General features: G+C 68.8%; 49 protein-coding genes (2 of these 49 only partly in view). 23 read left to right on the top strand and 26 right to left on the bottom strand.

Annotation, left to right across the window (positions count from 1 at the left end; genetic code table 11):
- Positions 1-632, top strand: the 3' portion of a protein-coding gene (locus tag AC3B5T_RS14085; protein ID WP_488358773.1) for a LysR family transcriptional regulator. The gene continues 241 nt to the left of window position 1, outside the view; 632 of the gene's 873 nt are visible here — the last part of the coding sequence; the start codon falls outside the window, past its left edge; it ends in the stop codon at positions 630-632.
- Between the two features lie 59 nt (positions 633-691).
- Here the strand turns inward: AC3B5T_RS14085 and AC3B5T_RS14080 are convergent, their stop codons facing one another.
- Positions 692-1,915, bottom strand: coding sequence for an acetyl-CoA C-acetyltransferase (locus tag AC3B5T_RS14080; protein WP_488357587.1), 1,224 nt, complete (start codon positions 1,913-1,915; stop codon positions 692-694).
- 54 nt (positions 1,916-1,969) lie between these two features.
- A complete protein-coding gene (gene fabG, locus AC3B5T_RS14075; RefSeq protein WP_488357586.1) occupies positions 1,970-2,728 on the bottom strand; it encodes a 3-oxoacyl-ACP reductase FabG in 759 nt (252 codons plus the stop codon).
- A gap of 212 nt (positions 2,729-2,940) precedes the next feature.
- Here fabG and AC3B5T_RS14070 point away from each other — a divergent pair, with 212 nt between their 5' ends.
- Positions 2,941-4,125 carry an acyl-CoA dehydrogenase family protein gene (locus AC3B5T_RS14070; protein WP_488357585.1) on the top strand — a complete coding sequence of 395 codons (1,185 nt, stop codon included), beginning with the start codon at positions 2,941-2,943 and terminating at the stop codon, positions 4,123-4,125.
- 17 nt (positions 4,126-4,142) lie between these two features.
- Here the strand turns inward: AC3B5T_RS14070 and AC3B5T_RS14065 are convergent, their stop codons facing one another.
- Both AC3B5T_RS14065 and AC3B5T_RS14060 read right to left on the bottom strand, forming a co-directional pair.
- Positions 4,143-4,907, bottom strand: coding sequence for an SDR family NAD(P)-dependent oxidoreductase (locus tag AC3B5T_RS14065; protein ID WP_488357583.1), 765 nt, complete (start codon positions 4,905-4,907; stop codon positions 4,143-4,145).
- 321 nt (positions 4,908-5,228) lie between these two features.
- Positions 5,229-6,362 (bottom strand): thiolase family protein, encoded by a 1,134-nt coding sequence (locus tag AC3B5T_RS14060; RefSeq protein ID WP_010844267.1) that lies wholly within the window; start codon positions 6,360-6,362, stop codon positions 5,229-5,231.
- Positions 6,363-6,677: 315 nt separating this feature from the next.
- Here AC3B5T_RS14060 and AC3B5T_RS14055 point away from each other — a divergent pair, with 315 nt between their 5' ends.
- From AC3B5T_RS14055 to AC3B5T_RS14040, 4 genes are all read left to right on the top strand, one after another.
- Positions 6,678-7,874 (top strand): acyl-CoA dehydrogenase family protein, encoded by a 1,197-nt coding sequence (locus AC3B5T_RS14055; protein WP_488357582.1) that lies wholly within the window; start codon positions 6,678-6,680, stop codon positions 7,872-7,874.
- Positions 7,875-7,931: 57 nt separating this feature from the next.
- Positions 7,932-9,089 carry an acyl-CoA dehydrogenase family protein gene (locus AC3B5T_RS14050; protein WP_488357581.1) on the top strand — a complete coding sequence of 386 codons (1,158 nt, stop codon included), beginning with the start codon at positions 7,932-7,934 and terminating at the stop codon, positions 9,087-9,089.
- Positions 9,090-9,443: 354 nt separating this feature from the next.
- Positions 9,444-10,253 (top strand): SGNH/GDSL hydrolase family protein, encoded by an 810-nt coding sequence (locus tag AC3B5T_RS14045; protein WP_488357580.1) that lies wholly within the window; start codon positions 9,444-9,446, stop codon positions 10,251-10,253.
- A 32-nt stretch (positions 10,254-10,285) separates the two neighbouring features.
- Complete coding sequence (locus tag AC3B5T_RS14040) at positions 10,286-12,109, top strand: ABC-F family ATP-binding cassette domain-containing protein (RefSeq protein WP_488357578.1); 1,824 nt, start codon at positions 10,286-10,288, stop codon at positions 12,107-12,109.
- A gap of 39 nt (positions 12,110-12,148) precedes the next feature.
- Here the strand turns inward: AC3B5T_RS14040 and AC3B5T_RS14035 are convergent, their stop codons facing one another.
- The 3 genes from AC3B5T_RS14035 to AC3B5T_RS14025 are packed head-to-tail and all read right to left on the bottom strand — an operon-like array spanning position 12,149 to position 14,999.
- Positions 12,149-13,294 carry an alpha/beta hydrolase gene (locus tag AC3B5T_RS14035; RefSeq protein WP_488357574.1) on the bottom strand — a complete coding sequence of 382 codons (1,146 nt, stop codon included), beginning with the start codon at positions 13,292-13,294 and terminating at the stop codon, positions 12,149-12,151.
- Positions 13,295-13,311: 17 nt separating this feature from the next.
- A complete protein-coding gene (locus AC3B5T_RS14030; protein ID WP_010844377.1) occupies positions 13,312-14,277 on the bottom strand; it encodes a 4-(cytidine 5'-diphospho)-2-C-methyl-D-erythritol kinase in 966 nt (321 codons plus the stop codon).
- A gap of 53 nt (positions 14,278-14,330) precedes the next feature.
- Positions 14,331-14,999: an HAD family hydrolase gene (locus AC3B5T_RS14025; protein ID WP_055475358.1), complete on the bottom strand. Its 669-nt coding sequence runs from the start codon at positions 14,997-14,999 to the stop codon at positions 14,331-14,333.
- Between the two features lie 141 nt (positions 15,000-15,140).
- On the opposite strand from AC3B5T_RS14025, the gene AC3B5T_RS14020 reads away from it, so the two are divergent.
- A complete protein-coding gene (locus tag AC3B5T_RS14020; RefSeq protein WP_055475297.1) occupies positions 15,141-16,133 on the top strand; it encodes an LLM class F420-dependent oxidoreductase in 993 nt (330 codons plus the stop codon).
- Positions 16,134-16,257: 124 nt separating this feature from the next.
- On the opposite strand, the gene rsmA is transcribed toward AC3B5T_RS14020, so the two are convergent.
- The 4 genes from rsmA to AC3B5T_RS14000 form a co-directional block, all read right to left on the bottom strand.
- Positions 16,258-17,244: a 16S rRNA (adenine(1518)-N(6)/adenine(1519)-N(6))-dimethyltransferase RsmA gene (gene rsmA, locus AC3B5T_RS14015; RefSeq protein WP_488357572.1), complete on the bottom strand. Its 987-nt coding sequence runs from the start codon at positions 17,242-17,244 to the stop codon at positions 16,258-16,260.
- The gene (locus tag AC3B5T_RS14010; RefSeq protein WP_488357570.1) at positions 17,208-18,374 is read right to left on the bottom strand and encodes a resuscitation-promoting factor; all 1,167 of its coding nucleotides are present in this window, start codon (positions 18,372-18,374) and stop codon (positions 17,208-17,210) included. The genes rsmA and AC3B5T_RS14010 overlap by 37 nt, the downstream gene beginning before the upstream one ends.
- 91 nt (positions 18,375-18,465) lie before the next feature.
- Positions 18,466-19,383 (bottom strand): TatD family hydrolase, encoded by a 918-nt coding sequence (locus AC3B5T_RS14005; protein WP_488357568.1) that lies wholly within the window; start codon positions 19,381-19,383, stop codon positions 18,466-18,468.
- 57 nt (positions 19,384-19,440) lie between these two features.
- Positions 19,441-20,274, bottom strand: a complete 834-nt coding sequence (locus AC3B5T_RS14000; RefSeq protein WP_488357567.1) for a PhzF family phenazine biosynthesis protein — start codon at positions 20,272-20,274, stop codon at positions 19,441-19,443.
- A 181-nt stretch (positions 20,275-20,455) separates the two neighbouring features.
- Between AC3B5T_RS14000 and AC3B5T_RS13995 the strand changes: the two genes are divergently transcribed.
- The 4 genes from AC3B5T_RS13995 to AC3B5T_RS13980 all read left to right on the top strand — a co-directional run bounded on the left by AC3B5T_RS13995 (position 20,456) and on the right by AC3B5T_RS13980 (position 25,333).
- Positions 20,456-21,178, top strand: coding sequence for a beta-phosphoglucomutase family hydrolase (locus AC3B5T_RS13995; RefSeq protein ID WP_010844384.1), 723 nt, complete (start codon positions 20,456-20,458; stop codon positions 21,176-21,178).
- Complete coding sequence (locus AC3B5T_RS13990; RefSeq protein WP_044506266.1) at positions 21,175-23,532, top strand: glycoside hydrolase family 65 protein; 2,358 nt, start codon at positions 21,175-21,177, stop codon at positions 23,530-23,532. The genes AC3B5T_RS13995 and AC3B5T_RS13990 overlap by 4 nt, the downstream gene beginning before the upstream one ends.
- 85 nt (positions 23,533-23,617) lie before the next feature.
- The gene (locus AC3B5T_RS13985; RefSeq protein WP_488357566.1) at positions 23,618-24,340 is read left to right on the top strand and encodes a HEAT repeat domain-containing protein; all 723 of its coding nucleotides are present in this window, start codon (positions 23,618-23,620) and stop codon (positions 24,338-24,340) included.
- Between the two features lie 3 nt (positions 24,341-24,343).
- The gene (locus AC3B5T_RS13980) at positions 24,344-25,333 is read left to right on the top strand and encodes a HEAT repeat domain-containing protein (RefSeq protein ID WP_488357565.1); all 990 of its coding nucleotides are present in this window, start codon (positions 24,344-24,346) and stop codon (positions 25,331-25,333) included.
- A 293-nt stretch (positions 25,334-25,626) separates the two neighbouring features.
- Here AC3B5T_RS13980 and AC3B5T_RS13975 read toward each other — a convergent pair whose 3' ends face one another.
- Complete coding sequence (locus tag AC3B5T_RS13975; protein ID WP_488357563.1) at positions 25,627-26,865, bottom strand: ISL3 family transposase; 1,239 nt, start codon at positions 26,863-26,865, stop codon at positions 25,627-25,629.
- Positions 26,866-26,997: 132 nt separating this feature from the next.
- Here AC3B5T_RS13975 and AC3B5T_RS13970 point away from each other — a divergent pair, with 132 nt between their 5' ends.
- The 4 genes from AC3B5T_RS13970 to AC3B5T_RS13955 all read left to right on the top strand — a co-directional run bounded on the left by AC3B5T_RS13970 (position 26,998) and on the right by AC3B5T_RS13955 (position 32,685).
- Complete coding sequence (locus AC3B5T_RS13970; RefSeq protein ID WP_488357562.1) at positions 26,998-28,239, top strand: HNH endonuclease signature motif containing protein; 1,242 nt, start codon at positions 26,998-27,000, stop codon at positions 28,237-28,239.
- 351 nt (positions 28,240-28,590) lie between these two features.
- Entirely contained in the window at positions 28,591-30,165 is a 1,575-nt protein-coding gene (gene metG, locus AC3B5T_RS13965) for a methionine--tRNA ligase (RefSeq protein WP_488357560.1), read from the top strand.
- A 15-nt stretch (positions 30,166-30,180) separates the two neighbouring features.
- Positions 30,181-31,407: an aminodeoxychorismate synthase component I gene (locus AC3B5T_RS13960; protein ID WP_488357559.1), complete on the top strand. Its 1,227-nt coding sequence runs from the start codon at positions 30,181-30,183 to the stop codon at positions 31,405-31,407.
- A 30-nt stretch (positions 31,408-31,437) separates the two neighbouring features.
- Positions 31,438-32,685, top strand: a complete 1,248-nt coding sequence (locus tag AC3B5T_RS13955; protein ID WP_488357557.1) for a transcriptional regulator — start codon at positions 31,438-31,440, stop codon at positions 32,683-32,685.
- Here AC3B5T_RS13955 and rsmI read toward each other — a convergent pair.
- Positions 32,609-33,559, bottom strand: coding sequence for a 16S rRNA (cytidine(1402)-2'-O)-methyltransferase (gene rsmI, locus AC3B5T_RS13950; protein ID WP_488357556.1), 951 nt, complete (start codon positions 33,557-33,559; stop codon positions 32,609-32,611). The two genes, AC3B5T_RS13955 and rsmI, sit on opposite strands and share 77 nt — an antisense overlap.
- 38 nt (positions 33,560-33,597) lie before the next feature.
- On the opposite strand from rsmI, the gene AC3B5T_RS13945 reads away from it, so the two are divergent.
- Entirely contained in the window at positions 33,598-35,118 is a 1,521-nt protein-coding gene (locus AC3B5T_RS13945) for a dolichyl-phosphate-mannose--protein mannosyltransferase (RefSeq protein WP_488357555.1), read from the top strand.
- 34 nt (positions 35,119-35,152) lie between these two features.
- Here the strand turns inward: AC3B5T_RS13945 and AC3B5T_RS13940 are convergent, their stop codons facing one another.
- Positions 35,153-35,569 (bottom strand): DUF5313 domain-containing protein, encoded by a 417-nt coding sequence (locus AC3B5T_RS13940; protein ID WP_055475306.1) that lies wholly within the window; start codon positions 35,567-35,569, stop codon positions 35,153-35,155.
- 85 nt (positions 35,570-35,654) lie between these two features.
- On the opposite strand from AC3B5T_RS13940, the gene AC3B5T_RS13935 reads away from it, so the two are divergent.
- Complete coding sequence (locus tag AC3B5T_RS13935; protein ID WP_488357554.1) at positions 35,655-36,959, top strand: aminotransferase class I/II-fold pyridoxal phosphate-dependent enzyme; 1,305 nt, start codon at positions 35,655-35,657, stop codon at positions 36,957-36,959.
- Between the two features lie 102 nt (positions 36,960-37,061).
- Here the strand turns inward: AC3B5T_RS13935 and AC3B5T_RS13930 are convergent, their stop codons facing one another.
- The 7 genes from AC3B5T_RS13930 to AC3B5T_RS13900 all read right to left on the bottom strand — a co-directional run bounded on the left by AC3B5T_RS13930 (position 37,062) and on the right by AC3B5T_RS13900 (position 44,579).
- Complete coding sequence (locus tag AC3B5T_RS13930; protein ID WP_197282757.1) at positions 37,062-38,873, bottom strand: BCCT family transporter; 1,812 nt, start codon at positions 38,871-38,873, stop codon at positions 37,062-37,064.
- Between the two features lie 31 nt (positions 38,874-38,904).
- Positions 38,905-39,336 (bottom strand): GntR family transcriptional regulator, encoded by a 432-nt coding sequence (locus AC3B5T_RS13925; RefSeq protein ID WP_488357553.1) that lies wholly within the window; start codon positions 39,334-39,336, stop codon positions 38,905-38,907.
- 10 nt (positions 39,337-39,346) lie between these two features.
- Positions 39,347-40,594: an arginine deiminase gene (locus tag AC3B5T_RS13920; protein WP_010844398.1), complete on the bottom strand. Its 1,248-nt coding sequence runs from the start codon at positions 40,592-40,594 to the stop codon at positions 39,347-39,349.
- A gap of 148 nt (positions 40,595-40,742) precedes the next feature.
- Positions 40,743-42,044, bottom strand: coding sequence for an MFS transporter (locus AC3B5T_RS13915; protein ID WP_488357551.1), 1,302 nt, complete (start codon positions 42,042-42,044; stop codon positions 40,743-40,745).
- Positions 42,041-43,072 carry a patatin-like phospholipase family protein gene (locus tag AC3B5T_RS13910; RefSeq protein WP_488357549.1) on the bottom strand — a complete coding sequence of 344 codons (1,032 nt, stop codon included), beginning with the start codon at positions 43,070-43,072 and terminating at the stop codon, positions 42,041-42,043. The genes AC3B5T_RS13915 and AC3B5T_RS13910 overlap by 4 nt, the downstream gene beginning before the upstream one ends.
- Before the next feature lie 114 nt (positions 43,073-43,186).
- Complete coding sequence (gene soxR / locus AC3B5T_RS13905) at positions 43,187-43,636, bottom strand: redox-sensitive transcriptional activator SoxR (protein ID WP_004019988.1); 450 nt, start codon at positions 43,634-43,636, stop codon at positions 43,187-43,189.
- Between the two features lie 79 nt (positions 43,637-43,715).
- Positions 43,716-44,579, bottom strand: coding sequence for a universal stress protein (locus AC3B5T_RS13900; RefSeq protein ID WP_010844401.1), 864 nt, complete (start codon positions 44,577-44,579; stop codon positions 43,716-43,718).
- Between the two features lie 204 nt (positions 44,580-44,783).
- On the opposite strand from AC3B5T_RS13900, the gene AC3B5T_RS13895 reads away from it, so the two are divergent.
- Positions 44,784-45,089, top strand: coding sequence for a hypothetical protein (locus tag AC3B5T_RS13895; protein WP_488357548.1), 306 nt, complete (start codon positions 44,784-44,786; stop codon positions 45,087-45,089).
- Between the two features lie 91 nt (positions 45,090-45,180).
- Entirely contained in the window at positions 45,181-46,662 is a 1,482-nt protein-coding gene (locus AC3B5T_RS13890) for a serine/threonine protein kinase (protein ID WP_488357547.1), read from the top strand.
- 49 nt (positions 46,663-46,711) lie between these two features.
- On the opposite strand, the gene AC3B5T_RS13885 is transcribed toward AC3B5T_RS13890, so the two are convergent.
- Genes AC3B5T_RS13885 through AC3B5T_RS13865 form a run of 5 tightly spaced genes read right to left on the bottom strand, consistent with a single transcriptional unit; the run spans position 46,712 to position 53,315 of the window.
- Positions 46,712-47,524 carry a protein kinase domain-containing protein gene (locus tag AC3B5T_RS13885; RefSeq protein ID WP_488357545.1) on the bottom strand — a complete coding sequence of 271 codons (813 nt, stop codon included), beginning with the start codon at positions 47,522-47,524 and terminating at the stop codon, positions 46,712-46,714.
- Between the two features lies 1 nt (position 47,525).
- Entirely contained in the window at positions 47,526-49,652 is a 2,127-nt protein-coding gene (locus AC3B5T_RS13880) for a cation:proton antiporter (protein ID WP_488357543.1), read from the bottom strand.
- 18 nt (positions 49,653-49,670) lie between these two features.
- Complete coding sequence (locus AC3B5T_RS13875) at positions 49,671-51,266, bottom strand: FHA domain-containing protein (protein ID WP_488357540.1); 1,596 nt, start codon at positions 51,264-51,266, stop codon at positions 49,671-49,673.
- A complete protein-coding gene (locus tag AC3B5T_RS13870) occupies positions 51,263-51,712 on the bottom strand; it encodes a hypothetical protein (RefSeq protein WP_010844407.1) in 450 nt (149 codons plus the stop codon). Before AC3B5T_RS13870 ends, AC3B5T_RS13875 begins: the two co-directional genes overlap by 4 nt.
- 1 nt (position 51,713) lies before the next feature.
- On the bottom strand, positions 51,714-53,315 hold the full coding sequence (locus AC3B5T_RS13865) for an FAD/NAD(P)-binding protein (RefSeq protein WP_044506259.1): 1,602 nt from the start codon (positions 53,313-53,315) through the stop codon (positions 51,714-51,716).
- Between the two features lie 537 nt (positions 53,316-53,852).
- On the opposite strand from AC3B5T_RS13865, the gene AC3B5T_RS13860 reads away from it, so the two are divergent.
- The 4 genes in view from AC3B5T_RS13860 to AC3B5T_RS13845 are tightly spaced (at most 32 nt apart) and all read left to right on the top strand, a layout consistent with a single transcriptional unit that may run on beyond the window.
- Positions 53,853-54,887 carry an AurF N-oxygenase family protein gene (locus AC3B5T_RS13860; protein ID WP_488357535.1) on the top strand — a complete coding sequence of 345 codons (1,035 nt, stop codon included), beginning with the start codon at positions 53,853-53,855 and terminating at the stop codon, positions 54,885-54,887.
- A 32-nt stretch (positions 54,888-54,919) separates the two neighbouring features.
- On the top strand, positions 54,920-56,512 hold the full coding sequence (locus AC3B5T_RS13855) for a 4Fe-4S binding protein (RefSeq protein WP_488357533.1): 1,593 nt from the start codon (positions 54,920-54,922) through the stop codon (positions 56,510-56,512).
- 9 nt (positions 56,513-56,521) lie between these two features.
- On the top strand, positions 56,522-57,004 hold the full coding sequence (locus AC3B5T_RS13850) for a hypothetical protein (protein WP_488357531.1): 483 nt from the start codon (positions 56,522-56,524) through the stop codon (positions 57,002-57,004).
- Positions 57,001-57,150, top strand: the 5' portion of a protein-coding gene (locus tag AC3B5T_RS13845) for an EamA family transporter (protein WP_488357529.1). It continues 807 nt past the right edge of the window; only the first 150 of its 957 coding nucleotides appear in the window; it begins with the start codon at positions 57,001-57,003; its stop codon lies beyond the right edge, outside the window. The genes AC3B5T_RS13850 and AC3B5T_RS13845 overlap by 4 nt, the downstream gene beginning before the upstream one ends.

Raw genomic sequence — 57,150 nt, 5'->3', positions numbered from 1 at the left:
TGCTCGCGGCGTCGGAGGACGAACTCACCGGTCATCTCGACATCCTCGCCTTCGCCGCCACCGCCGCCGGACCCGTCGTCGACCTCGTCACCCGGTTCCGTGCCGCGTATCCACGAGTGTCGGTGCGGCTGGGTGAGTTACGCGACGAGACCAGGGCCGCGTCGGCGATCGAGGACGGTCACTGCGAGTTCGCCGTCGCTCACCTGCCGATCGCCGGTGACGACCTCGAGGTGATCGTGATGGGTGAACACGAACACGTCCTGGTCTACCCGCCGGGCACCGAGGTACCCGAGGGCCCGATCCCGTTGAACAACCTGCCGCCGATCCCGATGGTCTTCGTGCCGCGCGGCTACTCGGTGGCCGACGAGTTCGAGGAGGCCATCCGTGTCGGCGGCGTCCGGCCGCCGCTCGCCGTGCTGTCGGAGATCCGCGAGGAACGGCTCCCCATGGTGGAGTCCGGCATCGGCGGCACGCTCCTCGAGCGGTCCGTCGCGGAGTCGGCGGACTCCCCGGTCGTCATCCGCGAGATCGAACCGAATGTCGTGCGTCCCTTCGCGATCGCCTTTCACCCGCTGTCCCTGTCGGCCGTCGGCCAGGCTTTCGTCGACCTCGTGCGCGAATCGGTGGGATGACCGACTGGAACACCGGACCCCACCGGAGCGACTCGGGTGGGGTCCGGTGAGTCTTGGGGTCAGCCGACGCGTTCGAAGACCGCCGCGAGTCCCTGACCACCGCCGATGCACATCGTCTCCAGACCGTATCGCGCCCCGCGCCGGTGCAGCTCGCGCGCCAGCGAGGCCAGCATGCGGCCGCCGGTGGCCCCGACCGGATGTCCCAGTGAGATTCCCGAGCCATGGACGTTGGTGCGATCGAAATCGCCGCCGGCGCCGAACCGGCCGAAACCCCACTCGCGGGTGACGGCGAGCGCCTGCGCGGCGAAGGCCTCGTTGAGTTCGATGACGTCGATGTCGGCGAGCGTCAGTCCGGCCTTCGCGAGGGCCTTCTCGGTCGCGGGCACCGGCCCGATCCCCATGGTGCGCGGCGGTACCCCGGCCAGACCCCAGGACACGAGCTTGACCAGCGGGCGCAGACCCAGCTTCTCGGCGACCTCGGGCGTGGTCACGATCGCCATCGACGCGGCGTCGTTCTGGCCGCTGGCGTTGCCCGCCGTCACCGTCGCATCCGGGTCCGTCTTGCCCATGATCGGCTTGAGCTTCGACAACGATTCCACCGAGACATCGGGGCGCGGATGCTCGTCGGTGTCGATGACCTGGTCGCGTCCTCGCGAGGGAACGGTGACCGGGATGATCTCCTCGGCCAGGACGCCGTCCTTCTGAGCGCGGACCGCTCGTTCGTGCGATGCCACAGCCAGCTCGTCCTGCTCTTCCCGGGAGATCTCATACTCCTCGCGCAGGTTCTCGGCCGTCTCGATCATGCCGCCGGGCACCGGGTAGTTCTTTCCGCCGGCGGTCGAGCGGGCGCGAACCAGACTGTCGTGCATGGCGATCCCGGTTCGTGCACCACCCCACCGCATGTCCACCGAGTAGAACGACGCATTGCTCATCGATTCGGCACCACCGGCGACCACCACGTCGTTGTCGCCCGACGACACCTGGTACGCGGCCTGGATGACGGCCTGCAGTCCCGAGCCGCAACGACGGTCGATGTGCATGCCGCCCACCGTGATCGGCAACCCCGCGTCGAGGGCGATCACTCGTCCCAGGGCGGGCGCCTCGCTGTTGCCGTTGCAGTGACCGAGGATGACGTCCTCGACCTTCCCCGGGTCGAGTCCGGTGCGATCGAGCATCCCCGTCAACGCGGCGACCCCGAGATCGACAGCGGTGAGATTCTTGAACATCCCGCCGTAGCGGCCGATCGGGGTCCGTACCGGTTCGCAGATGACGACGTCGCGCATTGGGGGTGACCTTTCGGGTTCGATGGTGCGAAGTTGTCTGGGTGAGAGCGACTCTCACATGAAGCGGCCGCCGGTCACCTCGAGGACGGTGCCCGTCATGTACGACGACATGTCCGACGCCAGGAACAACGCGACGCTCGCGACCTCAGCGACCTCACCGGCGCGTCGCATCGGGATCTCCGCCATCTTCTGATCCCATGCCTTCTGTGGCATGGCCTCGGTCATCGCCGACCGGATCAGACCGGGCTGTATCGCGTTGACCCGTACGCCGTGATGGGCCATCTCCTTGGCCGCGGCCTTGGTGAGGCCGACGATGCCCGCCTTGGCCGCCGAGTAGTTCGTCTGCCCGACCATGCCGACCTTGCCCGACAGCGATGAGATGTTCACGATCGCACCGCGCTTGGCCTCGCGCATGATGGCCGCCGCCTTACGCGTGCCGTTCCAGGTGCCTTTGAGATGCACCGAGATGACCTGGTCGAAATCCTCCTCGGTCATCGTGCGCATCGTGGCGTCCCGGGTGATCCCCGCGTTGTTCACCACGACGTCGAGAGACCCGAAGACCTCGACCGCCGTCGCCAGCAGTGCGTCGACCTCGGCCGCGTCGACGACGTCACACCGCACCGCCCGGGCCACCTCGCTACCGCCGAGTTCGTCCGCGGCAGCCTGCGCGGCGTCGAGGCCGAGATCGCCGAGGACGACTCGAGCGCCGGCCTCGACGAACGATCTGGCGATCTCGAAACCGATGCCCTGCGCGCCACCGGTCACGACGGCGGTACGTCCTTCGAGCAGCGGCTGCGCGGTGGTGCGTGACATGTGTCGTGTCGTCCTTCCGGGGTCCCACCGCCCCGCGGGGTCGGTGGAGAGCGAACGGCGAACAGCGACAGGGCGCCGCGCCGGCGGGTGGGTGAACTCAATCTATCGAGATCGTCCCCCGTCGAACCCCTCCACGCTCATACGCAGCGGCTATCGGATCGATCCCGGTTTCGTATTGGACGGCCGAGGTGCGAACGCGCAAGAGTGGGCGCATGACCGGTGTGATGCAACCAGCCTCGACCTCCCAGGTGGGACCCGAGGATTTCGCCGACATTCTCGCCGCGACGCGTGAGTTCGTCCGCGAGGTGGTGGTCCCGCGTGAGCAGGAGATCCTCGACACGGACGCGATCCCGGACGGCATCCGCCAGACGGCCAAGGACATGGGTCTTTTCGGCTACGCCATCCCGCAGGAATGGGGCGGTCTGGGCCTCGACCTGACCCAGGACGTCGAACTCGCGCTGGAACTGGGATACACCTCCCTGGCGCTGCGGTCGATGTTCGGCACCAACAACGGCATCGCCGGCCAGGTACTCGTGCACTTCGGCACCGATGAGCAGAAGACCGCGTGGCTGGAGAAGATCGCGTCCGGCGAGGTGGTCGCCTCGTTCGCGCTGACCGAGCCGGGGGCCGGCTCCGACCCGGCCGGACTGCGCACGAAGGCCGTCCGCGACGGCGACGACTGGGTGATCACCGGCGAGAAACGGTTCATCACCAACGCCCCGCTGGCCGATCTGTTCGTCGTGTTCGCCCGAACCCGCCCGGCCGACGACGACGGCACCGGCATCGCGGTGTTCCTCGTCCCCGCCGACGCCGCGGGGCTCAGCGTGGGCGCCAAGGACCGCAAGATGGGCCAGGAGGGCGCCTGGACCGCCGACGTGCACTTCGACGATGTACGTGTCCCGGCGTCGGCGCTGGTCGGTGGCAGCGAGGACGTGGGCTACAAGGCCGCGATGATGAGCCTGGCGCGCGGCCGGGTTCACATCGCCGCCCTCTCGGTGGGCACCGCGCAGCGCGCCCTCGACGAGTCGGTGTCGTGGGCCGCGACGGCGACCCAGGGCGGTACCGCGATCGGCGAGTTCCAGTTGGTACAGGCCATGCTCGCCGACCAGCAGTCCGGCGTGATGGCCGGGCGAGCACTGGTCCGCGAAGCGGCCCGCGCCTGGGTCGACGACACCGACCGGCGCATCGCCCCGTCCGCCGCCAAGCTGTTCTGCACCGAGATGGTCGGCAAGGTCGCCGATCTCGCGGTCCAGATCCACGGCGGCAGCGGCTACATGCGCGACGTCCCGGTGGAGCGCATCTACCGCGAGGTGCGGTTGCTCCGCCTGTACGAGGGCACCAGCGAGATCCAGCGGCTCATCATCGGACGCAACCTGGTCAAACGGGCCCAGCGCTGATTCTCGAATCGGTCGGCTCAGCGCGGTGCCATCCGGATCGCCCCGTCGAGGCGGATGGTCTCGCCGTTGAGATAGGAGTTCTCCAGGATCGAGGCCGCGAGCTGCCCGAATTCCTCCGGCCGGCCCAGTCGTGCCGGATGGGGGATGCTCGCCTCCAGTGACGCACGCACGTCGTCGCGCAGGCGTGCCAGCAGCGGGGTGTCCATCGTGCCGGGAGCGATGGTGTTCACCCGGATGAGCTTGCCGGCCAGGTCGCGGGCCGCGACCAACGTCATCCCGACGATGCCCGCCTTCGATGCCGCATAGTTGATCTGGCCGATCTGTCCCTCGAACGCCGCAACCGACGCGGTCATGATGATGGCGCCGCGTTCGCCCTCGATCGGCTCGAGCCGCGCGATGCGTTCCGCGCCCAGCGACAGCGCATGGTACGACCCGACGAGGTTCAGCTTGACGACGAACTCGAAGTCCTCGACCGAACCCGCCCTGCCCTCCTTGTCGAGGATGCGCATGCGCCGGCCGGCTCCGGCACAGTGCACCAGTCCGCGCAGGCCACCGCGGTCGTCGGCGACATCGAGTGCGGCGGCGAACTGTTCGGGATCGGTGATGTCGGCGGCGGCGAACGAGGCCGCGGTGCCGAGCCCGTCGGCCACGGCCTGTCCGTCCGAGGTCGGCAGATCGATCAGGGTGACCAGGCCGCCGGCGTCGATGACACGTCGGGCCGTCGCGAGGCCGAGACCGGATGCGCCACCGGTGATCGCCACCGACAGTCCGTTGAGTTCCATTGTTGTTCAGTACCTTTCGTGGTGATGTTTGCTGCTCCCGGAGGAGCGAGCTTGCGAGCCCGACCTGCCCCCTGAGGAGCGAGCTTGCGAGCCCGACCCTGCCCCCTGAGGAGCGAGCTTGCGAGCCCGACCCTGCCCCCTGAGGAGCGAGCTTGCGAGCGTCACGAAGGGTCTGGCGGGTCGCCGTACGAGACCCTTCGAGGCTCGTCGCTTACGCTCCTCGCACCTCAGGGAGCAGAGGGGGCCGCCGACGCTCCCCGCACCTCAGGGAGCAGACGGGACCGCCTGCGCTCCTCGCATCTCAGGGCGGAGGCTCCGTGGTCAGATCAGTTCGAGAATGGTGGCGTTGGCCATCCCGCCGGCCTCGCACATCGACTGCAGGCCGTATCGAATCCCGTTGTCGCGCATGTGATGGACGAGCCGGGTCATGAGGATCGCGCCGGACCCGCCCAGGGGGTGGCCGACCGCGATCGCGCCGCCCAGCGGGTTGAGTCTCTCGATGTCGGCGCCGGTCTCGGCCTGCCAGGCCAGTGGCACCGGGGCAAACGCCTCGTTGATCTCGAAGGCGCCGATGTCGTCGATCGACAGCCCCGAACGCTTGAGCGCCTTCGCCGTTGCCGGGATCGGCCCGGTCAGCATGATCACCGGATCATCGGCGGCGACGACCGCGGTGTGGATTCGGGCGATCGGCGTGAGACCGTGCGACTTCGCGGTCTCGCCGGACATGATCAACAGGGCACCGGACCCGTCGGAGATCTGCGAGGAGTTGCCGGCGTGGATGACGCCGTCCTCGCTGAAGGCCGGCGCGAGCTTGGCCAACGACTCGAGGGTGCCGCCGCGCCGGATTCCCTCGTCGCCCTCGAGCACTCCCGGGATCGGGGCCAGCTGGGCGTCGAAGGCGCCGCGGTCGGCCGCCTGCGCGGCGAGGTCGTGTGATCGCAGAGAGTACTCGTCGAGGCGAGTGCGATCCAATCCCCACTTCGCGGCGACCATCTCGGCGCCGATCCCCTGGCTGAACCTGTCGACGCCGTAACGGTCGAGGACCGTGGGCGGCTGGTGCTCGCCGTTCGGCGCGGCGCTGCCCATCGGGACCCGGCTCATCGACTCGACGCCGCCGGCGATGACGACGTCCTGCTGGCCCGAGGCGACCGCCGCGGCCGCCATGCTGACCGCCTGCTGGCTCGACCCGCAGGCGCGCGTGACGGTGGTTCCGGGGACACTCTCGGGCCAGCCGGCGGCGAGCACGGCCGTTCGCGCGACGTTGCCCGCTTGCTCGGCGGTCTGGCTGACGCAGCCCCAGACGACGTCGTCGACGACAGCCGGATCGATGCCGGTCCGCTCGACGAGCGCCTCGAGTACATGGGCCGACAGGTCGGCGGGATGGATACCGGACAGGGCGCCGCGACGGCGGCCGATGGGCGCGCGGACCGCGTCGACGATCACTGCATCACGCATGAGGACTCCTCGATGTCGGGGCAAGGATGACGGTTGTGTCAGACGTGTACGACGCCGGCGGACGTGATCGCCCGTTCTCACGAGCCGACCACCGGGGCGCTTGGCAGACAAGTCGGTTCACACTCACGGTCGATGAGGCCCTGCCTATGGGAGGCGCGCGTGCCATTGGCTCGCGCTATCGCTCCCTTAGTTCAGCGCGACTACTTCAGCGCGGTCGAGGAGTGCATGCTGTGAGACGGACCTGTGTGAAGTCGCACACGCGCCCGCCCGACGGTGCGATCGCACCCCGACCGACTTCGGAGACAAGCCACCACCATGACCCGCCTCGCGCAGACCCTCGGCCTCACCGAGATCCAGACGGAGATCCTGGCCAATGTCCGCTCGTTCGTCGACAAACAGATCATCCCCACCGCGCAGGAACTCGAGCACGCCGACGAGTACCCACAGGCCATCGTCGACGGCATGGCCGAGATGGGCTTGTTCGGTCTGATGATCCCCGAGGAGTACGGCGGGCTCGGCGAATCCCTGCTGACCTATGCGCTGTGCGTCGAGGAACTGGCACGCGGCTGGATGAGTGTGTCCGGGGTGATCAACACCCATTTCATCGTGGCGTACATGATCCGGCAGCACGGGACCGACGACCAGAAGCAGCGGTTCCTCCCCCGGATGGCGACCGGCGAGGTGCGCGGCGCGTTCTCGATGTCCGAACCGGAACTGGGGTCGGACGTGGCGGCGATCAAGACGAGCGCCAAGCGCGACGGAGACGACGGATACATCATCGACGGACAGAAGATGTGGCTGACCAACGGCGGATCGTCGACTCTCGTTGCCGCGCTGGTCCGGACCGACGAGGGCAACGAGAAACCGCACAAGAACCTGACCGCCTTCCTCGTCGAAAAGCCCGCCGGTTTCGGCGAGGTGCGGCCCGGGCTGACGATCCCGCGGAAGCTGGACAAGATGGGCTACAAGGGCATCGACACCACCGAGCTGATCTTCGACGGCTATCGCGCACCCGCGTCCGACATCCTCGGCGGCGAGCCCGGCCGCGGGTTCGCGCACATGATGGACGGCGTCGAGGTCGGCCGCGTCAACGTCTCCGCCCGCGCGTGCGGGATCGCCCAGCGCGCATTCGAACTCGGCGTGAAGTATGCGCAGCAGCGATCCACCTTCGGCAAGCCCATCGCCGAACACCAGGCCATCGCGTTCTCGCTGGCCGAGATGGCGACGAAAGTCGAGGCCGCGCACCTGATGATGGTCAATGCGGCACGCCTGAAGGACTCGGGCGAGCGCAACGACGTCGCCGCCGGGATGGCCAAGTACCTGTGCAGCGAGTACTGCGCCGAGGTCACCCAGGCCAGCTTTCGAATCCACGGTGGCTACGGCTATTCGAAGGAGTTCGAGATCGAGCGGCTGATGCGCGACGCACCCTTCCTGCTGATCGGCGAGGGCACCAGCGAAATACAGAAACAGATCATCTCCAAGGGACTCCTGCGCGAATATCGCGAGAAATGACCGCCGCGAGTCGAATGTCGTCAGACCCGTCCGCCCACAACAGTTTCGAGGGACCACATGCAGCGTCGCATCTTCACCGAGGACCACGAATCGTTCCGCAAGACCGTCCGGGACTTCATCGCCAAGGAGGTCGCGCCCGTCTATCACGACTGGGAGAAACAGGGACATCCGCCGCGTGAGTTCTACAACCGGCTCGGCGAACTCGGCGTCCTGGGCATCGAGGCGCCCGAGGAGTACGGCGGCGGCGGTGTCTCCGACTTCACCTACTCGATGGTGATCGCCGAGGAGACCTCGGCCGCGGGTGTCACCTTCGGCAGCTACTCGGTGCACTCGAACCTGATCCTCCCCTACCTCGTCGAGTACGCCACCGACGAGCAGAAGCAGCGCTGGCTGCCCGGATTCTGTTCCGGCGAGCTGATGTTCGCGATCGCGATGACCGAACCCGGCACCGGTTCTGATCTCGCCAACATCTCGACCACCGCCAAGCTGTCCGAGGACGGATCGCACTACGTACTCGACGGCGCGAAGACGTTCATCACCGGCGGCGCACTCGCCGATCGCGTCCTCGTCGTCGCCCGGACCGCACCGTTCGATCCCGAGAACCGTCGTGCCGGATTGTCGATCCTGGTGGTGGACACCAAGTCCGAGGGATTCTCGGTGGGCCGCAAGATCGAGAAGATCGGACTCAAGGCCTCCGACACCGCCGAACTCTCGTTCAGTTCGGTCGAGGTTCCCGTGTCCGACCGGCTCGGCGAGGAGGGAGCCGGGTTCTCGTACCTCGCGCACAACCTCGCGCAGGAACGACTCACCATCGCCATCGGGGCGTCGGCCACCGCCGCGGCAGCCGTCCAGCATGCGATCGCCTACACCAAGGAGCGCGACGTCTTCGGCAAACCCGTTGCCGCGTTCCAGAACACCAAGTTCGTGCTTGCCGAGTGCTCTGCCGAGGTCGAGGCGATCCGCGCGATCGTCGACCGCGCACTCGAACTCCACAACGAGGGCGAACTCACCGTCCCGGACGCGGCCCGCGCGAAGCTGTTCGCCACCGAGACCGCCGGCAAGGTCATCGACAAGTGCCTGCAGTTGCACGGCGGGTACGGCTACGTCCTGGAGTACCCGATCGCCCGGCTGTACGCAGACACCCGCGTCACCCGCATCTACGGTGGCACCAGCGAGGTCATGAAGACGATCATCGCCAAGGACCTCGGCCTGTAGGTGTCATGCAGGTCGCCGCTCCGACTGTCGCTCCCTGAAAACCACCCCACGGAGCCGGGCCGGGCGACCCATCGGCAGCTGTCCGTTTCCTACGGGTGGTCTTCAGCCTGCTCGTGTGATATCCGCCGCTCACGCCCCCGGCAGGGTTCGCGCAGCCCGCGGTAACAGTCGACCGATGCGTACCGACAACCCCGGTGAACGCTCAGCCCAGTCCGGTTTCCCGTCCGCCGGTCGTGCCTTAAGATTCCCTGAGCAATCGGCGGGTAGCGGAAGTGGTGTGCGTTGGTGGGGTTTGTCCGGGGTGGGGTCCGAGTATTGGCGACGGTGCTGGTCACCGCGTTCGTGGTGTCGCTGATGGCAGCAGTTTCCGCGCCCGCGCAGGCGGCCCCGGCGCGCTACACCGGTGGCACCTACGTGGCGCTCGGTGATTCGCGTGCGTCCGGGAGCTTCTACACCCCAACCCCCGCGTATTTCGGCGGCTGCAAGCGGTCGGCGTTCAACTACCCGACCCTCGTCGCCGGGGCCACTCTGCCGCGACGTTTCGTCGACGCCTCGTGCGCGGGCGCCCAGGCGGCGCACCTGTACCAGGCCCCCCAACACACCAGCGGTGGCACGAAGCCGATTCAGCTGCATCTGGTCCCGCGCGACGCGCAACTGATCACGGTGAGCATCGGCGGCAACGACATGCGGTGGAACGCGATCCTGAACCAATGCCGGACGCCCGCGTTCACCGACCGGCGCTGCCGCCACAACCGCGGCCTCGAGAACGAGGTCCGGCGTCGGATCGACCTGATGGAGAGCCGGGTGACCCCGGCGCTGCGCGCAGTCCGGAAGAAGGCACCCAACGCCCAGATCATCGTCGTCGGCCTGGGTGGCTTCATCGGGTTCAGCGGGTGCTGGCCGCTCGTCCCGCTGAGCGACCCCGACGCCCGGTGGATGCGTGAGGTCTTCAACCGCGCCAACGGCGCGCTCTGGCGGGCGTCGACCAAGGTCGGTGGCACCTTCATCGACGCCAACCGCCGATCGGCGGGGCACGATGCGTGCAACCTGATCAGCCCCTGGTACGAGAGCTCGCTGTCGAATCGCATCGCCCTGCCATTCCACGTCAACCAGGCCGGCGCCGTCGCCTTCGCAGCCATGATCAACGGGGCCATCCGCCGTTAGCCCGACACCGGGCACCCACTAGCGTTTGTCGGGTGGCTCATCTACTCGGCGCGGAAACCCTAGGCCTGGAATACCCGACCACCAAGGTCTTCGAGTCGGTGTCCCTCGGCGTCAACGAGGGCGACCGCATCGGCATCGTCGGGCGCAACGGCGACGGCAAGTCGAGCCTGCTGGCGATGCTCGCCGGACGGATGCAGCCCGATTCCGGTCGCGTCACCGTCCGGGGCGGCGTGCGTGTCGGCGTCCTGGATCAGGTCGACGTCTTCGACGACGACGAGACCGTCGGGCACGCCGTCGTCGGTGACCGTCCCGAACACGAATGGGCGGGCGACGCCCGCGTCCGCGACGTCATCGGGGGACTACTCGGGGACGTCGAGTGGACCGCGCCCACCGCGTCACTGTCGGGTGGTCAGCGACGCCGGGTGTCCCTGGCACGGCTGCTGGCCGGTGAGCACGACGTCCTCGCGCTGGACGAGCCGACCAACCACCTCGACGTCGAGGCCATCACCTGGCTCGCACAGCACCTCAAGCGCCGCTGGCCGGCCAACGCCGGCGGACTGATGGTCGTCACCCACGACCGGTGGTTCCTCGACGAGGTCTGCACCGTCACCTGGGAGGTACACGACCGGATAGTCGAACCGTTCGAGGGCGGATACGCCGCCTACATCCTGCAGCGCGTCGAACGCGACCGGCAGGCCGCGACCATCGAGGCGCGCCGGCAGAACCTGGCACGCAAGGAACTGGCCTGGTTGCGTCGGGGCGCCCCGGCACGGACATCCAAGCCGAAGTTCCGGATCGACGCGGCCAACGCACTGATCGCCGACGTACCGCCGGTTCGCGACACCGTCGCCCTGCAGTCCCTGGCCACCGCACGTCTCGGCAAAGACGTCGTCGACCTGCTCGACGTGTCGGTGTCCTACGGCGAGCGCAATGTCCTCGACGGCGTCGAGTGGCGGCTCGCGCCGGGTGAGCGCACCGGCATCCTCGGGGTCAACGGCGCGGGCAAATCCACGCTGCTCGGTCTCATCGCCGGGACGGTGGAGCCGACCGGCGGACGGGTCAAGCGCGGCAAGACGGTCAAGGTCGCGACCCTCACGCAGCGCCTCGACGACCTCGACCGGTACCTCGACGATCCGGTCCGCGTGGTGATCACGGAACTGCAGACCACCTACACCTTCGGCGCCGGGTCGAAGGCCCAGGAACTCTCGGCATCGCAGCTGCTCGAACGGCTGGGCTTCGACAGCGCGCAGCTCTCCACCCCGGTCCGCGATCTGTCCGGCGGACAGAAGCGACGCCTGCAGCTGCTGCTGATCCTCCTCGACGCCCCGAACGTGCTGATCCTCGACGAGCCGACCAACGACCTCGACACCGACATGCTCGCCGCGCTCGAGGATCTCCTCGATTCCTGGCCGGGCACGCTCATCGTCGTCTCGCACGACCGGTACTTCCTCGAACGGGTCACCGATCAGCAGTTCGCCGTCCTCGACGGCAAGTTGCGACACCTCCCGAACGGGGTCGACGAGTTTCTGAAACTCCGTGCGGCGCAGTCGAAGGCGGCCGCCTCCGGATCGGGTTCGGGCGGTTCGGGTTCGGGCCGTTCGACGTCGACGGGCGGTGGGTCGGGTTCGGCCCTGAGCGGCGCGGAGCTGCGCGCGGCGAACAAGGAGCTGGCCGCCCTGGAGCGTCGGATCGACAAGTTGCACAGCACGATCGACTCCGCGCGAGCGGCGCTGGCCGACCATGATCAGTCCGACTACCAGGGGCTCGCCGCCGAGACCGAACGCATCCGCGCCATGGAGACCGAGCTGGCCGAGGTCGAGGACCGCTGGATGGAGCTCGGCGAAGCCCTCGAATGACCGGCGGCCCGGGCCGGTCGTCGTCGGCGAAGGATCTCGTCAGCGGCCGAACGACTCCCGGATCGCTGTCATCACGTCGGGCAGCGACTCGTCGACGACGCTGCTGTGATCGGCACGCGCGTAGGTCTTGAGGTCGACGTCGGTGCCCGCGTCGCGCATCGCCGACCGCAGGGACCGGGACAGCGGGTAGGGCAGAACCGGATCGAGAAACCCGTGTGCGAGGGTGACTTTCGCCGGGTATCCGGACGCGGGGACCTCTGCGTACTCGCGCAGGGCGTCCCGGAACTCCTGCTCGTCGGTGAACGACGACGCGACGAGTGAACCCGGTGACACCGACCGCAGCGCGTCGACCAGATCGCCGTTGCACCGGGCGCGCGCCCGGTCGAGGAAACGCTTGCCGTCGGCGGTCAGGAAGTCGGCGACACCGAGCTCCGGATGGGCGTGGTCGAGACCGGCGAGGGTGAACAGGAACGGCGCACTCAGGACATTCAGCGCGCCGAGGCCCGGGACGCGGGGGCCGAACAGTCCGAAGAGGTTCTCCAGCGACGACACCGGGGCGATCGCGACGATGCCGGCGACCGGCAGTTCGGGTGCGTGCTCCGCGGCGAGGCGGCCCGCATGCAGCGCGGCGTGACCGCCCTGCGAATGACCCGTCGACACCCACCGCGACCCGAGTGAGGGGTCGACCGACCGTGCCGCACGGATCATGTCGAGTACCGAATACGCGGCCGCCCGGCCGCCGAGGTACTCCGTCTCCCCCGCCGATCCGAGCCCGGCGTAGTCGGTGGCGGTGACCGCGTAGCCGGCGTCGAGTGCCGCCCGCACCGGCGCCTCGACGCCGTCGCCGAGGCGGTGCAGGGTCGGCGCGCACTCATCGGAAAGGCCCACCGTCCCGTGCGCCCAGGAGACGATCGGCCAGCCGCCGGCGGGCGGCACGCCTTCGGGCACCCAGTACACGCCGCTCGACATCGCCGGACGTCCGTTCTGATCGCGCGTCGCGTAGGTGATCCGGGTCCCCGCTCGGGCCGCCGACGGGAGTTCGTCGTCGGCGACCTCGGCGGTGGTGAACACGAACCCGTCGGCGGGTGCGGCGGCCACGGCGGAGCCCGGCACGGCGACCGCCGACAGCCCGAGCAGCAGGGCGACGACGGTCGACGCGACGACTGCGAAGGGTCTACGGGGCATCGATCAACCGTAGGTGATCAGCGCCGGAGATCGGCTCCCAGGACTCGCGTCCCGGCAGCCGGACCGCTGGCGGTTCGGACCGATCGAGCAACTCCGGCGCCGGACAGTTCCGCGGCGACGTTCACCGCGCTGGTCTCGTCGGCGCACAGGAAGGCGCACGTCGGACCCGACCCCGACACGATGCCGCCCAGCGCTCCGGCGTCGATCCCGGCGCGCAGCGTCCGGCGGAGCGTCGGCTGCAGCGAGAGCGCAGCGGGCTGTAGATCGTTGTGCAGCAGCGGCGCCACCGCGCGCGGGTCGCCCGACGCCAGCGCCTGCATCAGTTCGTCGGGGCGTCGGAGCAGGTCGCGTTCGTCGTCGTCGGCGCACTCGCCAGAACGGCTGCCGCGCAACCGATCCAGTTCGCGGTACACCGCCGGCGTGGACAGCCCTTCGCGCGCGAGTGCCAGGACCCAGTGGAATTCCCCGCGGGAGAGGACCTGCATCAACCGTTCGCCGCGCCCGGTGCCGAGCGCGGTGTTGCCATGCAACGCGAACGGGACGTCGCTGCCCAGACCCGCGGCGATCGTGGCGAGGTCGTCCCGGCCGATGTCGAGTTTCCAGAGGGCGGCGAGTGCGACGAGCGCCCCCGCGGCGTCGGCGCTGCCACCGGCCATGCCGCCGGCCACCGGGATCGTCTTGTCGATGTCGATGGCGACCTTGCCGGACCGGTCCGCCCAGTCGGCCAGTGCCAACGCCGCGCGTACCGCGAGATTGGACTCGTCGGCCGGGACCGACCCGGCGCCTTCACCGCGGACGGTCACGGTCGTCTCGTTCGCACGGGCCACCCGGATGTCGTCGTGCAGGGACAGCGCCTGGAAGACGGTGACCAGGTCGTGATACCCGTCCTCGCGGCGCGGACCGACCCCGAGGTGCAGATTGACCTTCGACGGAGCCCGTGCGGTGACGGAGTCCGACACCACCGACAGCGACGTACGCGACACAATGATCCAGACTAGCGCCCCGGGGTCGGCCTCGCGCCAATCGACGCCGTCGCTCAGGGACGCCAGTCGCGGTCGACGAGCTCACCGACGTGCTCGACGACGAGCACCGCCCCCGAGTCGCGCAACTCACCCTCCGAGAACCCGCCGGAGCGCACCGCAACGCACTCCGCCGGCAGCCGGTGCGCCGACGCCACATCCCACACCGTGTCGCCGACGACCACGGCCCGCCCGCCGCCGGCCTCGTCGAGTGCGACCGACAGGATATCGGGCGCCGGCTTGGACGAGTCGGCGTCGTCCGAGGTCGTCACGGCGGCGAAGTCGTTCCGCGACAACCCCATCGACTCCAGCGCCGCATCGGTGAACTCCGACTTCCCCGACGACGCGAGAGCCACCCGATACCCGGCGTCGAGCAACCCTCGGACCAGGTCGGCTGCGCCGGGGAGCGGACGGACGTCGGGTAGCAGCCGGCGGTAGTGCCCCTCCCAGTCGTCGCGGAGCGTATCGCCGAGCGAATCCTCCACCTCGTCGCCGCAGATCTCGCCGACGAGGCGGTCGCCGCCCATGCCGATCGCCCGGTGCACCCGCCACCACTGCGGGATCAGGTCGTGGCCCGCGAAGGCCCGCATCCACGCCAACGCGTGGAGGTAGGTCGAGTCGACGAGGGTACCGTCGACATCGAGAAGCACGGTGTCGATCGACCCATCCGCTTTGTGGTCCGGCATCTGCACCTCGTTTCCGGGGTCGAGAACCGCGCCCCGTCGTCGGACGTCCGCCGTCCGGGCACCACCGTCTCGAGCGTCCCGGATTCGGACCTACGACTCAACGCCTACACCGAAGCGACCGATCTCGCAGAGGAGAACCCCATGGCAACGCGATTCGGCTACACCCTGATGACCGAGCAGGCCGGCCCGAAAGAGCTGGTGCGGTACGCCGTCGGCGCCGAAGACGCCGGCTTCGACTTCGAGGTGTCGAGCGACCACTACTTTCCGTGGCTCTCGGCCCAGGGTCACGCACCGTACGCGTGGACGGTCCTGGGAGCCGTCGCCCACGCGACCGAGCGGGTCGACCTGATGACGTACGTGACATGCCCGACGATCCGCTATCACCCGGCGATCATCGCGCAGAAGGCCGCGACGCTGCAGATCCTCGCCGACGGTCGCTTCACCCTCGGTCTGGGCTCGGGCGAGAACCTCAACGAACACGTCGTCGGCGAGGGCTGGCCGTCGGTCGCCGACCGCCAGGACATGCTCGCCGAGGCCATCGAGATCATCCGCAAGCTGCACACCGGCGAGCTCGTCGACTTCCGCGGCGAGTTCTTCCAGGTCGACGCCGCCCGGATCTGGGATCTCCCCGATCAGCCGGTCCCGATCGGTGTCGCGGTCGCAGGCAACGCGGGCATCGAGACGTTCGGCCCGCTCGCCGACCACCTGATCGCCGTCGAACCCGACGCCGACTTCATCAACGCCTGGAACGCGCACCAGTCGACGACGACCGTCGACGGACAGCGGTCCCGCGCGATCGGGCAGATCCCCATCAGCTGGGATCCCGACCGCGACAAGGCGATCGAACGTGCGCACGATCAGTTCCGGTGGTTCGCCGGCGGATGGGATGTCAACGCCGACCTGCGGACCACCGCGGGATTCGCCGCCGCAACCCAGTTCGTCACGCCGGACGACGTCGCTGGCAACATCCCGTGCGGCCCCGACCTCGATCAGATCGTCGAGGCCGTGAAACCCTTCTGGGAGGCCGGCTTCACCGACATCGCGCTCGTCCAGATCGGGGGCGACACGCAAGACGAGTTCCTGCGCGACGCCGCACCCGCGCTGCTGGAGAAGTTGCGAGCCGCGTCGAACTGAGTCCGAAAGCGCCCCTGAGATCCGCCCCGCGGGCGGCCGCGAGCGACGATGTCGCCGCGACGCCTCCTGTGGGTGGATTCCAGGGGCGGTTTTCGTCAGGCGCAGGCGCAGGCAGCAAACCCGATCAGGTGGTGCGTGCGAGCCGGACGAAGTCGTCGACGTCGAGCTTCTCGCCCCGCTCGCCGGGATCGATACCGGCCTCGCGCAGTCGGCGTTCGGCTTCGGCCGCCGATCCCGCCCAGCCGGCGAGGGCCGAGCGCATCGTCTTGCGGCGCTGGGCGAATGCGGCGTCGATCGCGGCGAACACCTGCTGCCGGTCGAGCGGGTCGGTCGAATGGTCGTCGGTGCGTTCGATGCGGACGAGTCCTGACTCGACCTTGGGTTCGGGCCAGAACACGTTGCGTCCCACCGAACCCGCCCGGCTCACGCGTCCGTGGTAACGCGCCTTGACGCTCGGTACGCCATAGGTCCGGCTGCCCGGACCCGCGGCGAGACGGTCGGCGACTTCCGCCTGCACCATCACGAGCGCGGTGGTGATCTCGGGGAACAGTCCGAGCAGGTGCAACAGGACCGGCACCGAGACGTTGTACGGCAGATTCGCGACGAGGGCGGTCGGTACCACCGGGAGGTCGTCGCGCGTCACGTGCAGGGCGTCGGCGAGGATGACCTCGAAATTGTCCTGCCGGCTCGGCGCGTACTCCGCGATGGTGTCCGGAAGACGTTGCGCGAGAACCGGATCGATTTCGATTGCGATGACCTTGCCGGCCGTCCCGAGTAGCGCGAGGGTGAGCGAGCCCAATCCCGGGCCGACCTCGAGGACGGTGTCGCCGGCGCCGACACCCGACGCCGCGACGATGCGTCGCACCGTGTTCGCGTCGTGGACGAAGTTCTGTCCCAGCGTCTTGGTCGGCCGGACACCGACCTCGGCTGCGAGCTCCCGGATCTGCGCGGGTCCGAGCAGGCGCGGGGCTTCGTCGGGCGTGCCCGCAGGTGTCTCGTCGGGCGTGCCCGCAGGTGTCTCGTCGGGCGTGCCCGCAGGTGTCTCGTCGGGCGTGCCCGCGGGCGTCTCGTCGATCAGCGCAGGCCCAGCTTGGACGAGCAGGACGGCCACGCGCCCCAGCCCTGGACCGCCTGGGTCTTCTTCGCGATCGCGATCTGCTCCTCGCGGCTGGCGAGGTCGGCTCGCGGAGCGTACTCGAGACCGCCCCAGCGCTCCCAGGTGTTCTGGTCGAACTGGACGCCGCCGTAGAAGCCGTTGCCCGTGTTGATCGCCCAGTTGCCGGTCGCCTCACACGCGGCGAGCGCGTCCCACACCGACCCCGGCGGCACGAACGGCGCACCCGGCTTGGTGCCGATGCGGACGGTGGCCGCGACGGGCTCGCTGAGCACCTCGCTGGTCAGCTTGTCGCGCTTGACGACCCGGCCGTTCACGGTGGTGACCTTGTAGGTGACACGCGCCTCGCCGGGAGTCCCCTTCCTCTCGACCACCTTGCGATCGCGGACGAGGGTGGGGTCCTCTTTCTTGACCTCCGGCGGAGCGACGGGCTCGGTGAGGGTGACGTCCTCGGTCTTGATCCGGGTGACGACGATCTTGAGGTTCGGGGTGACCTTGGTGTCGGCCGCGGGGGTGACCTTGTCCTCGGCGCCCAGCGGCGTCCCGAGTGACTCGAGCAGATCTCTCACGGTGTGTGCGGCGACGGTCGGACGCTTCTTGGCCGGGCCGTCGACGAGAGTCACCGGCTTGGGCAGCGCGACGTCGATCTCGCCGCCGTCGACCGGGAGTTCGTTGCCGAAGACGGCCTGCTCGGCGGCGTGGCTCAGCCCGCGTTCGGCCAGCAGCTGATCGACGGTCGAGGCGTTGGTGACGATCCTCTCCGGCTTGCCCTCGACGTCGAGGGTTACCTCCTTGAGCCGGTTGACCTTGATGGTCTGGCCGTCGCCGAATCCGGAGTCCAGGCCGGGGCTCACCTTGTCACCGTCCGCGGGGGCGAGCCCCTCGGACTCGAGGAGACTCTCGACGGACATCGCCATGGTGGACACGTGCCGAACGTCGCCGTCGACGTCGATCGCGACGTTCTTGTGCATGGCGACGCCCATGATCCCGCCGGCCGCGACGGTGGCGCAGACGGCGCCGACCGCGACGCGGACTCGCAACGAGTTCGATCCGTTGATCTTGGAGAAGACCGTTTTTGGCGACGCCGGGGTGGACGACTCTGGGTTCGGCAAGGAAGGCAAGGGCACGACATCCTGATAGGCAACACTGGCACCACGTCGGCCGACTGGATCTGCACGCCGGCCAGGCGGATCACAGTACGATAACGAACCGGCCAGATTATGGCAAAGGGATGCCGTACACCCGGCGCGCGTTGGCCCCGAGGGTTTGTGCCATCTCCGCGTCCGTCACCCTGCGCACCTCGGCGAGCACCCGCGCCGTGTACGGCAGGCAATACGACTGATTCGGCTGGCCACGGTAGGGATGCGGGGTCAGGAACGGCGCGTCGGTCTCGACGAGAAGCTGGTCGTCGGGCACGAGTTCGGCCGCGATCCGGAGTTCCTCGGCGTTGGCGAAGCTCACAGTGCCGGCGAAACTGAGCATGAAGCCACGCTCGACACATTCGCGTGCAACATTTCGGTCACCGGAGAAGCAGTGCATGATCACGGATTCGGGCGCGCCCTCCGCGGCCAGGACGTCCAGCAGATCCCGGTCGGCCTCACGGTTGTGGATCATCAGCGGCTTGCCCACCCGCTTCGCGAGGTCGATGTGCCAGCGGAACGTCTCATGCTGCACCCCGGGTGGCGCGCACTCGTCGGACTTCCCGGGCCAGTAGTAGTCGAGACCCGTCTCGCCCACCGCGACGACCCGCGGGTGACGCACCATCTGTTCGAGCTCGGCCGCGGTCTCGTCGGTCAGATCCCCGGCATGCATCGGATGCAAGGCCACCGCCGCGTAGACCCGATCGTCCCATTCCGCGGCCGCGACCGCCCAGCGCGCGTCGACCATGTCGTCGGAGACGGTGACCACATGGTCGACGCCGACGGCCTGCGCGTGGTCGCAGATCGCGCGGACCGCGTCGGCGTCGCGTCCGCCGCACGCCGCGAGGTGGGTGTGCGCGTCGACGAGACCGGCCAGCGGAGCCGGGTCCGGCGGTGGTTCGCGCCGACGACGCTTCTTCGCGGCCTTGTTGCTCAGGGTCTCGCCGCCGTTCGGCTCGGCAGGCCCCGTGCCGGGGCCACCAGGGGCGTCGCTCATGGCACCCACCTTGGCACAGAGCGCCCGACGCCTCCGGCCGCGGTGCGCCCCGACCGCCTAGAGCGTCACCGTGCCCTCGATCACCGTCGTGGTGTCCCCGCCGATCCAGATGTTCTCGCCGTCGTCGTGGACGTGGATGCGCCCGGCACGGCCGAGTGCCGCACCCTGCGCGGCGACATAGGACGCCGGTGCGTGGCCGTGCGCGCGCAACCACATCGCGATACCGGCGTTGAGACTGCCCGTCACCGGGTCCTCGGGGACACCGATCCCCGGCACGAACGCCCGCACCTCACCGAAGACCTCGCCGTCACCCGAGCCGTACCGCCCGAACAGCCCGACCTTGTGATCCCCGAGGGCCGGGATGTCCGGCGCCACCTCGAGCACCCGCTCCCCCGACCCGAGCTGCAGCACCATCCATTCCGGCCCGTTGTCGACCCACTCGGCCGCGAGGACCTCGCCGACATCGACTCCCAGCGCGGCTGCGACCTCGGCGACGACCGCGGGCTCGACGGGGCCGGACCGCCGCAACGGCGGCGCCGCGAAGGCCAGGCGTGCACCCGAGCGCCGCAGTCGGACCATGCCGACGCCGCACTCCTGCACGATGTCCTCCCCGGCCGGGCGGCCGCCCGTCGTCAGCCAGGCATGCGCGGAGCCGAGAGTGGGGTGCCCGGCGAACGGCAATTCCCCGTCCGGGGTGAAGATACGCAGGCGGTAGTCCGCGGCGGCGTCGGTCGGCGGCAGCACGAACGTCGTCTCCGACAGATTGGTCCAGCGGGCGAACGCGGCCATCCGGTCGTCGGGGATGTCGGCGGCGTCGAGCACCACGGCCACCGGGTTACCACCGGTTCCAGTGGCGGAGAACACATCGATCTGGGCGAATCGTCGGGTCATCGGTTCATCGTCTCACTCCCAGTTGTTGCCCGGTCAAAGGGTTTTCGGGTCGCCCACCCCGACCCGGGCGGACATCGCCCGACACGACGGGTACACGCGCGCGGACGTGGTCGAGGGAAAACGGTCCGCCCGGCCACGCAAATCGCGCCGGAGTCGTCCGGGACGGGTAGCGTGGCGAAGCGTGTTGGGATTGCCAGATTCGATCACCGTCGCACTGTTCGACCTCGACGGAGTTCTCACCGAGACCGCGGTGCTACACCGCAAGGCATGGAAGAAGGCGTTCGACGCCTTTCTCGCCGCGCGCCTGGGCGGCGCGGACCATGCCGACTTCGTCGAGTTCACCGACCAGGACTACCTCGCCTACGTCGACGGGCGTCCCCGCGAGGACGGCGTCCGGGCCTTCCTCGCCTCCCGAGGGATCGACGACGTCGACCCGCAGACCGTGACCGAGATCGGGAACGGGAAGAACGACATGTTCCTGGTCAGCCTGGCCGAGGACGGTGGGCAGGCGTATCCGGGTTCGGTGCGATACCTCGAGGCGGCGCGAGATGCCGGCCTCCGGATCGCGGTGGTGACCTCCTCGAAGAACGGAGCAGCAGTGCTGGATGCAGCGGATCTGTCGAAATTCGTCGAGGTCCGGGTGGACGGGCTCGACATCGTGACGAAGGGCCTGAAGGGCAAGCCCGCTCCCGACTCGTTCCTCCTGGGCGCCGAGCAGATGGGCGTCGAACCCGCTGCGGCGGCGGTCTTCGAAGACGCCATCTCCGGCATCCAGGCCGGCAGCGCGGGAGCATTCGGCTACGTCGTGGGTGTCGACCGCGTCGGTGGTGTGCAGGCCGAGGCCATGCGCGCGGCCGGTGCCGACGTCGTCGTGACCGATCTCGTCGAATTGCTGCCCGCATGACCGCCGAGCACGGCCACGACTTCGGCTTCGAGATCCATCCGTGGCAGCTGAAATGGCGCGGCGGAGTCGATCTGGACATGCTCGGCCGAACCGAGACACTGTTCGCACTGTCCAACGGGCACATCGGTTTACGCGGGTCGTTCGAGGAAGGCGAGCCCGTCGACCATCCCGGCACATACCTGAACGGCTTCTACGAGCTGCGCGGCCTGCCCTACGCGGAGAGCGGCTACGGCTATCCCGAGTCCGGACAGACCGTCGTCAACGTCACCGACGGCAAGATCATCCGGTTGCTGGTCGAGGACGAGCCGATGGACCTCCGGTACGGGCGTACCGAGGAGCACGAGCGGACGCTGGACTTCCGGACCGGCACCCTCCGTCGTCACACGGTGTGGACCTCACCCACCGGCCGCAAGGTCCGGATCAAGTCCGAGCGTCTCGTGTCCTTCACCAAGCGCACGATCGCGGCGATCCGCTACGAGGTCGAGCCGGTCGACGAGGACATGAAACTCGTTCTGCAGTCCGATCTCCTGGCCAACGAGCCGGTGCCGGCACCGGGCAACGACCCGCGCCTGGCGGCCGCGCTGGACGCCCCGCTGGTCTCCGACCTCGCCACCTGCCGCAACTACTGGGGCATGCTGGTCCACCACACCAAGAAGTCCGGCCTGCACATCGCGGCCGGGATGGACCACGAGATCTACTTCCCCGACAAGGCCGACACCTTCATCCGCGCGGACGGTGACCTGGCCCGGCTCACCATCGCGGCCAACGTGCCGAAGGGCAAGAGCCTGACCCTCACCAAGTACATGGGGTACGGCTGGTCGGCCCGACGCTCGGTGCCGGCGCTGCGTGCCCAGGTCGACGCGGCGCTCGCGATGGCGATGGAGACCGGCTGGGATTCGCTCAAGGCCGACCAGGTCCGCTACCTCGAGGACTTCTGGCGCGACGCCGACGTCGAACTCGACGGCGATCCGGAGTTGCAGCAGGCGGTCCGGTTCGCGCTGTTCCACGTGCTGCAGGCCGGCGCGCGCGGTCAGTCCCGCGCCATCCCGGCCAAGGGGCTCACCGGCCCCGGCTACGACGGTCACACCTTCTGGGACACCGAGAGTTTCATCCTCCCGATGCTCACCTACACGGTCCCCGCCGCCGCCGGCGAGGAACTGCGATGGCGCCACTCCACCATGGACAAGGCGAAATCCCGCGCCGCCGAACTCGGTCAGCGCGGGGCGATGTTCCCGTGGCGGTCGATCAACGGCGACGAGTGTTCGGGCTACTGGCCCGCGGGCACCGCAGGCGTGCACGTGTCCGCCGACATCGCCAACGCCACGGCCCGCTACCTCCGGGCGACCAACGACGAACAGTTCGAGACCGAGTGCGGCGTCGAACTCCTCGTCGAGACCGCACGACTGTTCGCCGGCCTCGGGCACCACGACGTGAACGGCAAGTTCCGCATCGACGGCGTCACCGGTCCCGACGAGTACACCGCCGTGGTGAACAACAACACCTTCACCAACCTCGCGGCGCAACAGAACCTGCGGGACGCCGTGGCGGCCGTGCACCGCCGGCCCGACCTCGCCGAACAGTTCGGGGTCACGACCGCCGAAGCGGCGCACTGGGAAGCGTGCGCCGACGACATGACGATCCCCTACGACGACGCCCTCGGCGTCCACCAGCAGTGTGAGTCGTTCACCCTGCTGGGGGCCTGGGACTTCGAGTCGTCGGTCGGACGCTATCCGCTCCTGCTGAACTACCCGTATTACGACCTCTATCGCAAGCAGGTGGTCAAGCAGGCCGACCTGGTGTTCGCGACCTACCTGTTCGGCGACGCGTTCACCGCCGAGCAGAAGCTGCGCAACTTCGACTACTACTACCCGCTGACCGTCCGCGACTCGTCGCTCTCAGCGTGCTGTGAGGCGGTCACCGCCGCCGAGGTCGGCTACCCCGACCTCGCCTACGATCTGCTCGCCGAGTCGGTGTTCACCGATCTGCACGACCTGCACAACAACGTCAGCAGCGGCCTGCACATCGCCGCACTCGCCGGTGCCTGGACCGACTGCGTCGCGGGTTTCGGCGGCATGCGTGACTTCGGCGGGAACATCACGTTCGCGCCCCGGCTCCCTCGGCGGCTGACGTACATGTCGTTCCGCATGATCATCCGCGACTCGAAGATCGTGGTGGCCGTCGACAAGGACAACGCGACGTACCGGCTGCTGTCGGGTCCGCCGATCGACCTGGCCCATCACGGCGAGAAGTTCACGCTCGAGTCGGCCCCGGTGACCATGCACATCCCAGAGCTGGAGTATCGCGAGCCGCCGAAGGCGCCACCGGGATGCGAACCCTACCGACGGGAGATCTAGGGCCCGGCCCGACGGTCGGGGTCCGCGCACTTGACGTTGTCACTGTGTCAAGGGGTGTGATCGACGGCGAAGGAGGTGGTCGACGATGACCGACCAGACTATTCGACCGTTCGATCCCGCGCTCGTGGCCGCACTCGCGGCCGGTGACGCGTCGACGAGGCTCCGTGCCGCGATGGCCGCGGGCACCAACCCGCATCCCGGGTACGTCGACGATCTCATCCGACGCTGCGCCGTCGAACCGGACTTCTTCGTGCGGGACATGCTGACCTGGGCCCTGACGCGCCTACCGGCCGACCTCACGGTGCCCGTCCTCCTCCCCCAGCTGGAGTCGGCGTCACCCCAGGCCCGGGCGCAGGCCCTGCACACCCTGTCGAAGATCGGCGACCGGTCGGCATGGACGTCGATCTCCCCCACGCTCCTGCACGACGCCGACGACGAGGTGGCCCGCACCGCCTGGCGGGCCGCCGTCGTCCTGGTCCCGGCCGGCCGCGAGACCTGGCTCGCGAACGAACTGGCCGGCGAACTGGGCCGCGGGAGCACCGACGTCCGGCGGAGTCTCAGCCGTGCCCTCGCCGGACTCGGCGACTCCGCGGCCGGGCCGCTCGCGACCGCGAAGAAGCGCGGTGATCGCGAGGTGCGGGCGCACGTGGCCGCGACCGAGCGACTGATCGACGATCCGGAAAGCGACTTCGAGGCCACCTTGGAATTCGCCTCGCGCTTGAACGGTGATGCCTCCGAAAGGGATTCGTCCGACGGCGATTCGTCCGAGCAGCATTCGTCCGGCGCCGAGTCGGTCGACGGGGCGTGACGGGTGCTGATCGGCGAGGTGGCGCAGCAGACCGGCTTGAGCAGCCGGATGCTGCGCCACTGCGACTCGCTCGGACTCGTGCGGCCCACCGGGCGGACGTCGGGCGGCTACCGGGAGTACGCCGCGGCGGATCTCGAGCGGCTCATGCACGTCGAGAGTCTCCGATCGCTCGGACTCTCGCTGCGCGAGGTCGGTCGCGCGCTCGACGATCCGGACTTCGAACCCGGTTCGCTGATGGACCGGCTCATCGACGACACCCGCGCGCGGATCGCCGCGGACACGCGGCTCCTGGAGCGGCTGCAGCGCGTCGCGGTGACGGGTCCCACCGAGTGGACGTCGGTACTCGACGTGATCGGTCTGCTCCGTGCGGTCCAGTCCGAACACGCGGCCCTTCGCCAGCGGGCCGCGCTGCTCGCCGGCGAGGTGGGCGTGTCCGGGGAGTCGCTGGCCGACGCGCTGCTGGCCGAGAACGATCCCAACGTCGCCGGTGCGCTCCGGTGGGCGCTCGCGCAGAGACCGGGCGGAGTCGGGCGACTCTCCGACGGCGCCGCCGACCCCGATCCGATGATCCGGCGTCGCGCGGTCACCGCGCTGGCGGCACTCGCGGAGAACGATCAGGTCGACGCGGTGTTGCACAGCCTGCTCGACGATCCCGACACCGTAGTCCGGCGCGTGGCCGCCCTGACGCTCGGGCGGCGCGGCATCGACGCGGCGGTCGACGGACTCGTCGAGCTCATCGCCGCCGGCGACCGCGATGTCGAGGCCGCCGAGATCCTCGCCGGCCACGAAGCCCACCGCGAGCGGATCGTCGACCTGCTCGTCGACCGCCTGGGGGCCGACCCGGATGCGGCCGTGCGATCCCGACTGGTGCAGGCGCTGGCCGAGATACCCGGTACCGCAGCGACTTCGGCGCTGCAAGCGTTCATCGGTGACGCCGACAGCATGGTGGCGCGAACAGCGATCGTGATCCTGGATCAGCGGCCCGGGGACTGATCGACTTCTCTGAATCCGTTGTGGCAGAGCCACTATGGCGCGGTCCGCCGATCCGGAACAACGCCCAGCAATGCGGTGATGTCGCCGTCGATTCTCACTCGACGTGAAACGTTGGGACTCATGAGACTTCTGTTCACCTCGGTTCACTGCAGTTCACTGGCGGTACTGCTGCTCACTGAGGGTGCGCAAGTTAATTGCGTTGCCGCGTAATTTAATTGGGCACTATTGGTTGTGGAAATCGCTCGCCTTCGAACGAATTTGGATCTCCTGACCTGAAAGTGGGCGGTTTTCGGTCAGATTCGATGTGGAAGTTCCGGGCATGCGCCACCCCTGGTGAGGTTCGCCATCGCGATCAAAGCGTCAGGTGTGTGAAATCCGTATGACCGCTTCGTCAATGACCGCAGATGGCAGTTCGTTGCTTCGACTCGCGCGTTGCTCATCTGACACTCGACCGCGTTAAAGATCTGGACCTCACGTTTACGGATACTCGGCGCCAGGGTGCGAATCTCGGGTATATCGCAGGTCTCCGCCTTCTTCAACCAGCGCCGCAACGGCGCCCAACACGAGGAATAAGCACCTGAAAGTATGTGCCTTATCTCTTCTTTCATCTGATACGCACGGGCCAGCACACTGTTGGCATCGGTGACCACGATGGACTGCAGCCGCTCCTGACTCTCGGTGAGGTCGTCAGGATTCTTCAACAACGCCCACCTCAATCGGCCGCGTTCCACCTTTGACAAGCCGGCTATCCGGCTCATCACCCGAGACCGGCACCGGTCCAACGCCTGATTAACCCACTGCAGCACATGGAATGGGTCCATACACCAGTACGCCCCCGGCGCCTGCTCAGCGAGGACCGCACCGATGTATTCGGCGCCATCAGCACTGATGTGAGTGATCTTGCGTGCTCGCACGTCACCCAGTTCGTCGAAGAATCGCTCGATGGTCTCCTTCTTGGCGCCCTCACCCGCCCACACCAACTGACCTGTGTCATGGTTGACCACGACGACCAAGTACTTGCGGCCCTTGCGATAAGCGATTTCATCGATGCCGATACGCCGCAACCCGTTCAAGCGTTTAGTAAGTCCGACATGGTCGTCGACCACGCGCTCGACGATACGAGACACCGTCCGCCAGGAAACCCGTAGATAGGCACTCACCGCGGTCATCGGGGCGTGCGCGCACAGCCATGCGACGGTGTCGTCGAACGCCCTGGTCATCTTCGCTTCCGGACGTGCCCACGGAACCAACTCAGTCTTCGTACCATGGCGAGGGCACTTCACGCGGTTGGCGGGCAACTCGAGGAAGCATCGCCAGCCACCCATGTCGAGATGTCGCCACCGTCGCGGTGCCGGTGGCTGATCGTAACCAGGGCACCGCTTCTTACACTGCGGGCACCGTGATCGTGCGTTCGCGTGCAGTTCCAGTGTCACCACGATGACCTGCCCACGATCATCCTCATCGAACCTGACACCCACGACACGGGCACGCTCGATTCCCAGCAACTTCTGCAGTACTCTGACAGTGCGCAACGCCCACTCCCTTTGGTCTTTGTTTTCGCAACTCAAAACCTAAGTGAGACTGGGCGTTGCGTGCGTTAGGCTCGCGAGAAGGCACCCACTTTGGCGTCAGAAGAGCCACGAATTTTCGACTGCCTTGGTGGCATGCCCTCGCTCCCCCAGATGCGCGACGTCGTCACCGCACTCGGACCACCGATCGACCCGACCGGTCGGGGCATTCTCGACCGACGGGACGAGCTCCGGTTCCTGTACTACGCGGTAGGCCATCAGATCGCCGTGCACGCAGCAGCTTTCGATGCGACCGGCGCGGCCGACAAGGTGGGGTCGACCACGCGCGGGGTGCTGATCGAGATGGGTTTCGCGCCGGCGGTCGCTCACCGCAGCGTGCGAATCGGGGCGGGCATCGACTCATTGCCGAAGCTCGGCGCATGCGCCGCTGACGGGTATCTGGCGACCGAATGCGTCGACGCCGTTGTCCGTGGCATGACCATCATCGAGAAACGAACCCCGACAGATGTTTCCGACGACGATCGAGAGCGCTACGAGTCCGAACTACTGGCGCAGGCATTCTCGGGTGCCACCCCCATCGAGATCGCCGACCACGCACGCACCATCTCCCACCGCATCCAGGTCACCGCCGACGACGCCATCCCCGCTGCCGAGGACTCCTCCCTGAACGCGGTGAACTCGCACCTCACCCACGACGGTCGCGTGGAGATCAAGGCCGACGTCACAGCTGTGATCGGTGAGAAGTTCCTGTCCATGATCGACGAGCGATCCCGCCCGCGGCCCGAGCCCGACGGCAGCGAGCATCGGCGTACGCGCGAACAGCGGTGGGCGGACGGCTTCGAATTGTTGCTGGATCAGGCGGCGATCGGCGCGACCCTCGACACCAGCGGCACACCGAGAACCCAACTACTGGTCACGATCCCGGCCGATGCGAAGGAGCCGGTGAGACTGCCCTGGGTCGGTTCGGTGTCACAGGCCACCGCGAGACGACTCTCGTGCGACGCCATCGTGGGCGAGATCGTGCTGGACCGAGAAGGAGTGCCGTTACAGATGGGGACCAGCAGACGACTCTTCCCGTCTCACTTACGAAGGGCCATCACGGTCCGCGACCTGTGCTGCGTCAAATGCGGTGCACCCGCGGCACATACGCAGGTGCATCACATCGTGCCGTGGGTGGACGGCGGCCCCACCGACCTCGACAACGGATGCCTGCTCTGCCAACGCTGTCACACCCAGGTACATCACCACGGTTGGCAAGTGATCATGGGCCACGACCGCCACCCCTGGCTGATCCCGCCTGTAGACATCGAGCCCGACCGCCGGCCACGGCCCGCCTACAACCGACGCACCATGCGGCTCGACGACGTGCTTGTGTAGGTCGCTCAAGCCCGAGCTGTCGGACTCGCATTTCGAGTGAGACGACGACGTACCCGTACGCAGAAACCCGGCGACCCGATCGTCACAACAGTTCTTTGACAACTCCACAGTGTGAGAGCCCGGCGCGGTATCCGGTATCCGGCGACGCACCCGGCTGCAGGATCGGACGCAGCACGGGTCGAGGTCGGTCAGCGCGTCGGTCCCCTGGCTGTGAGCGCGGTGCCGAGCCGGCCGCGTCGTCCGCAGCCTTCAACAGACTGTGCGCACCCGCAAGATCGACCAGGGCCGGTCAGGAATCGTGCGGACCGCAATTGGGTGTCGTCTCCACCGATCGGTAGTCTGTTGGGCACTATGGCACCCGATCTGACCAGCCCTGATCCGTCCGGTACCTCCCACGGCGGCGGACGCCCGTACTACATCACCACCGCGATCGCCTACCCCAACGGCGCTCCGCACATCGGGCACGCCTACGAGTACATCTCGGCCGACGCCCTGGCACGGTTCAAGCGACTCGACGGCTTCGACGTCCGGTTCCTGACCGGCACCGACGTCCACGGGCAGAAGATGCAGCAGACCGCGAACGCCGAGGGCATCCCCACCGCGGAGCTCGCCAACCGGAACTCCGACCGGTTCCAGGCGCTGCAGGAGCGGCTGGGGTCCAGCTTCGATCGCTTCATCCGGACCTCAGACGAGGACCACAAGCGGGCATCGGAAGAGATCTGGCGGCGCATGAGCGACCGCGGCGACATCTACCTCGACAAGTACTCGGGCTGGTACGACGTCCGCGACGAGACCTTCTACGGCGAGGGCGACACCGAGGTCAACGAGGCCGGCGACCGGGTGGCCGCCGACACCGGGCACGTGCTGACCTGGACCGAGGAGGAGACCTACTTCTTCCGGCTCTCCGCCTACCAGGACAAACTGCTCGAGCTGTACGAATCCCGGCCCGACTTCATCGGCCCCGACGTCCGGCGCAACGAGGTCATCAGCTTCGTGAAGGGCGGCCTGACCGACCTGTCGGTGTCGCGCACCACCTTCGACTGGGGCGTGCCGGTCCCCGACCATCCCGAACACGTCATGTACGTGTGGGTCGACGCGCTCACCAACTACCTCACCGGCGTCGGCTTCGTCGACGACCCGGAGACGTTCGCCCGCTACTGGCCCGCCGACCTGCACATCATCGGCAAGGACATCATCCGGTTCCACTGTGTGTACTGGCCTGCCTTCCTCATGAGTGCGGGTATCGACCTGCCCGAGCGGGTCTTCGCGCACGGTTTCCTGTTCAACAAGGGCGAGAAGATGAGCAAGTCGGTCGGCAACGTCGTCGACCCGGAGAACCTCATCGACGAGTTCGGCCTCGATCCGGTGCGCTACTTCTTCCTCCGCGAGGTGTCCTACGGTCAGGACGGTTCGTATTCCGCCGAGGCGATCGTGTCCCGCATCAACGCCGACCTCGCCAACGAGTTCGGCAACCTGACCCAGCGCACGCTGTCGATGGTCGGCAAGTACTTCGACGGCACCCTGCCGGCGCCGGGCGAGCTCACCGACACCGACACCGCGCTGCTGGCGCGCGCCGACTCGCTGCTCGACACCGTGCGAACCCACATCGACAACCAGGCGATCCACCTGGCACTCGAGGCCCTGTGGTCGACGCTCGCCGAGACCAACCGGTACATCTCGGCGCAGGAACCGTGGAAACTGGCGAAGACCGATCTCGAGCGCACCGGCACGGTGCTCTACGTCTGCGCCGAGGTCGTGCGCATCGTCGCACTCCTGAGCCAGCCGGTCATGCCGGAGTCGTCCGGCAAGATCCTCGACCTCCTCGTCGTCGGCGACGACCGTCGATTCACCGCCGTGGGCACCCGCCTGGAGCCCGGCACCGCGCTGCCTAAGCCGTCTCCGGTGTTCCCTCGGTACGAGAACTGATCCCGCACTCCGAGCATGATCTCGTCGGACGGGGTGGGGTCTGGCTCGCTCGGCCCGAGCGCGGCAGTACCGGCGCTCGACGTGCTGCGCGCCCTGCACGCCGAGACCGCCGCGCGTCGGCTGCCGCCGCCCGCCGCGCTGATCGGTGACTGGTACGACGCCGACGCCGTCATCGCGCCCTCGATCGAACTGACGCCCGGCTGTCTCCCGCCGGACGACCCCGATCGATTCTGGTTCGGCTACCTCGGTTTCCCGGTGCGGCCGCACGACGCGTCGCTGCCACCGAATGTCGGCGGGCACACCGACGGCGTGCTCGTACTCCGTGACGGTCGCTGGAGCTGCGCCGGCACCGGTGTACCCGACTGGGCGGAGGCGGTGGTGCACGCCGCCGGGGCGGCTCGCACCTCTGTCACTCATCGTCGGACCGACACCGTCCCGACGGCGCAATGGCATCCCCCGCAACGTGTTCCGCACCTGGACGCCATCGCGGAGTGCCTCGAGGCGATCCGCGCGGGCGAGGTGTACCAGGCATGCGTGTGCACCCGCTTCACCGGGACACTGACCGGCCGCCCGGTCGACTACTTCACCGATCTCGCCGGAGCCACCGCGCCGGTGAAAGCCGCTTTCCTGCAGGGAGACTGGGGGTCGGTGGCGAGCCTCTCACCGGAGACCTACCTGCGCCGGACCGGCAACATCATCTCGTCGTCGCCGATCAAGGGCACCCTGCCGGCCTCCGCCGACCCCGATACGCTGGCCGCCTCCGCCAAGGACATCGCCGAGAACATCATGATCGTCGACCTGGTGCGCAACGATCTGGGACGCATCGCGGTGACCGGCAGCGTGCGCGTCCCCGAGCTCCTGACGGTGGTGCCCGCGCCCGGCGTCTGGCACCTCGTGTCACGCGTCGAGGCGAGCCTGGCCCCGGGCACGGGCAACGACGCCGTCCTCGCGGCGACGTTCCCCCCGGCGTCGGTCACCGGCACTCCGAAGCTGCGGGCGATGGAGCTGATCGACGGCTGGGAGGCAGACGCGCGCGGCGTGTACTGCGGGGCGATCGGCATGGCCGGCCCCGACCGCGCGCTCGACCTGAACGTCGCCATCCGGACCGTGGAGATCACCCCCGACGGGACCCTCGCCCTCGGCGTCGGCGGTGGGATCACCATCGATTCCGACCCCGCCCGGGAATGGCAGGAATGCCTCGACAAGGCCGCGAGCATCGTGAGGCCGCGCGGTTGGGCATGATCGGCGGCCGCTTTGGGTACGATTCCGCACATGACTGTGCCCATCCGGTCGTCCACCGATCTCACGGTGCTCGATCGTGATCTGCGCCGTGACCACGATGCCTTCATGTCGGGCGGCACGCCACGCGCCGATGTGCCAGGGGATGTCGTCGAATCGTGGGGTCGTGTCCGGTCGGGCCGGCACCGCTCCACCGTCGACGCGCACAACCCGGGTCACATCTCGGACGACGAACTCGAGACCCGCCGCGCCACGCACCCACTGCGCGACGCCGTGCAACCACTCCAGCGTCTGTTCGCCCAGTCCGCGGACGACGCGTCGATGACCTTGGGCGTGTTCGACGCCGACGGCGTGCTGCTGTGGCGTGGCGGTTCGGCCTCGGTGCTCCCGGAGGCCGACCGGCTCGAGCTCGTCGAGGGCAGCCGGTGGGACGAGGACTCCACGGCGACCACGGCGGTGGGCCTCGCGGTTCGCCTGCAGCGCCCGACACGGCTGTTCGGGGCCGAGCACTACTACAGCTCACTGCACGGACTGTTCTGCACCGCCGTGCCGGTGCACGACCACCGCACCGGCGACATGATCGCCATCGCGGGCCTGGCCGGACCTGCCATGGAGATGCAGCCCGCGGCCTCGGCCTTCACCTCCGCACTGGCCGCCCTCGGCGAACACGAGATCACCCTCACCCATCAGCGCGAGCTCGCCGACCTGCGATTCGCCGGTCAGGCCCAGCTCGCCGGCCTGCACGGGCCGGGATTGCTCATCGACGACGACGGGTGGGTGGCCGAGGGGCGCGGCTGCACGCCGCCCGTCCGCGTCGCCGCGCCGACGGACAACATGCGTCAGTTCGTGGCGGGTCTGGGCATCTGCGTCGTCGAGCGCCTAGGCCAGGGCTGGCTGGTGCGTCCGGCCGGCCCGTCCGGCCCGGTCCTGGCCGAACTCTCCCTCGACGGGGAACCCACCGTGACGGTCACCGGCGACGGCGAGCCGTGGCGCACCGTGCTGACCCGACGGCATGCCCAGATCCTGTTGCTCCTCGCCGATGCCGGCGAGCAGGGCCTCACCTCACAGCGATTGAGCCAGCTGCTCTTCGGCGACGACGGGCACACCGTGAGTGTGCGCGCCGAGCTGTCGCGGCTGCGCCGGGTGGTCGGGGCGCTCGTCTCGAGCCGGCCGTACCGTCTCGCACCGCGCGTGGAACTGCGGGTCAGCCCGGATCAGCTCGACGTCTTTCGAGCACCTGTTGGTAGACGTCGCGTCGAGAGGCACCTGAACCCTGCGTGACCTCCGCGCACGCGTCCTTGAGTCGCATGCCGCCGGCCACGAGTTCTTCGGCCTGGTCAGCGAGGTCGTCGATGTCGGGTTCGGCGGCGACGGCTCCGGCGATCACGACGGTGATCTCGCCGCGTACGCCGGTGCCCGCCCACTCCGCGAGTTCGGCCAGTCCGCCGCGCCGTACCTCTTCATAGGTCTTGGTCATCTCGCGGCACACCGCGGCGCGACGGTCCGGGCCGAGGATCTCTGCCGCGGCGTTGAGCGTGTCGGCGAGCCGGTGGGGTGATTCGAAGAACACGGCGGTCCGGGGCTGGGAGACCAGTTCGCGCAGCCACGCGGCTCGCGCGCCGGGCTTGCGGGGGGCGAAACCCTCGAAACAGAACCGCTCCGAGGGCAGCGCCGACACCGCGAGGGCCGTCGTGACCGCCGACGGCCCGGGCAGCGCCGTGACCGGGAGTCCGGCGTCGGCGCACGCCACCACCACCCGATACCCGGGGTCGCTGACCGAGGGCATGCCGGCGTCGGTGATGAGCAACACGGTCTGTCCCCCGGCGATCGCGCTGACCAGACCCGGGGTGCGGGCGGCCTCGACCTGGTCGTAGTAGCTGACCAGCCGGCCACCGATCTCGACCTGGAGAGCCGCGGCCAGCGCACGGGCACGCCGGGTGTCCTCGGCGGCCACGATGTCCGCGGTCTGCAGCGCCGCACGCAGACGCGGCGAGGCGTCGTCGACCTGGCCCATCGGCGTGGCCGCCAGGACCAGCCGACCTCGACCGTCCGAGGCGCGCTCGGGGTCGGGACCGGGATCGGCGATCACGGCGGGGTCGTCGGGCACGTTCGCATCCTCGTCGAGATCGGGTGTGTCGGACTGGGCGGCGTTCATCGACAGCCAGCTTACGAGGGACCACTAGGATCGATCGGGTGCCACCTCGCCTGGGCCCGGACGTGCCCGCACCGCTGTTCGGTGCCCCCGACCGCGGTCGTGGACTCGTCGTCGGTGTGGTCATCGCGCTCCTGGCCACCGTCACCCGGTTCTGGGCCCTGACCCATCCCACCGACAAGGGCACACCGGTCTTCGACGAGAAGCACTACGTCCCGCAGGGCTGGCAGGTGCTGTCCGGCGGCAACTGGATCGAGGACAACCCGGCCTACGGGCTGGTCGTGCATCCGCCGGTCGGCAAATGGATGCTGGCCGCGTCCGAGGCGATCTTCGGTTACGGCCCGCTCGGATGGCGCGTGGCGCCGGCCGTCTCGGGCGTCCTGGTCGTCGTGCTGATCTACTGCGCGGTGCGCCGGCTCACGCGGTCGACGCTGGTGGGTGCGATCGCGGGGGTCTTCGCGATCTGCGACGGCGTGCTGTTCGTGCAGTCCCGGATGGGCATGCTCGACATCTTCCAGACCCTGTTCATCGTGGCCACTTTCGCCGCGCTCGTCGCCGACCGCGACCAGGTCCGGGAGCGGATGTACCGCGTCTATCTCGAGGGCCGGATCGCCGACAGTCCCTTCGGACCCCGTCTCGGCTTCCGCTGGTACCGGTTCACCGCCGGTGTGATGCTGGGACTGAACTGCGGCACCAAATGGTCGGGCATCTACTACGTCATCTTCTTCACCGCCCTGGCGATCGGTTTCGACGTGGCCGCCCGCCGCGCGTATCGCGTCCCGCGTCCGTGGGTGGGCACCCTCGTGCGCGACGTCGTCCCGAGCGGCGCGAGTCTCGCCGTGATGCCGGTCGTCATCTACTTCCTGACCTACATCCCGTGGTTCACCAGCGAGACGGCGGTCTACCGCTACCAGGTGGGTAATACGATCGGCACCGACGGCCCGTTCGCCTGGGTTCCCGGCGCCTGGCGATCGCTGTGGTACTACGAATCCGGCATCCTCGAATTCCATTCGGGACTCACCAATTCCGCGGGCAACCATCATCCGTGGGAGTCCAAGCCGTGGACGTGGCCGATGAGCCTGCGGCCCATGCTCTACGCGCTCGAGAACGGTCCCGACCAATGCGGCGGGGGCGAATGCGTGCGCGCGCAGATGCTGATCGGTTCGCCCGCCCTCTGGTGGCTGGCGTTGCCGATGCTGCTGTGGGGGCTGTGGTCGTGGATCGTGCGCCGCGACTGGCGGTACGCAGCGGTTCTCGTCGGCTACCTCGCCGGCATCCTGCCGTGGTTCCTCGCCCTCGACCGGCAGATGTACTTCTTCTACGCGACCGTGCTCGCGCCGTTCCTGGTGATGGGCCTGGCGCTGTGCTGCGGTGACCTCCTGCGTTCGGCCGCCGCGACAGCGCGCGCCCGGCCCGAGCGCCGGGCGCTGGCGATCATGGTCGTCGCGATGTACGTGGGTCTGGTCGTCGCCAACTTCGTGTGGTTGTGGCCGATCCTGACCGGTTCCCCGATATCGCCGGGCCTCTGGCGGCAGCAGATCTGGCTGCCGAGCTGGGGCTGACACCGGCGGGAGCGGGCGGGTTCCCCGGACGGTCCTACCGGGAGACCGACGACGGCCGGGTGGTCTCGTTGCGATATTTCCGGTGGTACTCGACATAGAGGTCGGCGTTCTTCGCGCGCTCGAGTGTGTTGATCAGCTCGGGGTCGAGTCCGTGCTGGACCAACCGGTAGCGGCGGTAGACACGGTTCAGCGCGATGGAGAAGAACAGGTACGACAGCAGGATCGGCATGGTCATCGTGATCCGCACCCCCCACGGCCCCGGCACGAACAGCATCGGGAGCACGAGGAGGATGCACGGTATCGACCACCGTGTGACCATCCGCACCGCCGCACCTGGTCCGGTCAGATCGTTGATCACCCAATCCTGCACCGAGACAGGCAATCTGCCGCCGTACCAGTAGGCGACGTAACGCCACCAGACCGGGCTCGAGGATTCGTGTGGCTGGTTCATGGGCGCACTCCTGACTTCCGCGTGTACAGCCACGGTAGCATTTGTCCTAGGACAAAAATGTCGAGGCGGAAGTACAGTGTGCGTCGTGATCACCGGGCAGACAGTGAACGCGATCGTTCAGAGCGCCCGCGACGCGATCGTCGCCGGTCGGTTACGGCCGGGCGATTCGTTGCCGCCGATCCGTGAACTCGCCGTCGAGCTGGGCGTCAATCGCAACACCGTGGCCACCGCGTACCGCCAGCTCGTCGCGCTGGGTGCGGCGGACACGCGCGGTCGGGGAGGCACGGTCGTCGCCGACCGGTTGCAACCCGGCAGCGAACTCGCCGCTCCCGCAGACGCCGTCGACCTGGCCGGCGGCAATCCGGACCCCGATCTCCTCCCCGATCTGCGCGCCGCGATCGCTGCGGCGCCCTACCGCCCGACGATGTACGGAACCTCCGCCGTGGCACCGGCACTGCGGGCAGCGGCGCCGGTGTTGTTCGGCGATCATCCGCAGGAGGGAGAACTGATCGCGACCCACGGAGCCGTGGACGCGATGGAGAGACTCCTGAACACGCACCTCGTCCGGGGCGACTCCGTCGCCGTGGAGAACCCGTGCTTTCTCGCCAGCGTCGGCACCATCCGCGTCAACGGGTACCGCGCGCTGGCGGTGGAACTGGACGAGCACGGGATGCGTCCCGATCACCTGGCGCGAGTGCTGGACGAGGGTGCGCGAGCGGTCATCGTCACCTGCCGCGGCCACAACCCCGGAGGGATCGCCCTGTCCGAAGCGCGTGCGGGTGAACTCCGTGCGCTCCTGGAGCGATACCCCGAGGTGCTCGTCGTCGAAGACGACCACTTCTCGCTGTTGTCGGTCCACGACTACCACCGGGTGATCCCCGACAACAGCCGGCACTGGGCGGTCGTCCGGTCCGTCGCGAAGTTCCTGGGTCCGGACCTGCGGGTCGCCCTCGTCGATGCCGACGCGACGACCGCCGCCGCGCTCGACGCCCGACTACGCTCCGGCCGCCCCTGGGTCAGCCACCTGCTGCAGACCACCGCCGCTCACCTGCTGACCGATCCGGCGACAACCCGGCTCATCGCCACGGCGCGCGGCGAATATGCCCGTCGCGCGCGACTTCTCGTCGATCAGCTCACCACGCGGGGCGTCGCGTCGACCCTGGGGCCACCGGACGGGATCAACGCATGGGTCGACCTGCCCGACGAGAGTCCCGCGGAGAAGGTCAGCACCGAACTCGCACGCCGGGGTTGGGCGGTGCAACCCGGAACGATCTTCGCCGTCGACGACGCCACACAACGGAATGGTCTGCGGGTCACGACATCCCGGCTCGACCGGGCAACCGCAGAACAGTTCACGACTGCTCTCGCCGACGCGATCTCACAGGTCTGACGACGGTCCGCCGGCCGTCTCACCATACCCACCAGATACGCCGGTGGGCCGCGCATCACCGCGCGGCCCACCGGGATTCGTCGTGTTTGGGGGTCGAGGTCGCTACACCGCGGGACCGGTCAGCCGGTCGGTGCCGCGCTGCCCCTCGTCACGACCCCCGTCGGTGCGATCGGCGTCGCCGACAGTCGATTCGGCGGGCGCCGATCCGTTGGTCGACCCGGCCGACTCCGAACCGTTCGCCTGCTCGACCAGGTCGGGGTCGATCCTCTCGAGATGCCGGACCGCGTCGGCGTCGATCGATTCCAGTTCACCGGTCGCGATGGCGACGGCCTGCTCGCGGACGTGCTCGTCGACCTGGGCCGACAACACGTGACGCGAGACGATCAGCGGGTCGCGCCGGAGGTCGAGGAAGAGCGACAGGCACATGCCGATCATCACCACGACGAACGGCAACGCGGCGATGATCGCCATCGTCTTGATGCCGTCGAGCGCGCCATCGCCGCTGATCGCCAGCAGCAGAGCGGCCACGACGCCCGTCAGCACACCCCAGAACACCGTCAGCGAACGCGACGGGTGTTCGACACCACGTTGCGAGAGCGTGCCCATCACGAGCGACGCCGAGTCGGCGCCGGACACGAAGAAGATGCCGACCAGGATCATCACCAGGGCCGAGGCGACACCGGTCCACGGCAGGTGGGCGAGCACGTCGAACAGCGTGCTCTCGCTGGCCGCGGTGGCCGGATCGAACGCCAGGGTGCCCTCCATGTCCTGATGGATCGCGGTACCGCCGAAGATGCAGAACCAGACCAGCGACACCGTCGTCGGGACGACCATCACGCCGATCACGAACTCACGGATCGTGCGGCCGCGGCTGATCTTCGCGAGGAAGAGACCCACGAACGGGGTCCAGGACACCCACCACGCCCAGTAGAAGATCGTCCAGTCGGCCAGCCACTGATGACCCGCTTCGGTGGTCACCGTCGCGTCGGAGCGGGCCGCGAAGGTGGTGATGTCGGTGAGATAGGCACCCAGGGTGGTCGGCAGCAGATTGAGGATGAAGATCGTCGGACCGACGATGAAGACGAACAGTGCCAGCACCACGGCGAGCACCATGTTGATGTTCGACAGCCACTGGATACCGCGGGCGATGCCCGACACCGCCGACGCGACGAACGCCGCGGTGAGGATCGCGATGATCGCCACGAGCAACATCTTCGTCGGTTCGTTGACCCAGCCGAGGGTGTCGAGTCCCGATCCGATCTGCAGCGCACCGAGCCCCAGGGAGGCCACGGTGCCGAACAGGGTGGCGAAGATGGCCAGGATGTCGATGATCTTGCCGCCCGGGCCGTTGGCCACCCGCGGACCGAGGAGCCGCTCGAACACGGCGCTCATCAGCTGGGTCCGGCCCAGCCGGTACGTGCTGTAGGCCAGTGCGAGGCCGACGACCGCGTACATCGCCCACGGGTGGAAACCCCAGTGGAACATCGTCGTCGCCATGGCCGCGCGGATGTCATCTTGACCGATTTCCGGTGGCGGACTTGCGAAATGGTAGAGCGGTTCGTACGCGCCGAAGAACATGAGCCCGATGCCCATGCCGGCGCTGAACATCATCGCGATCCAGCTCACGGTGCGGAACTGCGGCTTCTCCCCGGTCCGGCCGAGGGGAATCCGGCCGTACTTGGACACGGCGAGGAACACGGCGAAGATCACGAAGCCCGTCGCGGAGAGGATGAACAGCCAGCCGAGATTGTTGGTGATCCAACTCAACACCTCGGTGGTGGTCGAGTTGAGGCTCTCCTTGTCCCCGATCCCCCAGATCACGAAGGCGATGACGAGCACCGCGGTCACGGTGAAAACCACCGGGTCCAGTGTCTGCTTCGGACGCCCAGTGATCACATCCTGTTCACTTGTCATCGTTCAAGCCAATCAATCTCGGTGCATCTATTCAAGTTCGTCCGAGCACACGGTTGAGCATCTCAACGATCACGGAATCCTCCAGGCCCAGCTCACGGGCGGTTTGGACGTACGCTGCGGCGGCCGCGAAACCGGCGTCGAGCGCATCGTGGCGACCGGCCCTGATGAACGAACCCTGTCGCCCGCGGGTCTCGATGACGCCTGCCGCCTCGAGTTCCCGGTAGCTGCGCGCGACCGTGTTGGCCGCCACGCCGAGTCGCGATGCCAGGGCCCGCACGGTCGGGAGGCGTTCACCCGTGAGCAGCTCCCCGGATTCGATGAGGTCGATGACGCCGATCCGCACCTGTTCGAAGGGCGGACGGTCGGAGCCGGCGTCGATCCGCAGCGCGTCGAGCGCCGACGCGGTGCCGGTGCCGGCCGGGCCGGTGCTGCGCGGGTCGGGGGCCGACGGACCTCCGGTCATGACGCGGGCCTCACCGGGGATCACGCGCGAGCGGACACGACATGCACCGCGGCCCGCCGCGGCCCGACCCCAGTTCGCGACCCTCGATCTCGATGACCTCGATGCCAGAGTCGCGGAGTCGCCGATTGGTCTCGGAGTTCCGGTTGTAGGAGACCACCACCCCGGGAGCGAGTGCCAGGGTGTTGTTGCCGTCGTCCCACTGTTCCCGCTCGGCGGTCACCGGGTCGAGTCCGGTGTCGATGACACGCAACTTGGAGATGCCCATCGCCTCGGCGGCCGCATCGAGGAAGTGCTGTTCGCCGGTGATCCGGACCGCGTCGGTCGCGGCGTCGTGGACGAGGGTGAACGCCGACATGGTGTCGCGGATGTTCGGGTACATCACCACGGCATCGGTGTCGACCATCGTGCAGACGGTGTCGAGGTGCATGAAAGCGCGCGACTGTTCGATCGGCACGGCGAGCACGGTGTGCGCCAGGTGGTCGTCGAACAGGCTGCGCGCCAGCGCTTCTGCTCCGGCGGGCGTGGTCCGTTCGCCGACCCCGACGGCCACCACGCCGGCGGCGAGCAGCAACACGTCGCCGCCCTCGACGGGCGCGACCTGCGACTCGTAGGCCCGCCGGGCGCCGGTGAACCGCGGGTGGTGTGCGTAGATCAGATCGGTCAGCGACGTCTCCCGCGCCCGGGCGGGCAGCGCGAGCGAGGTGATCGCGAACCGTCCGCCTATCCAGAACGAACTGTCTCGGGTGAACAGCAGATTTGGCAGGGGCTCGATCGCGAACTCGGGGCCGTGGTGCATTCGCCGCACCAGTGACGACCGTTCCGCCGAGGGAGTGATCGGCAGCTCGTCGAACGTCATCCCGGCCATCAGCACGTAGGCGAGGTCGGCCGGCGACAGTCCCCGTAGATGAGTGGCCAGATCGTCCGCGAGGTGCGTTCCCAGCCTGCGCGCGCTGACGGCCGCCGCGATGCCCTGGATCCGCGCGGCACCGCTGTGCGCGATGGTCTCGGCGAGCAGGTCGCCGAGGAGGTAGACGTCGATCCCCCGGTCGCGCAGCACCTCCGCGAACGCATCGTGTTCCTCCTGCGCGCGTCCGACCCACGGGAGCCCGTCGAACAGGAGCTGGTCGTTGTTGCGTGGGGTGAGGCGACGCAGTTCGTCGCCGGGCCGATGCAGCATGACCGCCCGCAGTGTGCCGACCTCCGAATCGGCCCCTAGCGCATAGTCGTACCCGGGCGCGAGGCCCTCGCCGGACGTCACGGGCCCACGCACCCTACGGTCCGCTGAGCGGGGTGATCCGACTGCCCTGCACCGGTCATCGCTCAACCGTAATTCGTCGTCCGCCCTCGCACAGCACTCATCGGCACCGCGGGGTTTCCGTGTCGGCACGGACGGTCGGCTCGGAACGTCACCGATCCTCGGCCGCGTCGCGACGAACCGTTTCCGAGGCACCCAGCGGATCGGTACCCGGGTCGGGTTCGGCCGGCGTGGCGGATGTCCCGGAATCCTCGGTCGACGTCATCGTGGGACCGTCGCCCACGATCGCCGGCGCGGTCTCCCGGGCGAAGACCCACAGGACCAGCGCGACCGCGGCCACCACACCGGTCAGCACGAAGGCGGGTCCGAAGCCGACCCGGTCGGCGACGAACCCCACGATCACGGGTCCGGTCACGGCGCCGAGGTCCGACGACATGCCGTAGGCGGCCAGCGCCGAACCGCCTTGCTGACGGTTGCCGAGGACGTCGGCGAGGGCGGCCTGATGGGTGGGCGCGAAGAGTCCCGAGCCCACGCCGGCGACCACCGACAACGCCAGCGCGACGCCGACGTTCGGGGAGAAGCCGAGCGCGATGGTCGCGACGACGGTGATGACGAGACCGGGCAGCATGATGGGCCGCCGCCCGAACCGGTCCGACAACCGGCCGGCGACCAGGATCGCCAGCACGTTGCCCGCGGCGTAGACCGCCAGCACGATCCCCGCCATTCCCGCGCCGGCACCGAGACTCTCGGTGATGAACAGCGGCACCACCGCGACCCGGACACCCATGGACGCCCAGCCCTGGGTGAAGTTCGACGCGAGGATCGCGCGATAGGCGCTGTCGCGCAGGGCGGTCCGGAAACCGATCAGCGCACCCGTCGGGCCGTCGGCCTGGTCCGGGGCGATGACCTCCCGCAACTGGGTGGCCACCACCGTCGACGCGACCAGCAGCGCGACCGCGTACACGACGAACGGGACCCGCAGTCCGAAGCCGACGAGCGCCGCCCCGATGAGCGGTCCGGTGATGCTGCCGATGAGGAACCCCGCCGAGAAGAAGCCCGACACCCGCCCGCGAATGTCGCTCGGCGCCATCCGGATCAGCAGGGCCATCGCCGAGATGCTGAACATCGTCGAGCCGATTCCGCCGAGGCCGCGGAAGACCAGCAGCTGCCAGTAGGTCTGGGCGAACGCGCACGCCAGGGTGCTGGCCGCGACTATCAGCAGGCCGGTCAGGTAGATGCGCCGCTCGCCGAAGACGGTGACCAGCCGGCCGGTCGCGGGCGCGAACATCAACCGCATGACTGCGAACGCCGACACGACCGCGGTCGCGGCGGTGAACGAGACGTTGAAGGTTCTGGCGAAGGTGGGCAGCGCGGGCGCGATGAAACCGTATCCGAGGGCGATGACGACGTTCGCCGACAGCAGGACCCAGATGCCGCGGGGGATCCGCCTCATGGCAGCTCGGGCAGGTCGTCGAGGGCCCGCGCGGTCAGGGCGCGGCCGAGTTCGATCATCTCGGAGGCCTTGTGGAAGTCGAGGGTGCGAACCGTTCGACGGGGCACGCGGATCAACACGTCGGGCGGGTAGCCCGCGACCTGATAGCGGGTCAGGGCCTCCTGCATGATGTCGAGCGAGCGGCTGAGCACCTCCACGCGTCCCATCCGGGCCGGTTCGTCGACGCCGAACCCGGCCTGCTCGGCGGTCGGGACGGAGGCCGGCTCGCCCGCGGCGTCGACCGCGTCGGCACCCCCGTCGGTGGCGATCACCGCCCCGTCGGTGGCGGAGTGCTCGCCGCGCTCGGCCGTGGGCATCTCGTGACCGAGCCGGTCGCGGACCGCTCGGATGAACTCGTTGTCGAGGATCGGCGCCACGTTGCGGCGCAACAGTCCCCTGGCCTTCGGCTCCCGGATGGCTCCGGCCTCCGGCCCACCGTCGGAGCCGATGATGACGCCGATGGTCACATCGCTGGACACCGCCGAGGTGGGGGCCACCGGCAGCGGATCGAGGATGCCGCCGTCGGCGAGCAACCGGCCGCCGTGTTCGTACGGGCTGATGACTCCGGGGATCGCGATCGAGGCGCGCAGGGCGTCGGCGAGGACACCGCGCTGGAACCAGACCGCGCGGCCGGCGTTCAGGTCGGTGGCGACCGCGGTGAACGGGACGGGCAGGTCCTCGATCGCGGTGTCGCCGAGGATTTCCCGCACCCGCAGCAGGATGCGCTCGGCACCGATCACACCGGGCTTGGTCAGCGAGACGTCAAGCAGTCGGACGACGTCGAGCTGGGACAGACCGGAGATCCAGTCGACATAGTCGTCGAGCTTGCCCGCGCAGTAGAGGCCGCCGACGAGCGCACCCATCGACGACCCGGCGACGGTGACGATCTCGAATCCCCGCGCCTCGAGTTCGGCGATCACCCCGATGTGCGCGTAGCCGCGGGCGCCGCCACTTCCCAGAGCCAGCGCCACGCGCGACGGTCGAGCCATGGGGCAACAGTACCGCCGCTGTTTTCCCTCGCCGAAACCGCAAGCGGCGGCGATCGCCTGCGGTCCGTGCCCACGTCCCCGGATGGTCCGGTCGCCGGGTTCGGGTCGCGGACGCTACTGATCGGTGAGGAGGCGGCGGGGGCCCGGACCCAGTTTGTTGAGTTCGTCGCCCGGGTTGAGGAGGTGGCACTCCCCCAGGGACAGGCACCCGCAACCGACGCACGACCCGATCATGTCCCGCATGTTCTCCAGCAGCGCGATGCGGTGGTTGATGTCGTCCATCCAGCGCTTCGACGCCGCTTCCCACATCGACTTGGGTGGCGATTCGTGGTCGCCGAGTTCGGCGAGCACCTCACCGATCACCGACAGCGGGATCCCGGCGACCTGCGACGCCCGGATGAACGCCACGCGCCGCAACATAGCCCGGTGGTAGCGGCGCTGGTTTCCCGAGGTGCGCCGACTGAAGATGAGGCCCTGATCCTCGTAGAAGCGGACCGCCGACGGCGCGATGCCGGCTCGCTGGGCGAGCTCCCCGACCGAGAGCTCCAGCTTCTTCAGCGTCATGGCTCGATGGTAAGCGTCGCCGGCTCCTCGTCCCCGGTCCACGACCGGGAACGAGGAGCCGACGTACCGCGCGGCTCGGTCAGGTGCGGACCACCATCACCGGGCACTCCGCGTGATGCATCACCTTCTGGCTGGTCGAGCCCAACAGCAGCCCGCGGAATCCGCCGCGCCCACGACTGCCGACCACGAGGAGCGATGCCTCCGCGCCCGCCGCGTCGAGCAGCGCCTTGGCCGGCTCCTCGGGCAGAACGGAGCGTTCGATGGTCACGTCCGGGTAGTCCTGCGCATATCCGGCGAGCCGCTCGGCGAGCACCTCCACCGCATCCTGCGTCATCCGCGCCACCTCGTCGGCGCCGATGCCGTATCCGTGGAGCGCATCCGCATCGAGAGGGGTCCACGTGTGCACCGCGCGGAGCGGGACATTGCGCAGCGACGCCTGCCGGAACGCCTCGGCGACGGCGGCATCGCTGACGGGCGAACCGTCCACACCGACCACCACGGGCCCGGCGTCGTCGCCCTCGGCAGCTACCACGGTGACCCGGCCGTGCGCGTGGGCGGCGACGCTGGTGCTCACCGATCCCAGGAACAAGCCCTTCACGCTGCCGAGCCGACGGGTGCCGACCACGATCATCGCCGCGTCCTTGCCCAGTTCGAGCAGCACGCGTGTCGCGTCGCCGTCGACGATCGAGGTGGCCACCGTCACCCCGGGCGCCACATCCTTCGCCGCGTCGGCGGCCGCGTGCACCGCGTCGGACGCATCCTGACGGATGGCGTCGACCACGTCCTGCGGGATGATGAGGCCGGGGGCGTAGTCACTCGTGCTGGCGTCATACGCACCGACGAGCTTGAGATCGAGACCTTCGGCCGCGGCCGTCCGGGCAGCCCAGCGCACCGCGCCCGTGGCCGCGTCCGATCCGTCCACGCCGACGAGTATCGCATTCATGTTGTGGCTCATCTCCTCTGATCTCGACGCCCCGTGTGGGGTCCTCGGGTTCGGCCGCGGGTCTGCTCGGGGTCGCCCCGCGCGGCCCGGTTTCGGCCCCGACACCCCATCCTGCCCCGGCGTCGTGGCCGCGGCAATGAGTACGAAGTCCTGATCACGGTGGCTTTCTGCACGATTCGCCCGACGTGTAACCTGGTGGACACCATGACGTCACCGCTTCCGCAGAACGGCACCAACGACTTTCGCGCGATCCTGATCCACATCGGGATCACCGTCGTCCTCGGACTCGGTTTGCTGGTACTCGCGCACGCGTCGTCGGATCCACTGCAGACCGTGCTCATCATCGCCTCCCCCATCGTGGTCCTCCTCGGCGCGAGCGCGATGCTGTATCGCACATACCTGGCCTGGAAGCGCAACGGCCGCTGGCAGGTGCCGCAGGGCGGGGCATGGTTCCTGCTGATCTTCTTCATCGTGATGCTGTTCAATTCCGCACCCGTGCTCTTCGAATGACCGTCGACGGCGACGGCCTGGGCCTGTTCCACCCCGGGCGGGTGGGACCGGACCGGTAGAGTCAGGACTCACCCGAGGTGAGGGAGGCACCGTGTCTGTCGGTCCGGCTCACGACGAACCGCTCCCTCCCGGCACTCTCGTCGGGCGTCATCGCGTCGATCGACTGCTCCGCCGGCGCCCGGTGGGTGACGACTATCTGGCAACGGTCCTCCACCCTGGGGCCGGGGACCCACGGACGGCGGGTTCACCTCCCGATCGGGTCATGCTCACCGTCGTCGACCGGAGGACCTCGGCCGGCCCCGGCTTTCGCAGCTGGTTCCCGCTGGCGGTCGAAAGGGCTTCCACGATGGGGCATCCCGCGATCGCGCAGGTCGCCGGTCACGGTTCCGCCGACGGTCGGGCCTGGGTGGCGATCGAACCCGTGCCCGCGTCCGACGCAGCACTGCTGATCCGCCGCCATCCCGACGGCATCGACATCGATCTCGCGGTACGCATCATCACCGTCGTGGGCGACGCGCTCGATGCCGCACACCGCAGACGCCTGGTCCACGGCAACGTCTCCCCGGCCGACATCCTGCTCGCCGAGCCCGGCGACCTGACCGGTTCCGCCGCGGCGACCCCTGGTGTCGTCACGCTCACCGGTTTCGGACTGACCGCCCCAGGACACGACGGCCAGATGCCGCATCCGACAGGCGATGTCGCCGCACTGGGCCGCACGCTCGTCGAATTGCTCACCGGCACAGGATCGGTCGCGCGGCATCGGGTGTCGGGGGCGGTCTCGCCGGCCTTCTACGCCGTGCTGGCCCGCGCCCTCGACCCCGATTCCGACCACCGATACCGCACCTGCGCTGAGTTCGTCCGCGCCGCCGAGCTCGCCCTGCATCTCACGCACACCGACGGCGAACCAGCGACCGAGGTCATCGCCGCGGGCACGCCCGGGCCCGACCGCGGCGTCCCGCGGGTGTTCACGCCCGCCGGTCATCCGGACCGGCCGACGGAGATCGACACCCCGCGACGCCGGGCGGTCGCGACACCGCCGACACCGCCGCTGCCGGTCTCCGCATCGCCGCGTCGACGTCGCTGGATCGCACCGATCCTCGTCGCCGCGGTGATCGTCGCCCTCGTCGTCGGAACGCTGATCCTGCTCGGTGCGAGTACCACCCGGCCGCCGTGGCCGTCGGCCGTCGCTCCCATCGCCGCGACCTTCCCCCAACTCCTGCCCGAGACACCGGAGTCGACGGGATGGCGAGGTGCCCGCTGCGAGGCCGTCCTCCGCGACGGGGTGGACGGCATTTCGTGTACCGACGACGCGAATGTCAGGTTCGTGGTGTGGCGCACACCCACGCCTCCGACACGTGCCGCGGTCACCGCCGGCCTGAAACGCTATCCGGGAGACGAGATCAGTTGGCGGGACGGACCGGCGTCGGCGAGCCGGGACAGCGTCGTGGACGGCTGGGTCGTCACGAATTTCACCGGGTCACCGCGTGCGGAATACACCCTGGTGACCACGTGGCCCGGACACACCGGCCGCGAGATCCTCGACGACTGGTGGCGCACCGCTCCGCTGGGCTGACCGAACCCGACGACCACCCCACCCGCACAGCGACCGGCGCGAGCCCTGATCAGCGCCCCCGGAGCGCGTCGATGCGGACCGCGACCTCCATCGCGGTCGACGGCCTCGTTCCGGCGAGCGCCAGACAGTTCGCGATGAGGGTGCGCTCGTCGCGATCCAGGTTCTCCGACAGTGCCGGCGGGGTCGACAGCGCGGCCCGGATCGCCAGCAGCGGTTGGGTGTCCGGCACCTCCCCGTACACCCCGTCGCCGGTGAGGGCGCGATGCAGGCACGCACCGAGCGACCAGATGTCGGTCGCACGCGAGGGCACGTCACCCGCCAGCAGCGCCGGGTCCATGTACTGCACCGCACCGGGCTGGGCGAAGCTCGTGATGGGCTCGTCGGCGGCGAGGACCCGGGCCAGGCCGAGATCGGAGATCTTGCCGCCGGTCTCGGCGACCATGATGCTCGACGGTGTGATGTTGGCGTGCGCGATCCCGGCCTCGTGCAGTGCGTCGACGCCGCGTGCCGCGTCGGCGATCGCCGCCAGCTTCTCGTCCCGGCTGAGCTCGCGCGCCGGACTGCCCAGCGAACCGAGCGGGAAGTACTCCATCGCGTACATGAACTGCCCCTGCAGCACCGCGTCGTAGAGGCCCGCCAGGAACGGCGACACGACGGCGGCGAACGCCCGCAGTTCACGCACCCCTCGACGGTAGGCGTCGTCGCTGCAGACGCCGCTGAAGACCTTCACCACCACGCGGTCGGTGCCCAGTCCCAGTCGCGCGGGCGGGACGGCGAGGTAGAACGTGCCGTTGCCGCCGATGCCGAGCTTCTCGAGCACCGTGAAATCCGCCAGCTGCTGCGGGATCTCGACTGTCGCCATGTCAGGGCCTCTCCGATGATGAACCGATGTTCGGGCTGGACGTGTCGGGCGCCGCTCGCGACGGCGTGGGTTGCGCGGCCGGTGTCGAGCGGTAGAGATCCGCGACGCGGTCACCGAGCGATTCCTCGCTCGTCCCGGTGTTGTCGACGACGGTGACCGGAACCGGCGCGCCCTGTCTACTCTCGTCCGCCGCGGCCACGGTGAACGACACGGACTCGTCCCGATGCCGGCGAGGATCCTGGACCGACACCGAAACCCCCTGCTCGGCAACGGCGTTGAGGTCGGCAAGCCACCGGCGTCGGGAACCGGAGGCCACGATGGTCAGCGACCGTGACCCGAAGAGCGCCAGCCCGGCGGCCATCAGTACAGCGGTGCGGCCGCTGCGACTGTCGGCGGCGACACAGGTGACGGTGCTGCGACTCGGAGCAACCGCGGCATCGGCGGTCTCGTCGATGACGGCGACCGGAGCCGACCGCAGTGACCCGCCGAGGGAGAGGTCCGCGCTGTCCACGACGATGATGTCGGCATTCGCGTTCTCCGACATCGCGTCGAGGTCGACGGCCGGGTCGGCGCTGAACCGGCACAGGACCGAGACCGAACCCGCGCCGGTCAGCGACGAGCCCAGCTCGTTGAGCTTCTCCACGGCCGAGGCGATCGCCGCGAAGTCCGGCACCACCGGGATCCCGACCTCGAGCGGGCGGGCGGAACGATCCGGCGCAGTGAGCAGACCGGCCAGCACGACGTCGAATCCGGTGGCGCAGTCGAGCATTCGACGATGCCGTGCCCGTAGATCCGCGACCGTCCCGACGGGGTCGCGGATCAGCACCAGGACCCGCGGCGCGGTGGCGGTGGCCAGTGCGCGGCGTTCGGCTGCCGCGATGTCGTTGGCCACCACCTTGTCCGGGTACACCACCCGCAGCAACGGCTCGGTCAGGATCGTGGTCACGAGCGCCATCACCACGAGCATCGCGAACAGCTCGTCGCTCAGTACGCCGAGCTCACGGCCGGCGGCGAGGATCACGAGCTCGGTGAGTCCTCGCGTGTTCATGAGCACCGCGATGGCCGCGCTCTGCCTGGTGGGTATGGCGCTCACCCGCGCGCCGGCATAGGCACCGACGAACTTGCCCGCGATCGCGACGAGGAGAACCAGGAGCAACTGCCCCAACCCGGCGAGCCCGATCTCGGTGAGGTCGACGTTGAGGCCGGTGACGACGAAGAACATCGGCAGCAGGAGCAGCACGCTCGCCTGCTCGAGTCGCTCGAGGATCTCCCGGTGCAGTTGTTCGGCCCCCACTTTGGGCATGACCGCGCCGAACACGAAGGCGCCGAAGATCTGGTGGATGCCGATGACATCGGTCGCCGCCGCCGAGAGGAACAGCCCGATCAGGATGACCGCCAGGATGTCCGGGGTCAGCCGGCCCGCGGCGTCGCGCCAGACGATCAGCTTCGCCAGCAAGGGCCGCACCACGCCGAACATCACCGCCGCGTACACGAGCGTGAGTCCGACGATCTTCGCGACCTCCAGCGGACTGCCGCCCTGGATGATCGCGATGATGAAGGCCAGCAGAGTCCACGCCAGGATGTCGTCGATCGCGGCGGCGGCAAGGCTGAACACGCCGGGGACGGTGCGCATCATCCCGCGGTCGGTGAGGATGCGCGCGAGCACCGGGAAGGCGGTGATCGACATGGCGACGCCCATGAACAGCACCATCCCGAGCCGTTCGATCTCCATGCCCCCGACCATGTTGTGCGAGGGATAGAGCAGCAGTCCGAGCGCGGCACCGAGGCCGAACGGCAAGGCGATCGAGAACGCCGAGATGCTCGCGCCCGCACGTTCTCGTCCCTTGGTCAGCCGCATGTCCAGTTCGAGACCGACGATGAACATGAACAGCACGAGGCCGATCTGCGCGAGTGCACCCAACAACGGCCGGACGTCGTCGGGGAACAACCACTCGTCGGGGTTGCCGGGCAGGAGTCCCAGCAGGCTGGGACCCAGCGCGATCCCGGCGGCGATCTCGCCGACGACGGCCGGCTGACGGCACGCACGCGCGATCATCCCACCCACTCGGGCGGCGGCGATGACGATCGCGACGTCGAGCAGCAGGAAGGCGATCGTGTGTTTCTCCATGGCCTCGGATCCGTTCGCTCAGATGCGCGCGTGGTGTGACTCGAAGATGAAGTGCCGTCCGCCTATTCGGACGTGCGATCCGGGCACCAGCACGTGGGCACGATGCGGCAGCAGGCGGGTCTCGCGGTTGCCGTTGCTGGGATCGGCGACGAAGGTGCCGTTGGCCGACCCGAGGTCGACCAGCTGCACCGTCCACTCCACCAGCCGGATCTCCACGTGACGCCGCGAGAGCTGACCGGTTTCGTCCTGGACGCGAATGGGTTTGGGCGAGCCCGCCGGTCCGCCACCGGCCGACCCCGGCTCCCGGCCGATGACCAGGTCCTCGTCGAGCAGGAAGGTGAATCCGTTGTCGAGCAGCAACCAGCCCAGCGGCGGCCGCTCCCCCTCGACGAGGAAGGTCGTCAGCTGATCCATCCGGATCCCGCACACCCCGCACAGCCACGACTGCGGATGGTTCAGATGGCCTCGCGAACAACGTATCCCGTGCACCATGGCCCGTGACGCCTCGATCTTGACGACCTCGGTCGCGGGCTTCTGGTGCTCCTCCTTGGGCAGGGGCGCGCGCGGTTCGAGGGGTTCGGCGAACGGGTTCGGCGCGGGTGCGGGCTCGATGTGCGGCCGGCCACCCGGCGGTGTCGCGTCCCGCGGAGCCGGCTCCGGCTGACGAGGTCCGGGCGGCGACAACGGCTCGCGCTCGAAGGGACCGCCGAGCGGAGTCGAGGTGAACGGCAGTGGGTCCGATGCCGGCAGGCCGGCGCCGGGGGCCATCCGTTCGGTGGTACCCATGGGGTCCGGCTCCGGTGTCGCGGAGCGGTGGTCCCCGACGGGTTCGACGTCGAGGTCCGGGCTCGCCGGCCGGGGCGGCAGGTCGTCGAAGGGTGACCGCTTCCGGATCGGTTCGGGCGCAGGGGTTTCGGGAGCAGGAGGTTCGGGCGCAGGGAGTTCGGACACAGGGGGTTGGGGCTTCTCGTCTTCCGGATCGTCGAGATCCCGCAGCGCCTCGGTCGGCGGACCCGGGTCCGGATCGGGTCGGGACGGTTCGACCACCCTGTCCGGCCCCGGCTGTGCCGGTCGCTGGGGCGCCGATCGCTGGGGTACCGCATGGAACTCGGTGCCGCGCAGGCCCAGTGGGGTATGCAGCAGCGCGCCCGCGGCGGGCACCATTCCCTCGACGAGGTCGAATCGCTCCTCGCCGACTTCGGCGGGTTCCGTGCCGGCGAGATAGAGCCCGAGCCCCTCGTACGGCCACGGCACGGCGCGGTCGTAGGTGTCGCCGGCAGCCGGCTCCATCCGCTTGCCGTCGGTCTCCCCGTAGACCCGGCCGGACAGGAAGATCGCGATGCCGGCACTGTCGGGTGCGGCGAACGCGATGTCGACCGGTTCGTCGGCGGTGGCCACCAGTTGCGCCAGCGCCCGCACGAGGTGCCGGCCGCGTCGCGGCATCGAATCCGGCACGGACACCGCTGATTCGATGTCGAGGAGGTCGGTGGTGAACGACGTCGGCACCGTGTCGGCCATCAGACACAGGAACGCCGGCGTGCGGATCACGACCCCCGCGCCGGGGATCAGCGTCACGGTCGGTGTGACGCTGGGAATGTCACCCGGAATGGTCACAGGAACCGGCCTCCCTGGAATCGCCAGTGCGGGAAGACGGCGCGCAGTGGCCCGTTGACCGCCACCCAGACGAGGAGCCACGTGGTCACGAACTGGACCGAGAACACGAAGGGCGACGGTTTCAGCGACTCCGGGATCACTCCCGTGCCGTCGATCACGATCCACACGAGGATGCCCTCGTTGATCGCGGTGAGGAGTCCGAACAGCGTCGGCCAGTCCTTCTCCCAGCGGAACTGCTGCAGGAAGTGGTACAGGAACTCCCAGAGCACCCCGAGGACGATGACGGTGACGAGGACGGTGAAGGCGACCCGGTAGACGTCGGCGATCGACGGGTCCCCCGAGGAGATCAGCCACAGGAACGGGACGAGCACGATGGTCCACAGACCGCCGAGGATGCCGAGCACGAACACGCGGGTCTGGATTCGCCCCCACAGGGTGGGCAACATGTCAGTCGACTCCCTTGTTGTTCATCCAGCGCCACCACTGGGCCGTCGATCGCCAGGGCGTCAGTCGCTTGCAGAATCCCTGCCGGGCGAGGTCGTCCACGATCTCCAGGGCGGCGATCTGCAGACCGAGGAACGTGTCGACGCCGGGAAAGTAACCGCCGAGCGTCGCGCTGCCGGAGGCGTAGAGCTTGCCGTTGCCGCTACGGGTGCCCTTCAGCTCGAAGTCGCGTTCGACGTCCATGCGGCCGACCGGGTTGATGCCGGCACCGGTGTGGTCGAGCAGGTCGCGCAGCAGGCGGTGCTCGCGCACATCGGCTTCGAGTCCGGTGCAGTCGATCACGTAGTCGGCGTAGATCTCGAAGGTCCCGTCGGGTCGGTGTTCCTGCCGGATCGGTGCGTGCGGGTCGACCCGCACCGTGGTCACCACCCCCTGTCCGCCCGCGGCCGGCACCAGGCTCTCGGCCTTGCCGACGGCGACGCGGTACCAGCCCTCGCGACGCCCGCGGGCCAGTTGTTCCTGCCAGTCGTCGCGGACGGGTGTGTTGGTGCCGCCCATCTGCTTGTACGCCTCGGCGCGCTCGTGCCCCTCGAGCTTGCGCATACGGGCCTTGAGTTGCCCGCCCCACACCGACTTCGGGTAGTTGAAGCCCTGGTAGGCCCAGCCGTCCTTGCCCTTGCGCCGCATGAAGATGTGCGGCCCGTGCGGCTTGTCGTAGTACGTGCGGAAGAGATGCACGATCTGCGTCTGCAGTCCGTATGCGTCGCGATCGTCGATGAGCCGCTGCAGGACCCGGGAGGCGACTATCCCCGCTCCGCGGATCACCACGGTGCCGGGCTTGCGTTGCAGGGACTGGTAGATGTGCTCGTGGGACTCGTAGGCGTTGACGACCTTGCTGGCGTCGCGGTAGGTCTCCCGGAAGGCCTGCAGATCGGGCAGGAGTTTGATGCCGGGGTATCCGATCGCGACATGGACCCACTGACTGCGGAAGGCCACCCGCTTCGTGGGCGAAGTCCCTTGTGGCGGTGTGAGAATCGTGAAGTACCCGCCACCGGCGCGGCGTCGGATCATGCGGACCTGACCGCGGTGCAGGCACTTCAGGTAACCGATGCGCTCGCACTCCTTCTCCATCGAGGCGAACGCCTGCCCGGCCTTCGGTGTGTAGAAGTTCGCGAAGACGGGTTCCACCAGCACATTCCAGAGTGGCTTGAACTTCTTGTCCGCCCACGCCTCCCGGACGGCATAGGAGGGGAAGCCCCAGATGTTGTCCGGGGTCGACGCCGAGTCGGAGCGCAAGCGCTCCCCGCGCGGGATCTGCGACACCCGCGTCAGGTACTCGTAGCTGTGCCACGGCACGTCCTGTGGTCCGAGTACGGCGATCCGATCGAGCGGCACCCCGCTGATCCGCAGATAGTCGACGGTCACGAACGAGCCGATACCGGACCCGACCGTCACGAACGGGACGTCGACGACCGGGATGCCCGCAGCCTCGACCATCGCGTCGGTCCAGACGTCGGTGCCGATGAGCTCCGGGGTCAGATCACCCACGATGCCGGCGGGTCCGGGCGCGCCCCGGTGGGGCGACTGCGGCGCCCGCCGCGGCATCGGGCCGGGTGGGGGCGGCGGGGTCGGCCGTCGTGGGCCGGGCGCCGGTTGCGCGGGCCCGGGCTGCCGCGGGCCCGGCGGACCCGGCCGGGGCCCGCCCGGCTGGGGAACGACACGCGTGGGGCCCTGCGGCGGCTGGTTCACGACCGGCTCCGGGCCCGGGTCACGTCCGCGGACAGCCCGCGGCGGCGGGCGCAGGCGGAATGCGTCGCGCCCCGCAAGCGCTGGGACGCGCGAACACAACGGGACATCGCTCCTCCAGGTGAGCAGGCACGGGCACGGATGGTGCGGTAACTCTAACCCGCGCACGGGGTCCCGACGGCCTTATATAACCCGAACGAATTACACCCGTCTCACCAGGTCAGCCGCCGAAGTCGCGCGTCGGCCGATGCGGCCGCCGGCACGTACACCGAGCCATCGTGCCGGTACCTAATGTGACATCGAGTGTTGACAAAGTAGGCGTCGCCGAAATACGTTCGGATCATCCGCTGTGGTCTGTTTCACCGACCGAGCCGCCCACCCCGAAGGGATGCGACGATGACGAAAGCACTGACCCCGACCGACCGGGAGCACGGGGCCCCCACCCGCTACGTGCCGCAGCACGACAAGTCCGGCAGCGACCACGACTACGGGCAGGTCCTCGACGATCTGTCCGCAGCCTCGGTCCATCGCAACTTCGATCCCTATGTCGACATCGACTGGGATGCGCCGCACATGGCGATCGTCGAGAACGACCCCCGGTGGATCCTGTCCTACGAGGTCGATCCCATCGGCCGTCACCCCTGGTACCAGCAGCTGCCGCAGGAAAAGCAGATCGAGATCGGCATGTGGCGTCAGGCCAATGTCGCGAAGGTCGGCCTGCAGTTCGAGTCGGTGCTGATCCGCGGACTGATGCAGTACAGCTTCAAACTCCCCAACGGTGCGCGCGAATTCCGTTACACGACGCACGAATCCAAGGAGGAGTGCAACCACACCCTGATGTTCCAGGAGTTCATCAACCGCACCGGGGTGGACGTGCCGGGCGCCAAGATCGGCTACCGGCTGATCTCTCCGTTCGTCCCGCTCGTCTCGACTGTCTTTCCCACCCTGTTCTTCTTCGGGGTCCTCGGCGGCGAGGAGCCGATCGACCACATCCAGAAGGACTTCCTGCGCACCCGTGCGAGCCTGCACCCGACGATGGCCGCGGTCATGCAGTTGCATGTCGCCGAAGAGGCACGCCACATCTCCTTCGCCCATCACCTGATCCGCGAGCAGGTTCCGCAGCGCGGACGCATCCAGCGGTTCCTGTTGTCGCTCATGCTCCCGCTGACGATGCGCATCCTCTGCGGCGCCATCGTGGTGCCCCCGCGGAGCTTCGCCAAGCGGTTCGACGTGCCCGACGAGGTCATGAAGGACATCTTCTGGCGCTCACCGGAATCAAAGCGGTTCCTGCGTAACGTGTTCGGCGACGTCCGCATGCTCGGTGAGCAGAGTGGGCTGATGAATCCCGTCTCGCGTCTGCTGTGGCGCGCGCTCGGTATCAGCGGCCGCCCCTCGCGGTTCCGCAGCGAACCCGCCTACACCGCGGCCTGAGCCGAACTCCACGCGAGTAGAACCCGAGACCAATGCCTCACGTCGTCACCCAGGCGTGCTGCGGTGACGCGTCGTGCGTGTACGCATGCCCCGTCAACTGCATCCACCCCACACCCGAAGAGCCCGATTTCGGCATCGCCGAGATGCTCTACATCGATCCCGCGACCTGCGTCGACTGCGGCGCCTGTGTCAGTGCGTGCCCGGTCGGCGCCATCGTCCCCGGACATCGCCTGCCGGCGGGCCAGGAACGGTTCGTCGAGGTCAACGCGACCCAGTACCACGATCCGGTCGACGGGGCCGCCCGCTTCCCCGTCGACCCCGCCCGTCGCCTGCCCCTCGCACCCATCGACCGTCCGCGGCAGCTGGCCGTCGACACCTCGATCTCCATCGGCATCGTGGGCTCCGGTCCCTCGGCGATGTACGCGGCCGACGAGCTGCTGCGGCAGCCGCAGATCTCGGTCACCATGTACGAACGCCTCGACCGGCCGTTCGGGCTGGCGCGCTTCGGCGTCGCGCCCGATCACCTGCACACGCGCAAGGTGATGCAGTTGTTCGACGACATCGCGCGCAACCCGCGTCTGGAGATCCTGCTCAACACCGAGGTCGGGCGTGATCTCACGCTGGCCGACCTGCGGGCCCGGCACCAGGGTGTCATCTGGGCCGGCGGCGCCCCGACGGACCGCCAACTCGCGCTGCCCGGCTTCGATCGACCGGGTGTGTCCAGCGCGACCTCCTTCGTGGGCTGGTACAACGGCCACCCCGACTTCACCGACCTCGAGGTCGACCTGGACACCGAGCGTGTCGTGGTCGTGGGCAACGGCAACGTCGCCCTCGATGTCGCGCGCATCCTTGTCGCCGACCCGGACACTCTCGCCGCGACCGACATCTCCCGTCCGGCCCTGGCGACACTGCGGGCCTCGTCGGTGCACGAGGTGGTCGTGATGGGCCGCCGCGGGCCCGCCCACGCGGCGTTCACCCTGCCCGAGCTCATCGGCCTGGTGGATTCGGGTGTCCCGGTCACCGTCGACGCCGCCGACCTCGCGTTGCCCGCACCTGCCGGCCTCGACGCCACCGTCCGCGCCAAACTCGAGATCCTCGCCGAGTGCGCCGCGCGCCCCGAACCCGACGGCCACCGAATCCGGTTGGCGTTCTTCACCTCGCCAGTGGAGGTGGCCGTCGGCCCGGACGGTCGCGCGAGCTCGCTGATCACTGGTCGCAACCGTCCCGTCCTCGACGACTCCGGAGTCGCGGTGGGCATCGAACCCACCGGCGACACCACCGCGCTCGGGACCGGACTGGTCCTCACCTCGGTCGGCTACCGCGGTGTCGCGGTCCCCGGTCTGCCGTTCGACGACGCTGCCGGGGTCATCCCGCACATCGACGGGCGTGTCCTCGACGGGACCGAACCCGTGCCGGGCATGTACGTGACGGGGTGGATCAAGCGCGGCCCGTCGGGCTTCATCGGCACCAACAAGACCGACTCCGCGCAGACCGTCGCGTCGTTGCTCGACGACCTCGAAGCGAGCGACCCAGACGTCTCGGCACCGCGCCGGCGTCGGCTCTTCGGCCGACGCCCGGGTGCCGCCTCGCCGTTGCCGGAGTCGACGGCGGGACCGCTGCACTAGATTGCAGCCATGGGGCCCGCGTATCAGCGCACCACCGTGCGCGCCGATCTGTCCGACCTACCCGCCGATGTCGCCGCCACGCTGCGCGACCACGCCGACTCCAAGCAGCTCACCGTCACCGATGACCTGCCGGCGTGGATCACCCGTAGCATCAACCCGCCGTCGACCTCGTTCCTCGGCAAGGTCTTCGGGCGACGCAGCAATCCGGTCGACCCCGACTCCGAACACCAGACACTGATCGTGCTGCACCCGACCCACCTGATCGTTGTCGTGTCCGGGGCGAAGCGCGGGGTCGCGGCGTTGTCGTGTCCGCTGGCCGTCGCGTCGATGTCGTCGACCCCCTCGGTTCCGGAATCGGACGGATTCTCGGTGACCGGGTTCGCCGGTGACGGCGGGCGTCCGGGCAGCTTCTACCTCGGGACCGGGGAGCCGGCCGGGCCGGAATGCCGCGACGCCGTGCACGCGGCCATCGTCGCAGCGAAGAATCCGTGACCGCCGCGAACACCGCCGTCTCGCGACCCGCCCTCGGTATCACGCTCGCCCTGATCTCATCGGCGTGCTTCGGTATCTCCGGCGTGCTGGCCCGGGCCATGATCGAGGCCGGGTGGTCGGCCGGCGCGACGGTCACGGTTCGCATC

The organism is Gordonia sp. G4 (assembly GCF_057770005.1).
This window is presented reverse-complemented; position numbering and strand designations above follow the sequence as displayed.

Bases quoted from the DNA above. Each gene is read 5' to 3' on its own strand.
- AC3B5T_RS14065 (WP_488357583.1), bottom strand. From the start codon at position 4,907: ATGGAACTCAACGGACTGTCGGTGGCGATCACCGGTGGCGCATCCGGT.
- soxR (WP_004019988.1), bottom strand. From the start codon at position 43,636: ATGACGCTGAAGAAGCTGGAGCTCTCGGTCGGGGAGCTCGCCCAGCGA.
- AC3B5T_RS13855 (WP_488357533.1), top strand. From the start codon at position 54,920: ATGCCTCACGTCGTCACCCAGGCGTGCTGCGGTGACGCGTCGTGCGTG.
- rsmI (WP_488357556.1), bottom strand. From the start codon at position 33,559: ATGAACGCCGCCCAGTCCGACACACCCGATCTCGACGAGGATGCGAAC.
- AC3B5T_RS13960 (WP_488357559.1), top strand. From the start codon at position 30,181: ATGATCTCGTCGGACGGGGTGGGGTCTGGCTCGCTCGGCCCGAGCGCG.
- AC3B5T_RS14060 (WP_010844267.1), bottom strand. From the start codon at position 6,362: ATGCGTGATGCAGTGATCGTCGACGCGGTCCGCGCGCCCATCGGCCGC.
- AC3B5T_RS14005 (WP_488357568.1), bottom strand. From the start codon at position 19,383: ATGAGCGACGCCCCTGGTGGCCCCGGCACGGGGCCTGCCGAGCCGAAC.
- AC3B5T_RS13885 (WP_488357545.1), bottom strand. From the start codon at position 47,524: ATGGCGACAGTCGAGATCCCGCAGCAGCTGGCGGATTTCACGGTGCTC.
- AC3B5T_RS14080 (WP_488357587.1), bottom strand. From the start codon at position 1,915: ATGCGCGACGTCGTCATCTGCGAACCGGTACGGACCCCGATCGGCCGC.
- metG (WP_488357560.1), top strand. From the start codon at position 28,591: ATGGCACCCGATCTGACCAGCCCTGATCCGTCCGGTACCTCCCACGGC.
- AC3B5T_RS14070 (WP_488357585.1), top strand. From the start codon at position 2,941: ATGACCGGTGTGATGCAACCAGCCTCGACCTCCCAGGTGGGACCCGAG.
- AC3B5T_RS13860 (WP_488357535.1), top strand. From the start codon at position 53,853: ATGACGAAAGCACTGACCCCGACCGACCGGGAGCACGGGGCCCCCACC.
- AC3B5T_RS14045 (WP_488357580.1), top strand. From the start codon at position 9,444: ATGGCAGCAGTTTCCGCGCCCGCGCAGGCGGCCCCGGCGCGCTACACC.
- AC3B5T_RS13990 (WP_044506266.1), top strand. From the start codon at position 21,175: ATGACCGCCGAGCACGGCCACGACTTCGGCTTCGAGATCCATCCGTGG.
- AC3B5T_RS13925 (WP_488357553.1), bottom strand. From the start codon at position 39,336: ATGACCGGAGGTCCGTCGGCCCCCGACCCGCGCAGCACCGGCCCGGCC.
- AC3B5T_RS13970 (WP_488357562.1), top strand. From the start codon at position 26,998: ATGCCCTCGCTCCCCCAGATGCGCGACGTCGTCACCGCACTCGGACCA.
- AC3B5T_RS13850 (WP_488357531.1), top strand. From the start codon at position 56,522: ATGGGGCCCGCGTATCAGCGCACCACCGTGCGCGCCGATCTGTCCGAC.
- AC3B5T_RS14000 (WP_488357567.1), bottom strand. From the start codon at position 20,274: ATGACCCGACGATTCGCCCAGATCGATGTGTTCTCCGCCACTGGAACC.
- AC3B5T_RS14020 (WP_055475297.1), top strand. From the start codon at position 15,141: ATGGCAACGCGATTCGGCTACACCCTGATGACCGAGCAGGCCGGCCCG.
- AC3B5T_RS14055 (WP_488357582.1), top strand. From the start codon at position 6,678: ATGACCCGCCTCGCGCAGACCCTCGGCCTCACCGAGATCCAGACGGAG.
- AC3B5T_RS13910 (WP_488357549.1), bottom strand. From the start codon at position 43,072: ATGGCTCGACCGTCGCGCGTGGCGCTGGCTCTGGGAAGTGGCGGCGCC.
- AC3B5T_RS14025 (WP_055475358.1), bottom strand. From the start codon at position 14,999: ATGCCGGACCACAAAGCGGATGGGTCGATCGACACCGTGCTTCTCGAT.
- AC3B5T_RS13930 (WP_197282757.1), bottom strand. From the start codon at position 38,873: ATGACAAGTGAACAGGATGTGATCACTGGGCGTCCGAAGCAGACACTG.
- AC3B5T_RS13870 (WP_010844407.1), bottom strand. From the start codon at position 51,712: ATGTTGCCCACCCTGTGGGGGCGAATCCAGACCCGCGTGTTCGTGCTC.
- AC3B5T_RS13940 (WP_055475306.1), bottom strand. From the start codon at position 35,569: ATGAACCAGCCACACGAATCCTCGAGCCCGGTCTGGTGGCGTTACGTC.
- AC3B5T_RS14035 (WP_488357574.1), bottom strand. From the start codon at position 13,294: ATGCCCCGTAGACCCTTCGCAGTCGTCGCGTCGACCGTCGTCGCCCTG.
- fabG (WP_488357586.1), bottom strand. From the start codon at position 2,728: ATGTCACGCACCACCGCGCAGCCGCTGCTCGAAGGACGTACCGCCGTC.
- AC3B5T_RS13865 (WP_044506259.1), bottom strand. From the start codon at position 53,315: ATGCCGCGGCGGGCGCCGCAGTCGCCCCACCGGGGCGCGCCCGGACCC.
- AC3B5T_RS13880 (WP_488357543.1), bottom strand. From the start codon at position 49,652: ATGGAGAAACACACGATCGCCTTCCTGCTGCTCGACGTCGCGATCGTC.
- AC3B5T_RS13895 (WP_488357548.1), top strand. From the start codon at position 44,784: ATGACGTCACCGCTTCCGCAGAACGGCACCAACGACTTTCGCGCGATC.
- AC3B5T_RS13900 (WP_010844401.1), bottom strand. From the start codon at position 44,579: ATGAATGCGATACTCGTCGGCGTGGACGGATCGGACGCGGCCACGGGC.
- AC3B5T_RS13915 (WP_488357551.1), bottom strand. From the start codon at position 42,044: ATGAGGCGGATCCCCCGCGGCATCTGGGTCCTGCTGTCGGCGAACGTC.
- AC3B5T_RS13985 (WP_488357566.1), top strand. From the start codon at position 23,618: ATGACCGACCAGACTATTCGACCGTTCGATCCCGCGCTCGTGGCCGCA.
- AC3B5T_RS14050 (WP_488357581.1), top strand. From the start codon at position 7,932: ATGCAGCGTCGCATCTTCACCGAGGACCACGAATCGTTCCGCAAGACC.
- AC3B5T_RS13955 (WP_488357557.1), top strand. From the start codon at position 31,438: ATGACTGTGCCCATCCGGTCGTCCACCGATCTCACGGTGCTCGATCGT.